Genomic DNA, 56,972 nt, shown 5'->3' with positions numbered 1-56,972 from the left:
ATCACCCCCTGCCCATGAATACGCCGTGGCAATCGGTTCGGTTCCGGTGGGGGCGGGTTGGGGTGCGACGGGGGTGCGGCCGGGTTTGATTCGCCCCCCCCGCCCCTACCCGTCCCATCCCGGGGGCTGCGCCCCCGGACCCCCCTTTCGGCCCCTGAGGGGCCTCGTCCTCACACGCCCGACGGGCCGGCGGTTTCAGCACTCGTAATACGCCCGCACCCTCTCTTCCGCCCCCGCCCCCGCCCCCGCCCCCACCCCGTCCAACCCCAACAGCACCGCCCCCAACACCGGCGGCGCTGTCACCACCCGCGGTACTGCCTTTGGGGCCCGTGTCGTCAGCAAGTCCCGTATGCCGGTGTCCAACAGGGGGTGGCGGGCCGCCAGGACGCTGCCGCCCAGGATCACCGGGGCTTCCTCGGTCAGGAGGTCCAGGCGGGTCAGGGCGACCGTTGCCATCGTCACCACCTCCTCCGCCAGGCGGTCGACCAGGGAGCGGGCCACCGGGTCGCCTGCCGCCGCCGTGGTGAAGAGGACCGGGGTCAGTTCGTGGCGGCGGGACAGGGGGATGTGCTCCAGGTGGAGGGCCTCTATCAGGGCCGGCATGGAGGGGAGGCCGAAGTGGGACGGAAGGGCGACAGCCAGCGCCGTCGGGGCACCGCGCCCGTCCTCCGCCCGCGCCGCGTGCCACAGCGCCTCCTCCGCCAGGCCCCAACCGCCGCCCCAGTCGCCGGAGATACGGCCGAGCGCGGGGAAGCGGGCCGTGCGGCCGTCCGGGAGCATGCCGACGCAGTTGATGCCCGCCCCGCACACCACGGCCACGCCCCGCGGCTCGGCCACCCCCGCCCGCAGGATCGCGAACGTGTCGTTGCGGACGTCGACCGTCGCGCCCCACGCACGCGCGTGCAGCGCCGCCGCCAGCTGCTCCTCCTCCACCGGGAGGTCCGCGTTGGCCAGGCACGCCGAGACGTGGGTCACCGAGGAGACCCCCGCCTCGGCGAACGCCCGCCGCACCGCCTCCCCGACCTTGTCCACCGCCGCCGTCACCCCGACCGCCGGCGGCCGGAACCCGCCTCCGCGTGCCGTTCCGATGACCTCCCCCTCGGTCGTGACCACCGCCACGTCGGTCTTGCTGTTGCCCGCGTCGACGGCGAGCACCGTGCCCGTCACGCCCACGCGAGGTGCTCCCGGTTGTGCGCGATCAGCCGGTCGGTCAACGTCTCGGCGTACTCGTACTGAGCGATCAGCGGGTGGGCGAGCAGTGCACGGAAGACCCGGTCCCTGCCACCCCGCAGCGCCGCCTCCAGCGCCAGGTCCTCGTACGCCGTCACGTTCGCCATCAGGCCCGCGTACAGCGGGTCCACGGCCGGCACCGGCAGCGGGGACGCGCCCTGGGGGCCCACCGCCGCCTGCACCTCCACCACCGCGTCTTCGGGGAGGAAGGGCAGGGTGCCGTGGTTGTACGTGTTCACCACCTGGTACGGGCTCCCGCCCCCGCCCAGCAGCGCCGCCGCCAGGTCCACCGCGGCCTCCGAGTAGTAGGCACCGCCCCTGCGCGCCAGCAGCTCCGGCTTCTCGTCGAGCGCCGGGTCCGCGTACAGCTTGAGCAACTCCCGCTCCATCTGGGCGACTTCGGCCGCGCGGGAGGGCTTGGTGCGCAGCTCTCGTACGACCTCGTCGTGGGCGTAGTAGTAGCGCAGGTAGTAGGAGGGGACCACGCCCAGGCGGTCCAGCACCGCGCGCGGGAGGTGGAGGGCGCCGGCTATCGCCTCGCCGTGCTCGGCCAGTAGCTCGGGCAGGACGTTCTCCCCCTCCGGGCCGCCACGTCGTACCGCCGTCTCCCAGGTGAGGTGGTTCAGGCCCACGTGGTCCAGGTGGACGTCGGACGGGGCGACGCCCAGCAGGCCGGCGAACCTCCGCTGGAACCCGATCGCCACATTGCACAGCCCCACCGCCCGGTGCCCCGCCTGGAGCAGGGCCCGCGTGACGATCCCCACCGGGTTGGTGAAGTCGATGATCCACGCGCGCGGGTTGGCCCGCCGGACGCGTTCGGCGATGTCCAGCACCACCGGCACCGTCCGCAGGGCCTTCGCAAGTCCGCCCGCGCCGGTCGTCTCCTGTCCTACGCAGCCGCACTCCAGCGGCCACGTCTCGTCCTCGTCGCGGGCCGCCTGGCCGCCGACGCGGAGCTGGAGCAGGACGGCGTCGGCGCCCTCCACGGCCCGGTCCAGGTCGTCCGTCGTGACCACCCGGCCCGGGTGGCCCTGCCGGGCGAGAATACGGCGGGCCAGGCCGCCGACCAGTTCGAGACGGTCCGCCGCCGGGTCGACCAGGACGAGTTCCTCCACGGGGAGGGTGTCTCTCAACCGGGCGAAGCCGTCGACGAGTTCGGGGGTGTAGGTCGATCCTCCGCCCACCACGGTGAGTTTCATACTGCGGCTCAACCCTTCACTCCGGTCAGCGTGACACCCTCGACGAACGCCTTCTGCGCGAAGAAGAACACGAGGATCACGGGGGCCATGACCAGCACGGTCGCGGCCATGGTCAGATTCCAGTCGGTGTGGTGCGCGCCCTTGAAGGACTCCAGGCCGTAACTGAGCGTCCAGGCACCGGCGTTCTCGGAGGCGTAGATCTGCGGGCCGAAGTAGTCGTTCCAGGCGTAGAAGAACTGGAACAGGGCTACGGCGGCGATGCCGGGCTTCGCCATCGGCACGACGACCCTCAGCAGGGTCCTGAACTCGCCGCAGCCGTCCACGCGGGCCGCGTCCAGGTACTCGTTGGGGATGGTCAGCAGGAACTGGCGCAGCAGGAAGATGGAGAACGCGTCCCCGAACGCCATCGGGATGATCAGCGGCCACAGGGTGCCCGACAGATCCAGCTGCTTCGCCCAGAACAGGTACATCGGGATGATCACTACCTGCGGCGGCAGCATCATCATCGCGATGACCAGCATCAACGACAGATTCCGGCCCATGAAGCGGAACTTGGCGAGGGCGTACGCCACCGGGAGCGACGACACGACCGTGAGGACGGTGCCGAGGCCGGCGTACAGAAGCGTGTTGCGCCACCAGGTGAGGAAGCCGGGGGTGTCGAAGACCCTGCGGTAGTTGTCCCACTGCCAGGTGTCGGGGACGAGATCGCGGGTGAGCGCCTGCTGGTCGCTCATGAGGGAGGTGAGGACGACGAAGACGAACGGGAGGGTGAAGAAGAACGCGGCGGCCACGCCGAGGGCGTGGACGGCGATCCACTCCAGGAGCGAGCGGCGGCGCGCCGTGCGTGCGGCCTCGCTCACCGGGCCCAGCTCCACCGGCTTTTCCAGTACTTGCGTCATCAGTCACCCACCAGTCCGCCGCGGCGGCGCATCAGCAGCGCCGTGAATGCCATGGCCAGCGCGAACAGCACCAGCGCGACCACACAGGCGGCGCCGTAGTCGAAGCGCTGGAAGCCGAGGTTGTAGACGAGTTGGGGGAGCGTGAGCGTCGACTTGTCGGGGTAGCCGGGCTCGAATTGCTGTCCCGAGCCGCCGATGACGCCCGAGGCGACCTTCCCGGCGACCAGCGGCTGCGTGTAGTACTGCATCGTCTGGATCACGCCCGTGACCACCGCGAACAGCACGATCGGCGAGATGTTCGGCAGCGTCACGTACCGGAACCGCTGCCACGCCGAGGTCCCGTCCAGCTCGGCCGCCTCGTACTGCTCCTTCGGTACGTCGAGCAGCGCGGCCATGAAGATGACCATCAGGTCGCCCACGCCCCACAGGGCCAGCGCGGTGAGCGCCGGCTTCGACCAGTCGGCGTCCGTGAACCAGCCCGGAGCCGGCAGCCCCATCCCGTCCAGGATCGAGTTCACCGGCCCCGTACCGGGGTTGAGGAGGAAGACGAAGGCGAGGGTGGCGGCGACGGGAGGGGCGAGATACGGCAGGTAGAAGAGCGTCCGGAAGACACCCGCGCCCGTCTTGATCCTCGTGATCAGCAGGCCCACCCCGAGCCCGAACACCACCCGGCAGCTGACCATCACCAGCACCAGCCACAGGGTGTTCCACAGCGCGGGCCAGAACATGGGGTAGTCGGAGAAGACGTACGTCCAGTTGTCCAGGCCCCGGAACTCGGGGGTGTTGAAGCCGTCGTACTTCATCAGGGAGAAGTACAGGGTGGAGACCAAGGGGTAGGCGAAGAAGACCGAGAGGCCGATCAGCCAGGGGGAGAGGAAGGCCAGCGTCCGCAGGGCGGACCTGCGGCGCCGTACGGTGAGCGTGGACATGGGCGGTTACTTCGCCTGCTCGATGTCGCGGTCGATCTGCTCGGCCGTCTTCTGCAGGCCCGCCTTGAGGTCCTTCACCTTGCCGGACTCGTACTGGTAGCCGAAGTCCTGGAGCGTCAGCTGGTAGGTGGCGCCGTTGACGGAGTTCGGGGCGGTGGTGGACTCCGGGTGCTGGGCGATGTCCAGGAAGGTCCTGAAGGCCGGGTCCGTCTTCAGGTCGGGCGACTTCAGGGCGGCGAAGGTGGACGGCACATTGCGGATGGCGTTGGAGAAGGCGACGACGGCCTCGGTGTCGGTCGTCATGTACTTCACCAGCTCCCAGGCGGCGTTCTGCTTCTCGCTCTGCGGGGCGATGCCGATGATCGTGCCGGAGAGGAAGCCCTTGCCGTACTCGTCCACCTCGTCGTCGGCGACCGGCAGCGGCGCGGTGCCGATCTCGAAGTCCACCCCCGCGTCCCTGGCCATGCCAAGGCGCCACTCGCCGTCGAGCTGCATGGCCACCTGGCCGGTGTGGAAGGGGTGTTCGGCGCCCCACTCGTCGCCGAAGGTGTTGCGGTACTTCTCCAGCCTGGTGAACCCGCCGAGGTCGTCGATGAGCTTCTTCTGGTACGTGAACATCTTCGCGAAGCCCGGGTCCTCGGCGATGCTCGACCTGCCGTCGGCGTCGAAGTAGGAGTGGTCCCACTGGGACATGTAGTGCGAGACGACGGTCTCGTAGCCGTGGTACGTCGGCATGAAGCCGAGCTGCTCGTAGGAGTCGCCCTTGGGCCTGGTCAGCTTCTTGGCGACCTCCGCGAACTCCGACCAGGTCTTCGGCGGTGCCTTGATGCCGGCCGCCTCGAAGGCGTCCTTGTTGTAGTAGAGACCGTAGGCGTCGCCGAGCAGCGGCAGGGCGCAGCGCTTGCCCTCGAACTGGGTGTAGTCGAGCATCGGCTTCGGGATCATCGCGTCGAGGTCGAGCTTCGACTTCTTGATGAACGGCTTCAGGTCGAGGAAGGCTCCGGAGGAGCAGAACTTGCCGACGTTCGAGGTGGTGAAGGACGACACCACGTCGGGCCCGTTCGAACCGCCCGCGCGCAGCGCCTGGTTGAGCTTGTCGTCGTTGATGTTGCCGACGACCTTCACCTTGATGTTGGGGTGCGCCTTCTCGAACCGGTCGACGTTCTCCTGGACGGCCTTCACCTCGGCGGGCGCGCTCCAGCCGTGCCAGAAGGTGAGGGTGGTCTCGGCGTCGGGGTCGTCGTTCGCGCCGGAGTCCGAGGATCCGGTGCAGGCGGTGGCGAGGAGGGCGAGGGACGCGGTCAGGACGGAAGCCGCATTTCTGCTGAATATGGGCATGGCGAAGTCTCCCTGAAAGGGCGATCCGAAAAGGGCGGTCGGGGCTGTTGCTCAGCGCGAGGTGTCGAAGATTTCGTCGCGGGTCGTCGCGAGCGCGCTCTCCAACGCGCCGCGCAGCACGGGGTGTTCGGTCACGTCGCCCATCACCAGACGGGGCCGGGAGGCGGCGAGGTCCGCCAGTTCGGCCTGGACGAGGGCCAGCAGCCGCTCGCCGCCGGAGGCGAGGGCGCTGCCGCTGAGGACGACGAGTTCGGGGTCGAGCACGGAGACGAGCGAGGCGAGACCGGTGGCCAGACCGGTCGCGTAGGTGGCGAGGAGCTGCCGCTGGGGACCGGCGCCGCTGTCCACGGCCCGGGCCAGCAGTTCGGCGGCGACCTCGGTGTAGGGGCCCTCGGGGATGTCGTCGACCCCCACCTCCCGGGCGAGCCGCGGGATGGCCTGGGCGCCGGCCAGCTCCTGGTAGCCGCCGCTGTTGGTCCGGGCCACCTGGCGTACCAGGGGCGCGCCCGGCACCGGCAGGAAGCCGACCTCGCCCGCGCCGCCGGTCCAGCCGCGGTGCAGCCGGCCGCCGAGGACCAGGGCGGCGCCGAGCCCGGCCTCGTTCCACAGCAGCACGAAGTCCTCGTGGCCGCGGGCCGCGCCGAGACGCTGTTCGGCGACGGCGACGAGATTGACGTCGTTCTCGTACTCGACCGGCATCGGCAGGGCGGCGGCGAGGGCGTCGAGGATGCTGGGGGAGTGCCAGCCGGGGAGGTGGGCGGCGTAGCGCAGCCGGCCGGTGTGGGGATCGAAGGCGCCGGGGGTGCCGATGACGAGCCGCCGGATGTCGTCGCGGGCGAGCCCCGCCGCCTTCACGGCGCCGTCGAGGGCGTCGGTGACCTGCTGCACGACGGGGCGGGCGGGTCGGCGTCCCGGGGTCGGGAGTTCGTGGCGGCCGACGGTGCGGCCGGTGATGTCGGCGACGGCGGCGAGGATGCGCTCGGGGGTGACGTCGAGTCCGGCCGCGTATCCGGCGGTGGGGTTGACCCCGTAGAGCTGGGCGCTCGGGCCCGGGCGGCCCTCGGTGGTGCCGGTGGCGAGGACCAGGCCCGCGGCCTCAAGGCGGGCGAGCAGCTGGGAGGCGGTCGGCTTGGACAGACCGGTGAGCTTGCCGATCCGGGTGCGGGACAGCGGGCCGTGTTCCAGCAGCAGGTCCAGGGCGGCACGGTCGTTCATGGCGCGCAGGACGCGCGGGGTGCCCGGCGTGCCGGCGGCTCCTGCCATGGGGTCTGCACCTGCCTTTCGGGCGACAGCTTCTCACGCTCCGTCGCGACCCGGGAAGTACTGTTAGGAAAGTTTCCTATCGGTTGGGGAGGAAGGTAGGCGGCTCGGGTGAGGGCGTCAAGCCCTCACCCGAAAACGGTGGGTGATCAGACGTGCCGCGCGGTCACTTCGTGACGCTCGGCGGCGTGAGCGGGGTCGCCGCCTGGGCCTGCGGCGAGGCGGTGTTGGCGTAGGCCGAGGGGGCGGCCATGGCCGCGGTCGGGTCGGCCGCGGCGGTGTTCTCCACGGCCAGTGGCGGGCCGCCGACGATCTGGATGTCCGCCGCGTCGAAGGCCCGCTTGATCCGCCAGCGCAGCTCGCGCTCCACGGTCAGCGACTTGTCCGGCATGGTCTTCGCCGAGACCCGCACCACCATCGAGTCCAGCAGCACGCTGTCCAGGCCGAGGATCTCGATCGGGCCCCACAGGAGCTCGTTCCAGGGCTCCTCCTTGCTCATCCGCTCGCCGACCCCGGCGATCACGGCCTTCACCTTGTCCAGGTCCTCGGACGGGCGGACGGTCACATCGACACCGGCCGTCGACCAGCCCTGGGAGAGGTTGCCGATCCGCTTGACCTCGCCGTTGCGGACGTACCAGATCTCGCCGTTGTCGCCGCGCAGCTTCGTCACGCGCAGGCCGACCTCGATCACCTCGCCGGAGGCCACCCCCGCGTCGATCGAGTCGCCGACGCCGTACTGGTCCTCAAGGATCATGAAGACCCCGGAGAGGAAGTCCGTGACGAGGTTGCGGGCGCCGAAACCGATCGCCACACCCGCGACACCGGCCGAGGCCAGCAGGGGCGCGAGGTTGATCTCGAACGTGCCCAGGATCATCAGGGCCGCGGTGCCCATGATCAGGAAGCTGGCCACCGAGCGCAGCACCGAGCCGATCGCCTGCGAGCGCTGCCGCCGGCGCTCCACATTGACCAGCAGCCCGCCGATCGCCATGCCGTCGACCGCCTGAGCCGTGCGGTTCATCCGGTCTATGAGCTTGGTGATCGCCCGCCGTACCACGACTCTCAGCACCGCCGCGATCACCAGGATCAGCAGCACCCTCAGGCTGATCGCGAGCCAGGTCGACCAGTTCTCCTCGACCCAGCCGGCGGCGTTGGTCGCGCTCTCCCGGGCGTCCTGGAGCGACGGCACCGCCGGGGTCGTCCCCGAGGGGGACGGGGACGGGGACGGGGTGGAACCGGCGGCCAGTAGGGCGGCGGACAAGGACACGGCGGGTACCTCCAGGTGCGTCTGCCTCCCGGTACGGCGGTCAAAGGGCGTCAGGTCATCAAGATCACGGAAAGGTCACCGAGGGGGCAGACCCACCACACTAACGGTGCATCGTGTGTGGATCGTTGCAATGTTCGAGGGAGAGACCGTGCTCACCTGGGGATGAAGAAAGGTGTGGTCGAAAACACTCTCAGCCCGTTACCCGGACATGGTGGCGCTTTCACCAGGCCTGAGGGGAGACTGACTACAGATCGTCCCGGCGCGAGCCACGCGCCGCCGACGCCCAAGGAGGCATCCGTGCCGCATGTCCTGGTCCTCAACGCGTCGTACGAGCCACTCGGCGTCGTACCGCTCCGCCGCGCGCTCGTCCTCGTGCTCGAAAACAAGGCCGTATGCCTTGAGGAGTCCGGCGCCTTCATGCACAGCGCAACCGTCACAGTCCCCGCACCAAGCGTGGTCCGGCTCAAGCGATTCGTCCGGGTTCCCTATCGGGGGCCCGTTCCTCTGACCCGTAGGGCGCTGTTCGCGCGCGACGGGGGCCGGTGCATGTACTGCGGTGGCGTCGCAACCAGCGTCGACCACGTCATCCCGCGCAGCCGCGGGGGCAAGCACGTCTGGGACAACGTGGTGGCGTCCTGCCGCCGCTGCAACCACGTGAAGGCCGACCGTCATCTGTTCGAGATCGGCTGGCGCCTGCGGCACAAACCGGCTCCGCCGAGTGGTCTGGCCTGGCGCATCATCGGCACCGGGCATCGGGATCCGCGCTGGTTGCCGTACTTGCAGCCGTATGGCGCGGATGATGCCTTGGCCCGGATCGATGGCATTTCTGCCTGAGGATCCGGGCCCTTGTGTTGTCGGATGCGGGTGTGGGGGCTGGTCGCCCCCACGCGGCGGAGCCGCACATTGATGCGGCCCCGCGGCCCTCAGGGAGTATCGCGCGCCCCTCAGGGAGTTGCGCGCGCCCCTCGTAGTGCGTACGCGGTGCCTCCCGCCGCGAACAGGGCTGCTGCCGTCGTCCAGGCCGGCCCGTCTGTTCTCGGCTCCAGCAGCCACGCCCATACGGGTAGTGAGCCGCCCTGCATGCCTGAGATCCCCAGGTACATCGCGCTGACGTAGCCGAACACCGGTAGCCAGCTCAGGCGCGCCCCCAGCACTACCGCCGCCCCCGCCGTCAGGCCCGTGCAGCCCAGGACGTTGCGGATCATGGCGGGTGGGCCGAAGGACGAGGCATGTCCCAGCACGGCGAAGGGCAGCAGGGCCGTGGCCAGGGCTGTGAGGGTCAGCAGGTGGAGCAGGCGGCGGCGCCACCAGGGGCGTACCGCTGTGCGGTCCAGTTCGTCGGAGGCGGAGTGGAGGCTGGTGCCGATCACCGCGGCCGCGAAGAGCGGGGCCAGCGCCACCACGGGGACGCGTCGGTTCGGGTCCAGGTAGGCGTCCAGGCCGTCCGCGGCCCACACGGCGACGACCGTGGTCGCCGCGAGGGCCGCTGCGGCGAGCGGGACGGCCCGCGAGCGGGCGTAGAGGAGAGGGCCGGCGACGGTCACAGGGCCGGCACCCCGCTCGGGTCGCACTCGTCCGCCGTCGCGAAGTACTCCGAGAGCCACGCCCGGCGCTCCTTGTCGTCCATCGCCAGCAGCCGGGCGCGGGCCTGCTGCCTGGCCTTGAGCTCGGCGCGGTCGGCCGCGGTGCCCCGGGCGTCCCGCTCGTCGAAGTACGCCTCGGCCGGACTGGGCGCCAGGTAGTGCTCCACGGCGCGGTCCGTCCTGCCGACGGCGGGGTCCGTACGGTCGCACCATGTGCGGCCGATCAGCATCATCCCGGCCTCCCAGGCGTACTGCTCGGGATCGGCGAGCCGGCCGCGGACCACGTTCGAGCCGAACGGCGTGAGCATCGGCAGTTGCACCTCGTCCGGCCGCGACCGGCCGGGCCGGTCCTCGAAGCGGAGCGGGAGGTTCTGTACGCCCTCCAGGCGGCCCGTCATTCCCGACAGGGCCTGGGTGATCTGCGGCAGGAGCTTCTCGTGGCGGGCGTTGACGCAGATCTGCGGGGTGCTGGAGGTGTCGCAGACCTGCCGGCGGGCGACCGGGTTGGTGCGGACAAGACCGTCGCCGGTCTGCACGAGCAGCGCGCCCGCGGCGATCGCGGCGGCCAGCGGCAGCACGGCCGTGGCGCGGCGGCGGGCGGCGTGGGCGAGGACCGCGGCCAGGGCGAGCCCACCCATCCAGGTGGCCGTCGCCAGGGGCTGCCACCACACCGGCACCTTGTGGCCGGAGTCATCGGCGATGGGAGAGAGACGGCCGAGGGCGCCCGTCGCCCCGTAGGCCAGGACGCCGAAGGTGATGTACGCGGCCATCGCCAGCAGCGGCGCTGTCAGCCGCCAGGGCAGCACCCGGCCCACGACCGCTCCCGCGAGCGCGGCGCAGCCCACGACGACCGTGTCCACGAGCGGCACGAGCAGGTACGGGCTGTCGCCCGTGGCGCAGTACCAGGTGGCCAGCAGGGCGAGCACGGCGGCGACCAGGTGTCCGACGGCCGTCCAGAGCGCGACCGGCAGCGCCGAGGCGAGGAAGCGGGGGAGCGAGCCGCGTACGGACGTCTCCATCAGTTCGCCGGTACGGCGCCGGCGTTCCCGTCCGCCCTGCCAGCACCCCGCCGCCAGCGCCAGCGGAATGCCGAGCAGGACCGCCGCCGAGTGCACCTGGTTGCGGGTCTCCGCCCAGCCTCCCTGCCAGCTCTCCGCCGGGACGGCCAGCGCGACGGCGAGCGTCAGCAGCACCGCGCCGCCCGCCCAGGGGGCGAAGCCGCGCAGGAACTCGGCGCGCAGGGGATGGGCGAGGGGCCCCGTTCGTGCGGTTTGCTCGGTTCGTTCGGTCACGAGGGTCATCGCGCCGCCACCTCCCGTACGGCCGCCGACTCGCGGTGGGCGCGCAGGGCCGCCGTATAGCCGCGCTCGATCGGGCTGTCGCCGATGCCGTCCGCCGTCCCGCCGAGCGTGGTCAGGGAGCCGGGGGTGCCGCGGTGGGCGAGGCGGCCCGCGGCGAGGAGCGTGACCTCGGTGCAGGCCGCGGCCACGTCCTCCACCAGGTGCGTGGAGACGATGACGGTGGCCGAGGCGCCCAGTTCGCGCAGCAGCTCGCGGAACTCCACCCGCTGCTCGGGGTCCAGGCCCGCCGTCGGCTCGTCCAGGAGCAGCACCTTCGGGTCGTTGACGACGGCCTGGGCGATGCCGACACGGCGGACCATGCCGCCGGACAGTGTCTTGATCTTCGTGTCGATCCGGTCGGTGAGGCCGACCCGGGCCACGGCGCGCTCGACGGCGGCCGGGGTGTCCGCGGCGGGCATCTCCTTCAGCCAGGCCATGTAGGCGACGAACTCGCGCACGGTGAAGCCCGGGTAGTAGCCGAACTCCTGCGGCAGATAGCCGAGCCTGCGGCGGACCGCGGCCCGTCTGCGGTGGTCGCCGATGTCCTCGCCGAGCATCCGCACCCGGCCGCCGGTCGGGGCGGCGACGGTGGCGAGGACCCGGATCAGCGAGGTCTTGCCCGCGCCGTTCGGGCCGAGCAGGCCATGCACACCGGGACCGAAGTCGAGGTCGAGGGAGTCGAGGGCAACTGTCTTGCGGTGCCGGACATGCAGACCGGCCACCTGGATCGTGGTCAACAAAGCTCCTGGGAAAGGGAGTTACGTGTCTCAGTGCCGTTCGAGGCGGTCGTACGCGGCGCGGCGGGCGGCCAGCAGGGCCGCGCACAGGACGGCGGCCGCCGCCCACGCGCCCTGCGCGGGCGCGCCGCCGAGGCAGGCGGAGATCTGGTCCGTCAGTGCCGCGGACACCGCGCCGTCGGGGGTCGCCAGCGCCGGTGCCAGAACGGCGCACAGCCAGCCGCCGCCGGTCACCGCCGTCGCGGCACGCAGCCCGAGCCAGCCGCCGAGGGCCAGCGAGGCCAGCGTCAGCGCGAGCCCCGGCAGCAGCCAGGCGGCGGCGCCCGGGCCGCCGTACGACGGCAGCACCAGACCGGCGAGGGTCAGCAGCGGCAGGCTCACCGCCAGCACGACGGCGGTCCGCGTCAGCACCAGGCGCAGTCCCGCGGACGGTGTCGCCGCGGCGAGCTCGTGCATCGGGTCCGCGTGGGCGCCGTAGGAGAAGGCGACTCCGGCGACCGGTACGACGGGGGCCAGCGCGAGGAGCAGGGAGCGGGCGCCGGTGAAGTCGGCGCCGTAGGCGAGGACGACCGCGCCGATCCCCACGAGCAGCAGAGCCGGCAGCCATGCCCCGCGCACCGCGGGCCCGGCGGCCCACAGCACCCGCGCCCACCGGGAATCGCCGGCGGACGCAACGAGGTGGCGGGAAGACCAGTGGCGGGCGTTGGTGCGGAGCCCGTCCCCGGCCGCCGCGCGGAGGCCGGAGCGCGGGCGCGCTCGGCGGGCGGGCGCCGGCGGCCGTGCGTGGGCGGTGTGCGTCGGCGCTGCCGGGGCTGCCCCCAGTACCGCCTGACGCACCTCCGACAGGACCGTGCCCGTCGCCGTCGCGGCGACCGCCCTCGACACGCGTGCCGCGCAGCCGGCGCAGGACTCCAGGTGTTTCTCCAGCGACCAGGCGTCCGAGTCCGGCAGGGAGCCGTCGGTGTAGCGGGCGACCAGGTCGTCGGGCGCGTGCCGGCCGGTCATGCCGGGCCTCCCATCGGGGACGGGGTCAACCGGTCGAGCGCCGCGCGCAGTTCCGCGCGGGCGCGCATCGCCCGGGACTTGACGGTGCCCTCGGGGATGCCGAGCAGCCGGGCGGTCTCGCGGGTGGTCAGACCGTCGACCACCGTCGCGCGCAGCACCTCGCGCAGCTCCGGCGAGATCCGGTCGAGGGCGGTGCCGACATCGCCGTACTCCAGACCGGCCAGCACCCGCTCCTCCGCGGACGGCGTGGCCGCGGCGGGCTCGTACCCGGTCCGTGGCCCGTCGATCGGCGTGGTCTCCAGGCGTGCGGCCCGCTCCTGCGCCCGCCGCGCGTCGATCAGGCGGCGCGCGGCGATGGTCCACAGCCAGCCGCCGGCCTCCTCGCCGCGGTGCGTGCCGGCCGACCGCCACACGGTGACGAAGGTGTCCTGGAGCACTTCGCGTACGACCTCGGGGTCCGCGCAGCGCCGGGTCAGCCGGGCGTGCAGCCAGCCCGCGTGCCGGTCGTACAGCGTGGCCATCGCGGCCGAGTCCCCGGCCGCGACGGCACGCAGCAAGGACGCGTCACCCTCGTCCTTCTCCCGGTGGCCCCCCATGGGGCGGAACAGTCTCACACCCCGTCTATCGACGAGCCCGACGGCCCCGGTTCAGGCCGGCTCGACACGGCGTCGAGCCCGGCTCGCGCGGGCCTCGACGAGAGTGGCCCTTGTGGCGGACTTGCCCCAGTCTGGAGGTGTCGCGGCGGAGCAGAATGTGACGACCGGCACGTTGTTTCCCCGGACACGTCTGCCCTCGCGCCCGCTGGGTAGGGCTGCGGTAACCCGCAAGGGCCTGGCCGGCGTCACCGCAGGACAGGCCGTAGGTCGCCGTACTCGACAAGGAGGCCCCCGTGGCCGCATCGGCACACCTTCTGCTCACCGCCCTGTCCAAACCCCAGGCGCTCACCGAGCCCGAACCGCACGTGTGCGTCTTCAGCGCGGAGAGCGCCTGCGCCGAAACCCCGCTGACCAGCGAACCACCCCTGCCCGACGCCGAGCCCCTGACGAGCGAGCCGGCGCTGTACGAGGCACCGCCGCTGACCAGTGAGCCGCCGCTGACCGGTGAGGGCTTCCCCGTCGGCTCGGACACCGCGAGGCCGTAGATGACACAGGAGCGGTCGGCCGAATTCCCCGCCGAGGACGCCCCCTCGGAGGATCTGTCCCGGCTCGCCGGACTGCTCGGCGTCGCCACCTCCTACCGACCCTCCCCGGACCGCACGGTCCGGGCCTCGGCCACCGCGCTCACACTGGCGCTGACCGCGCTCGATGTCGACGTGAGCACCCCCGAGGCCGTCCGGCGGGCCCTCACCGCCCGCGAACGCGCACTGCGCGAACGGCTGCTGCCCCCGACGGTGGTGTCCTGGACGGACTCCGCTCCCGCCGCCGCCCTCACCGGCCTGCCGCCCGGCACCCGGCTGCGGGTGGAGACCGAGCAGGGCGAGACCCGCGCCGCCGCCGACCGACTCCCGCCCGGCGTCCACCGGTTGACGGCCACCGCCCCCGACGGCCGACGCGCCACCGCCCACCTGGTCGTCGCCCCGGCCCGGCTGCCCACCACCGCCGGACGCTCCCACGGAATCCTCGTCCAGCTCTACTCCCTGCTCTCCCGGCGCTCCTGGGGCATGGGCGACCTCGGTGACCTCGCCGAGCTCGCCGACTGGGGCGGGCGGACGCTGGGCACCGGGTTCGTCCAGGTCAACCCGTTGCACGCGGCCGTACCGGGAGCGCCCACCGACCCTTCCCCCTACCGCCCCTCCTCCCGCCGCTTCCCCGACCCGGTGCATCTGCGCATCGAGGACATCCCGGAGTACGCCCGCGTCGAGGACCGCGAGCGGGTACGGGCGCTGCTGGAACGCGCCGACCGGCTGCGCGAGTCGGTGCTGGAGAAGGGCGCGCTGATCGACCGGGACGCGGTGTGGGAGCTGAAGCGGGAGGCGCTGGAACTCGTCCGCGAGGTGCCGCTGGGCCCCGGACGGCGCGCCGCCTACGCCGACTTCCTCGCCGAGGAGGGCCAGGCCCTGGAGGACCACGCCACCTGGTGCGCGCTCGCCGAGGTGCACGGCTCGGACTGGCGGCGCTGGCCGGAGGGGCTGCGCGACCCCCGGTCCGCGGAAACCGCCCACGCCCGGGGCGAGTTGATGGACCGCGTCGACTTCCACTCGATGCTCGCCTGGCTCACCGACGCCCAGCTCACCGCCGCCCAGCGCACCGCCCGTGAGGCCGGGATGCCGGTCGGGATCGTGCACGACCTCGCGGTGGGCGTGCATCCCGACGGCGCCGACGCCTGGGCGCAGCAGGAGTACTTCGCCGCCGGGATGTCGGTCGGCGCGCCCCCGGACGCCTTCAACGCCCGCGGTCAGGACTGGGGCCTGCCGCCCTGGCGCCCCGACCGCCTCGCCGAGTCCGGCTACACGCCGTACCGCCGTCTCCTCAAGGCCCTCTTCCGGTACGCGGGGGCGCTGCGCATCGACCACGTCATGGGGCTGTTCCGGCTCTGGTGGGTCCCCCAGGGACACCCGCCCACGGACGGCACCTACGTCCGCTACGACGCCGAGGCCATGCTCGCCATCCTCGTCCTGGAGGCCTCCCGCGCCGGGGCGCTGGTGATCGGCGAGGACCTGGGCACGGTGGAGCCCGGGGTGCGCGACGTCCTGCGGGCGCGGGGCGTGCTCGGCACGTCGGTGCTGTGGTTCGAGCGGGACTGGGAGGGCGACGGCCGTCCGCTGCCGCCCGAACAGTGGCGGTCCGACTGCCTGGCCACGGCCACGACCCACGACCTGCCCTCCACGGCCGCCCGGCTCACCGGCGAGCATGTCGAACTCCGCCACCGCCTGGGCCTGTTGACCCGTGCCCTGGAGGAGGAACGCGCGGAGGCCGCCGCCGACACGGGGGAGTGGCTGGACCTGCTGGCCCGCCTCGGCCTGCTGCACGGCACGGGCGGCGGACACGGTACGTCCCAGGAGGAGGCCGAGATCCAGGCCGTCCACCGCTTTCTGCTGCGCACCCCGGCCCGCATGGTCGGCATCTGGCTCCCCGACACCGTCGGCGACCGCCGCCCCCAGAACCTCCCCGGCACCTGGGACCAGTACCCGAACTGGCGCCTGCCCATCGCGGACGCGGAGGGGAAGCCGGTGACGCTGGAGGAGCTGGCGGCGTCACCGAGGCTGCATGCCCTGATCGAGGTGATGAGGCCGGGGTGAGGCCGGGCCCGCCTCTTATGCACCCCCGGACGAGCGCCCCCGTCCGGCGTTCGATACTTTTGGCACCGTGGACAAGAAGAACGCCCTGCGCGCCGGCGCCCTGGCTGCCGGTACGACGCTGATGATGCTGCTCATGTCGTCCCCCGCGCTCGCGCTGACCCGCGACGACGGTGACGACCCCGGCTCGGGCCTCAGCGGCGTCGAGACGCTGGGCTGGTTCGTCGTGGCCCCGATCGCCCTGTTCGCGGTCATCACGGGCCTCGTCATGGTCCTGGACCGCTCGGCGGCGGAACACCGCGTCAGGACCAAGCCGAAGGCGAAGGCCCCGGCGAAGGCCTGACCTCTCCCACACGTCTCAAGGGCGCCGCCCCCACGGCATGTACGCGCAGACCGCCGTACGCCGGGGGCGGCGCCTTCTGTGTCTCCGGCCCCTCGTCGGGCCGTTCGTCGGGCCGTTCGTCGGGCCCTTCGTCGGGCCGTTCGTCGGGCTCCGGTTCCGGCTCTTCCCCGGCCTCGGCCATCTCGGGGGCTTCCTCCCCGCTCACGGGTTCGGAGCCGTCAGATACCTCTGCACCGTCGGCGCCAGCCATGCGACCACCTCCTCGACGCGCAGCGCCACGGCCGGCGGCAGCCGCAGCACATAGCGGGTGAGCGCGAGCCCGAGCAGCTGCGTCGCGCTGAGCGCGGCCCGTACCGGGCTCTGCTCGGGGTCCGGGCAGACCTGACGGGCGACCGGCAGCAACTGCTCCCGGAAGATGTCCTGCATCCGCTCGGCCCCGGCCTGGTTGGTGACACCGACCCGGAGCAGGGCCGTGAGCACCTCGTTCTCCTCCCACAGATGCAGGAAGTGGAGCACGAGCGCCTCGCCGACCTCCCCGCGCGGCAGCCTGCTCAGATCCGGCAATTTCAAGTCGACCGAGACGGCCGCCGCGAACAGCCCCTCCTTGTTGCCGTAGTAGCGCATCACCATCGACGGATCGATGTTCGCGTCCTTGGCGATGGCGCGGATGGTGGCCCTCTCATAGCCGTCAGCTGCGAATCGTTCGCGCGCCGCGGCGAGGATCGCGGTGCGGGTGGTCTCGGAGCGCCGCCGGCCGCCACCCCCGGAATCGGTCTCGGTACGTTCATTTCCAGTCATGCCAACAAGCGTAGGCCAACACGCGTAGGCCAACAAGTGTTGACTACCAACGAAAGGGGTCGTATCGTCGTCAACGAGCGTTGGCCAACAAGCGTTGGCAAACCGGAGGCGTTGGCAACAGGAGGCCACCATGAAGGGCACCGGCACCGGCATCGGTATCCACACCGACCCGAACCCCACCCCCCGCCCGGGCGCCGACCACACCACCCGTTCCGTGATCGTCGTCGGCTGCGGCCCCACCGGTCTCCTGATGGCCGGCGATCTCGCCGCCGCCGGTGTCCCCGTGACCCTCGTCGAGAAGCGCACCCGCAAGATCAGCAACCTCTCGCGGGCCTTCGTCGTGCACGCCCGCACCCTCGAACTGCTCGACGCCCGCGGTCTCGCCGACGAGGTGGAGGAGCTCGGCACCCGCCTCGACCGCTTCAACCTCTTCACCCGGCTCACCATCGAGCTCGGCACCCTCCCCTCCCGCTACAACCACCTCGTCGTCCTCCCGCAGTACGAGATGGAGCGGATCCTGGAGCGGCGCGCGGCCGCGGCCGGGGTCCGGTTCCGGTACGAGACCGAGGTGACCGGGGTGAGCCAGGACGCCGACGGCGTCACCGTCGAGGTGCGCGGTCCCGGCGGGGCGGCCGAGGCGCTGCGGGCGGCGTACGTCGTGGGTGCCGACGGGATGCGCAGCACCGTGCGCGGCGCGGTCGGTCTGCCCTTCCCCGGCCGCTCGGTGATCCGCTCCGTGCTGCTCGCCGACGTCCGGCTGGCCGAGCCGCCCGAGGATCTGCTCTCCGTGCACGCCGTCGGTGACGCCTTCGCCTTCCTCGCGGCCTTCGGTGACGGCTACTACCGGGTGGTCGCCTGGCAGCGCGGCCATGACATCGCCGAGAGCGAGCCGCTCGATCTGGCGGAGGTCAAGGAGGCCACCCGGCTCGCGGCCGGCCATGACTTCGGGATGCACGACGCCCGGTGGCTGTCCCGCTTCCACAGCGACGAACGGCAGGCGCCCTCCTACCGCGTGGGCCGGGTCTTCCTGGCCGGCGACGCCGCGCATGTGCACACCCCGGCCGGCGGCCAGGGCATGAACATCGGCATGCAGGACGCGGCGAACCTGAGCTGGAAGCTCACGGCCGTCCTCCAGGGGTACACGGACGACAGCCTGCTCGACACCTACCAGGCCGAGCGCCACCCGGTCGGCACGGCGGCCAAGCGCAGCAGCGGCGCCATCGTCCGTCTCGCCATGGTCAAGTACCCCTGGACGCTGGCCATGCGGTCGGCACTCACGACCGGCATCAACACCATCGCCCCGGTCCGCCGCAAGCTGGCCCTCCAGATCACCGGCATCGGCGTCAGGTACGCCGCACCGAACGGCGCCCACCGGCTCACCGGCTCCCGTGTGGCCGACGTGGACCTGGAGAGCGGCCGTCTCTACGAGGCCCTGCGCGGCGGCCGGTTCGTCCTGATCACCTCGCGGGAGTGCGCGGACAAGACGGGCCTGGAGGACCGCCTCACGGTGGAGCGCCGCACGGGCCGCGGCCGGGGCAGCCATACGACGGTGCTGGTGCGGCCCGACGGATACGTGGCCTGGGCGGCGGACACCGCGGACCCGGCGGCGATCGAGGCGGCGGTGGAGGCGCACCTGGGGGAACGGATCACCCTGGCGCGCTGAGACTCCGCTAGGGGGTGTTTTGAAAGTCCTGTGCGGTGCCCGCGGTGTTCGGTGCGTGCCCTCGGCGTGCCGGACGAAGGCCCTCGTACTGGACGTACTTGGGTCTTTGGCCGGTGCGGCGAGGGTGCGTGCCGGGCGCCGTGGGTGCTGTGCGGGACTTTCAAAACACCCCCTAGTGGGGGTTCTCCCTCGTTCCTTCCAGCAACTCCCGCAACAGGCTGGCCAGTTGGCCGGCCTGTTCGGCGTCGAGGGTGGCGAGGGCCTCCGTCTGGAGGGCGAGCCCCGCGCCGACCGCCTGGTCGACCAGGCTCAACCCGGGCTCGGTCAGGGTCACCTGGAGCCCGCGCCGGTCGTGCGGGTCGGGGGAGCGCCGTAGCAGTCCCGCTCGTTCCAGCTTGTCGAGGCGGCCGGTCATCCCCCCGGTGGTCAGCATCAGCGTCGCCGAGAGCTGGCGCGGGGAGAGGGTGTACGGCTCACCGGAGCGCCGCAGGGTCGCCAGGACGTCGAACTCGCCCCGCGAGATCCCGAAGCGGGCGTACGCCTTCTCCATGCGGTCGCCCATGGTGCGCGCGAGGCGGGAGATCCGCCCGAAGACCTCCATCGCGGCGGTGTCGAGGTCGGGCCGCACGGCCGCCCACTGGTCGATGATCGCGTCGACGGCGTCCTTGCGCTGCTCCGGGCGTGCGTTCATGCGCCGAGTATCCGGCCCGGGAGGGTCGGCCGCAAGAAAGTAGCTCGACGGAAAGTAGCTCGACGGAAAGTAGCTCGACGGAAAGTAGGTCGATGGCGAGTAGCTTGACCAGAAGTTGCTTAGAGGTAAGCTACCTTCATCGACCTACTCGAAGGGTGCGTCCCATGGCCACCAGCCGCCCCGCGCTCATCTTCTTGTGGGGTGGGCGCTTCTGGTCCGGCTCGTACTTCGCCGGAAGCTGTGGGTGGAGCACCCCTGACCTTGGTACGCCAGTACATCGAGAGCCGGCAGCGCCCCGTGTGAGCCTTGCCCCGCAGCGAAACCCCGGTGCTCAACGCAGGGGGAACGAAGCTGGGAGATCTGAGCCACCTCTGTCTGGTCGCCACCTGCCCGCAGCTATGCGAGCTGTGCGGCAGCAGTGGCTGCCCGAAGCTGCGAAGGGGCGCCCGGTGTCACACCAGGCGCCCCTCTGCGTATCCGTGCCGTCGGCTACTCGGCCGCCGTCGCGTCAGCCGCCTGGGCCTTCAGCGCGCGTTCCACGCCCGCCCTCGACTCCGACACCAGGCGGCGCAGGGCCGCGGTCGGGTCGGTCGAGGACAGCCAGGCGTCGGTCTTCGCCAGCGTCTCCTGCGAGACCTGGATCGTCGGGTACAGGCCGACGGCGATCTGCTGGGCGATCTCGTGGGAGCGGGTGTCCCAGATGCCCTTCAGGCTCTCGAAGTACTTGTCCGTGTACGGCGTCAGCAGCTCGCGCTGATCCGTCTGGACGAAGCCGGAGATCACCGCCTCCTGGACCGCGTTCGGGAGCTTGTCCGAGTCGATCACCGAGGACCAGGCCTCCGCCTTCGCCTCCGGAGTCGGACGGGCCGCGCGGGCCGTGGCCGCGTGGCGCTCACCCGCGGCCGTTCTGTCCCGCTCGTACTCGCCCGCGATCTCCGTCTCGTCGAAGCGGCCCACCGCGGCGAGGCGCTGCACGAACGCCCAGCGCAGCTCCGTGTCGACGGCCAGGCCCTCGATGGACTGCGTGCCGTCCAGCAGGCCTTCCAGCAGGTCCAGCTGCTCCGGCGTACGGGCCGTCGCCGCGAAGGCGCGCGCCCACGCGAGCTGATGGTCGCCGCCCGCCTCGGCCGACCGCAGGTGCGCCAGCGTGGCGTCGGTCCAGCGGGTCAGCAGGGCCTCCCGGCCGGCCGGGTCGGCGTACAGCTCGATCGCCAGCTTCACCTGGCGGTGCAGCGACTGCACGACGCCGATGTCCGACTCCTTGCCGATGCCGGACAGGACGAGGGAGAGGTAGTCGCGGGTGGCCAGTTCGGCATCCCGCGTCATGTCCCACGCCGACGCCCAGCACAGGGCGCGGGGGAGGGACGACTCGAAGTCGCCGAGGTGCTCCGTCACGAAAGCCAGCGACTGCTCGTCCAGGCGGACCTTCGCGTACGACAGGTCGTCGTCGTTGAGCAGCACGACCGCCGGACGGCGCGTGCCCACCAGCTGCGGTACGGCCGTCAGTTCGCCGTCCACGTCCAGCTCGACGCGCTCGGCGCGCACCAGCTTGCCGCTGTCCTCGTCGCGCTCGTACAGGCCGACCGCGATCCGGTGGGGGCGCAGCGTCGGCTCGCCCTTGGCGCCGGCGGGGAGCGCCGGGGCCTCCTGGCGGATGGCGAAGGAGGTGATGAGACCCTCCGCGTCCGTCTCGATCTCCGGGCGCAGAACGTTGATGCCGGCCGTCTCCAGCCACGACTTCGACCAGGCCTTCAGATCACGCCCCGAGGTCTCCTCCAGCGCGCCCAGCAGGTCGCTCAGACGCGTGTTGCCGTACGCGTGCGCCTTGAAGTACGCCCGCACGCCCCGGAAGAACTCGTCCATGCCGACGTAGGCGACCAGCTGCTTCAGGACGGAGGCGCCCTTGGCGTAGGTGATGCCGTCGAAGTTGACCAGGACGTCGTCCAGGTCGCGGATCTCGGCCATGATCGGGTGCGTGGAGGGCAGCTGGTCCTGGCGGTACGCCCACGTCTTCATGGAGTTGGCGAAGGTGGTCCAGGCGTGCGGCCAGCGCGAGCCGGGCGCGTAGGCCTGGCAGGCGATGGAGGTGTAGGTGGCGAACGACTCGTTCAGCCACAGGTCGTTCCACCACTCCATGGTGACCAGGTCGCCGAACCACATGTGGGCCAGCTCGTGCAGGATCGTCTCGGCGCGCATCTCGTACGCCGCGTCGGTCACCTTGGAGCGGAAGACGTACTGGTCGCGGATGGTCACCGCGCCCGCGTTCTCCATCGCGCCCGCGTTGAACTCCGGCACGAAGAGCTGGTCGTACTTCTTGAACGGGTAGGCGTAGTCGAACTTCTCCTGGAACCAGTCGAAGCCCTGCCGGGTGACCTCGAAGATCGCGTCCGAGTCGAGGTACTCGGCGAGCGAGGGCCGGCAGTAGATGCCGAGCGGCACGGACTGCCCGTCCTTCTCGTAGACGCTGTGCACGGAGTGGTACGGGCCGACGATCAGCGCGGTGATGTAACTGGAGATCCGCGGGGTCGGCTCGAAGACCCAGACGTCGTCCTTGGGCTCGGGCGTGGGCGAGTTGGAGACGACGGTCCAGCCGGTCGGCGCCTTCACGGTGAACTGGAAGGTGGCCTTCAGATCAGGCTGCTCGAAGGAGGCGAAGACCCGGCGGGCGTCCGGCACCTCGAACTGGGTGTACAGGTAGGCCTGGTTGTCGACGGGGTCGACGAACCGGTGCAGGCCCTCGCCGGTGTTGGTGTACGCGCAGTCCGCGACGACCCGAAGGACGTTACGGCCCTCCAGCAGCCCGCGCAGCGCGATCCGGGAGTCCTTGAAGACCTCGTCCGGGTCGAGCGCGTCGCCGTTGAGCGTGACCTCGTGCACGGCGGGGGCCACCAGGTCGATGAAGGACTCCGCGCCGCTCTCGGTGACGTCGAAGCGCACCGTGGTCGCGGACCGGTAGGTGCCGCCCTCCTGCGCGCCGGAGAGGTCGAGATCGATCTCGTACGAGTCAACGGTGAGCAGCGACGCCCGCTGCTGCGCCTCTTCGCGAGTCAGGTTTGTGCCAGGCACGCGGTCATCTCCTCGTTATGTGTGGGTTCGGTCATCCTTCCATGGGACGTACGGAGAAGGCGATGTCCGTCTACCGCTGGTGAGCTGGGCGGTGCCGCAAATCCAGCCCCTCCGGCGTCTGAGGAGCGGGGGTCCAGGGGGCGGGGCCGACAAGGGGCGGCAGCCCCTGGGGGATGGGACGGGTAGGAGCGGCGGGGGCGAAAACCCTCGGCGTGCGGAAGGGCGGCCACCCGGCTGTGGTGGCCGCCCTCTTGGCTGTGCCCGGCGTCAGCCCTTCAGCTCGGCCGCCACCAGTTCCGCGATCTGGACCGCGTTCAGCGCGGCGCCCTTGCGGAGGTTGTCGTTGGAGATGAACAGGGCCAGGCCGTGTTCCACCGTCTCGTCGGTGCGGATGCGGCCGACGTACGAGGCGTCCTTGCCGGCCGCCTGGAGGGGGGTCGGGATGTCGGAGAGGACCACGCCGGGGGCGCCGGCCAGCAGCTCGGTCGCGCGCTCCGCCGACAGCGGACGCGCGAAGCGGGCGTTGACCTGGAGGGAGTGGCCGGAGAAGACCGGGACGCGGACGCAGGTGCCGGAGACCTTCAGCTCGGGGATCTCCAGGATCTTGCGGGACTCGTTGCGGAGCTTCTGCTCCTCGTCGGTCTCGTTCAGACCGTCCTCGACGATCGAGCCGGCCAGCGGCAGCACGTTGAAGGCGATCGGGCGCTTGTAGACCTGCGGCTCGGGGAAGTCGACCGCCTCGCCGTCGTGGGTCAGCTTGTCCGCGTCGGCGACGACCTTCTGGGCCTGGCCGTGCAGCTCGGCCACGCCCGCGAGACCCGAGCCGGACACCGCCTGGTAGGTGGCGACGACCAGCGCCTCCAGGCCCGCCTCCTCGTGCAGCGGCCTGAGCACCGGCATCGCGGCCATCGTCGTGCAGTTCGGGTTGGCGATGATGCCCTTGGGCCGGTCCGCGATGGCGTGCGGGTTCACCTCGGAGACGACGAGGGGGACCTGGGGGTCCTTGCGCCAGGCCGAGGAGTTGTCGATCACGACGGCGCCCTGCGAGGCGACCTTTTCCGCCAGCGCCTTCGAGGTCGAGCCGCCCGCCGAGAACAGCACGATGTCCAGGCCCGTGTAGTCGGCCGTCGCCGCGTCCTCCACCGTGACACCGTCCAGGACCGTCCCCGCCGAACGGGCCGAGGCGAACAGGCGCAGCTCAGTGACCGGGCCAAGGGGAGAATTTGCAGCCCGCTCCGTGAGGATCCTGCGCATGACCGTGCCGACCTGACCGGTGGCTCCGACGATTCCGACCCTCACGGTGACTCCTTCTCGATGGCGGTTGCGTGGCCTGGACGTTTCCATGATGCGTCGCCCCCTGGCCGGTATGTCCAATCGTTTGCCCGAGGAATGGGACGCCATACTTGTCAGCCGCGCAGCTCGATCACCCATTCCCCGAGCGCCCTGACGTGCAGGATTGAGCTCGCTATGCGGTACGGGCCGGAAGAACCGGTGATTTTCCGCTTCGGAAACAGGTTTTCGTCCAGTTCGTACACGTGGAGGATGCCGCTCGTGCCGGCGACCACCCTCTCGGACTCGGCGCCGATGTGACGTACGACTCCGTACCAGCCGTCCTGGGTCCGGGCGCCGAGCACGGGCGCCGCGCTGAGCGGCTCCGGCTCAAGAGCCACTTCGTGCCCTCCACAGCGCTGACGATCACGAAGCAGGACCCGCCCGGATCGACGAAGACGGGACCGAGGACGGGACGGCGGCGCTCATTGGTGTCGGCGATGATCACCGACTTGCCGAACGGGTGGTTCACGGCGTACGCGGCGAGCTTCCCCTCCTTCCCGAGCGAGGTCCGCTTCACCCTCATCAGCGTGGGCGGCCCCGGCCACCGCAGGACCGTGGTGCCCTTGCCCTCGGCCGGGCCGGTGATCAGCGGCGCGTCCTCCTCGGGCAGCAGCCGGAGGGTCCAGTCGCCGGAGTGCTTGACCCGTACGGTCCGCTCGGCCGAGCCGGACGTGAACATCATGGCCACGCCCCGGGTGCCGTGCCGGGTCCCGACGAGCCACTCGTCCTCGTCGCCGTACTCGTCGAGGACCTTCACCTCCAGCGAGTAGTCGGCCGCGGCGCCCGGGAAGTCGTACTCGACCAGCGACGGGCGCCCGGGCCCGGGGTTCCCGAAGTCCGTGGCCAGCCCCGCGAGCCCCGGGTCGTAGCCCTGCCCCACCGCCCGGAACTTCCACTCACCGTTGCGCCGGTAGAACTCCCCGAGCACGAAGGCCGTCTCGCTCGCCGCGTCCGTCACCTCGTAGTGCGCCACGATCGAACCGTCCGGCGCCACCGTCTGCGCCGCGAGCCCCGGCACCGCCCCGAAGGTGCCGTCGTCGCAGGACCACGGCGATCAGCCCCCGCTGCACCGCCGCCTCCACCCGGGGCAGATCCAGCTCAAGCCACTCCGCGAGCTGTTCGCCGCTGTCACCCGTGCCCACGTGCCGCACCGCCCCCGAGGGATGCACGGGCCGGCTGTGGAAGACGAGGTCGGCGTCGCCGCGTACCTTGCCCGCAGCGTCCAGCAGCAGCGCCGAGACTTCCACGGCGGGCGTCCCCGGCGCCTTGCGGCGGACGACCGCGACCCTCAGCGGACTGCGGGGACAGGGGTGTTGGCGCCTTTGGTGATGTGCGTCATGGGGCTCATGCTGACAGTGAAGACGGTGTGAAGGAAAGATCGAACTGAAGATTCCGGAAGTCGGGCCGAACGTTTCCGCCCCGACCGGCGTCATAGGGGAAACGCGGCGAGGGGAGGGGTGGCTGTGCTGCGCAGAATGACCCGTCGCGGCCAGCGGGACGCGGTGCTCGACGCACCGGACGACCCACTGGACGCGGCCCAGGAACGCAGGGTGCGGGCGGTGCTGGCACTCGGCGGGGTACCGCAGGCGGACCTGCCGGACGGGGTGCAGCAGGTCCGTCTGCGGTTGCTGGAGCGGGCCGCGAGCGGTCGGGAGGCGCCGCGGGACGTCTCGGCGTGGGCGGCGGTGGTCGCCTCCAACCTCGCCATGGACTGGCACCGGGCCAAGAAGCGGCAGGAACGGCTCGGAGAGCGGCTCGCCGCCCTGCGCCAGAGCGAGCACCCCTCCGGCGAGGACACCAGCCTGCTCTCCCTCGCCGTCGCCCAGGGCCTGGACGAACTGCCCGACGCCCAGCGCCAGGTGGTCGTCCTGCGCTTCTACGCCGATCTGCCGGTACGGGACATCGCCGAGCAACTCGCCATCCCCGAGGGCACGGTCAAGAGCAGGCTGCACACGGCGGTACGCGCCCTGCGCGCCCGCCTGCACGAGGACGAGGTGGTGTGACGTGACCGCCGAACACGACGGCGTCGACGCGCTGATGGCCGCGCTCACCGACGAACCCCTGCCCGACGAGGCGGACGCCGCCTACCTCGCCGAACACCGCTCCGCGAGCGCCGATATCGCCGCTCTGCGCGAGCAGTTGGACATCATCGGCCGCGCGCTGGGAGGGGAACCGCCCAAGCCCGCCCCGGCCCCCGTTCCCGTACGGCCGGTGAGGCGCCGCGCCTTTCGGCTCGCCGTCGGCTCCCTCGCGGCGGCCGCCGCGGCGACCGTGATGGTGGGCTTCGGCTGGCTGGTGGCGCAGTCCGACATGGGCGCCGGCAGCGCCGACTCGGCATCGGGCTCCGCCGAGAAGGCGCCGTCCGACGCCGCGGCCGACGTCCTCTTCGGCAGCCCCACCTACCTCGCCTGCGCGTACCTGGTCGCCGAGGGCGAGGTCAGCTCCGCCGAACCGGTCACCGCGACCGACCCGGAGCTGGTCCGTGTGAGCGTGGACCTGAGCCAGGTCTACAAGCCCGAGAAGCCCGGCCCCAAGAAGGGCGACGACCTCAGCTATGTGATCGACAGGAACACCGCTCCCGGTCTGCGTGCGGGGGACCACGTCCTGTTCGGCGTCCCGGAGAAGGGCGCCCCGCCGGACATGTGGGTCATCGGCGAGACGGAGGTCGCCCGGGAACGGGACCGGATCAACCGCTCGCTGCCCGACTCCCGCTCCCTGAACTGCGGATGAGAGAGGGCGGGCGCCCTTACGGACGCCCGCCCTGGTACAGCCGTAGAGCTACGGCGTGACCTTCTCGATCTTCACGCTGCCGGCGCCCGCGACGGTGCCGCGCGCGTTGAGCAGTTCGACCTGGCCGAAGAACTCACGGCCCTCCGGCGCGGCGGCCGCGACGGTGACGCTCGCGGAGACCGTGGCGGAGTCGCCCGTGCCCAGCTTCACCGGCGCCGACCCGTCGACGCTGACCGAGCCGAGCGCGGCGGAGAAGAACACGTCCAGGTAGTCGTAGGCGGTGGAGCCGGACGGCACCGCGTACCCCACGACCTCGATGGTGTACGTGCCGGCGGCGGGCTTGGCGATGGAGACCGCCTCCTCCGAGTCGCCGTCCGCGGCCTGCGCGACCTGGTTGCCGTCCTTGTCGTAGACCGTCAGGTCCAGGTCGGCGGCCGTGTCGGAGACATTGCCGATGGCGACGTCCAGGGACGCGGCGCCCTCGGGCACCTCGACCGTGGTGGTCTGCGTCTCGTTGTCGGCGATGGTCGGCCGGGCCGTCTTGGACGAGCCGAGCGGACCGCCCGCGAGCTTGCCGTCGAGGGCGGCGAGCTTGTTCGTCACCTTCCAGGACGCCTCGACCGGGGTGCCCACCTTGGCCTCCGGCACGGTCACGGTCTCCGGGTCGAAGACCGCGCCGAGGACGGTGACGTCCAGCTTGTAGGGGTTGTCGAGCAGCGGCGACGTACGGCGCGACTCGACCTCGATCTCCCAGACGCCGGGCTGCGGGTCGGCGTACGAGCGCACGTCCGGCTTGCAGCCGTTGCCGTCGAGGTAGTTGTTGTAGCAGTTCGGCGTCGAGGTGGTGTCCGCCGGGACGCCGTAGGGGTGGATGGCGATGAAGCGGGTCTGGCTCTTGTCCTTCAGGCCGCCGATCGCGACCTCCAGCGACTTCGCGCCCTCGGGTACGGTCACGTAGTACGACTTGACGCTGTTGCGCTGCACCGTGCCGGACGCGGAGTAGGTGTACTGGAGCGGCGCGGAGACCACGACCGTCGACATGACCTGCTTGTCGATGCCCTCGGTGCGCGGGTCGTCGACCTCCAGGATCGCGCTCTTGAGCCCGGCGGACTTCGGCGCGGCCTGCACCTTGACGGTGACCGGCTGGTTCAGCGGCAGGCTGACCTCGTCGGAGCCGACGATCCGGAAGGTGTCACCGGCGTTGTTCTCGAAGTTCAGCTCGTGCCGGATCGGGCGGTCGGCGCCGGACGTACGGGTCAGGGTGATCTCGTACGTCTTCTTCTGGCCGGCCTTCAGACCGCCCTCACGGTCGTACAGACCGGTGCCGAAGCCGGGCGTCTTCAGGAACTGGTCGATCGCGGTGTCGACCGGCGCCTTCACCGAGTAGGTGCGCGCGGTGGCGCCGTCCTTGATGGCGTCCCAGGCGTCCTCGATGTTGATCAGGCCCGCGCCTTCCTCGTACGCCTGGACCCCGCTGATGTGGTCGGCGGTCGAGGTGAGCGCGGTGCGCAGCTTCGCCGGGGTGAGCGCGATGCCCTTCTGCTTGGCGGCGCTCAGCAGCAGCGCCGAGGCGCCCGCGGCCTGCGGGGAGGCCATCGAGGTGCCCTGGAGCATGCCGTAGCCGGCCGGCAGCGAGTAGCCCGCCTCGGCGACCGGTGCGCCCGGCAGCCAGGTCTGGATGGTGTTGACGGAGGCACCCGGCGCCACGAGCGTCGGGGTGAAGCCGCCGTCCTCGCGCGGGCCGCGGGAGGAGAACGGCATCATCGCGTACGACTTCCGCACGGCGGAGCCGTAGTTGGAGGCCCAGGTCTCCTTGGAGACGGACGCGCCGACCGAGATGACCTTGTCGGCCAGGGCCGGGTCGCCGATGGTGTTGGCGCCGGGGCCCGAGTTGCCCGCGGAGATCACCAGCTGGACGCCGTAGGTGTCGATCAGGCGGGTGTAGAGCTCGGCGCGCGCGTTGTTGCCGTCGTTCAGCGCGGGCAGACCGCCGATGGACATGTTGACGATGTCGACGCCGCGGTTGACGACGAGGTCGATCATGCCCTCGGTCAGCGCGACGTTGGTGCAGCCGCCGGTCCAGGTGCAGGCGCGCGAGGAGACGATCTTCGCGCCGGGCGCCGCGCCGTTCATCTCGCCGCCGAACAGGCCGTTGGCGGCGGTGATGCCGGCGACGTGCGTGCCGTGCTGGGACTCGATGACGCCGATGTTGACGAAGTCGCGCTTCTGGCCGACCCAGTCACCGCCGTAGGGGTCCATCGGGACGTCCTTGCGGATCTCCACGACGAACGGCTGGCGCTCGGCGACGTCGGTGTCCGGGTTGTCGGTGCCGAACCAGCCGATCTGGAAGCCGTCCTTGTACGGCTTCATCGGGGTGTCGTCACCGAAGTCGGCGTTGTTGTTCAGGTCGACCCGGACCGTGCCGGCCGCGGCGTCGTACAGCACGCCCCAGACGTCGGTGGTGTCGCCGTCCCGGTTCGCGTCGCCCTTGGCGTCGCCGCCCGCGGTCACCGACTCGCGGAACAGGTTGACCTGGTACGACCCGGCGGGTGCCGTCCAGGTGCGGCCGGAGAAGGTGAAGCTGGGACCGGAGACATTGGTGACCATCGGGCGCCAGGTGGCGTCGCCGTCGAGGATCGGGTCGGTCGCGGTGACCCAGTCGACGATCTTGCGCTCACCGGTGGTGGTCTTCTGGAGCGCCGGGTGGGACAGGTCCACACCCGAGTCCAGGACACCGATGGTGATCCCGCGGCCGTCCGCCTTCGGGTTGTCGTCGACGAAGTCGACGGCACCGGTCTCGAAGGAGGGGTTGTACGGGTTCTCGGCCGGGGTGTTCTTGCCGGGGGCGGGATAGGCGGCCGCGGTCGACGCCGACTTCTTGGTGTCGACGGCCGGGTCGTCGAGCGGGATCTCCTCGCGCAGGTCGATGCCCTGCACGGAGGGCAGCTTCGCCGCGGCGGCGATGGCCGCGTCCGCCTTGGCCGTCGGGACGGTGGCGCGGACGTAGCCGAGCTTGTCGTAGGTACGGCCCACGGAGCCGCCCTTGACCGCGTCCAGGTCCTCGGCGACCCGCTCGGTCTGGCCGGGGGCGGTGGCGATCATCATCGTGACGTTCTTGTCACCGGCAGCCTTGGCGTCGGCGAGCAGATCGGCGTCGTCCGAACCGAGCTTGTCGTGCGCGGACTTGACGGCCGGGTCGGCCGCGGCCGGGGCGTCCTCGGCCAGGGCCATGGGTATCGGCCCGGCAGCGGAGAGCGCGGCCACGAGCCCCGCGGCCACGGCTATCCGGGCCGCGCGTCTGGCGCCCGATATGGGTTCGCGCTGGGGGGTGTGGGTCATCAGCATCCCTTGTAGGTAAAGGAACGAGCGTGGAGCGATCGCTCAGCCTTACCTAAGGGACGGATGTTTGGGGAGAGTTGACCCAAACGAAATCGAGAGATGGGGAAAACCCGCTATCCCTTTGCGGGGCGAACGGCGTGAGTCGGAGGGATTCCGTCAATCCGTCTTGGTTCGGGCGTAATGCCGCGATGCCTTCGCGCGGTTGCCGCACGCCGCCATCGAGCACCAGTGGCGGGTGCCGTTGCGTGAGGTGTCGAAGAAGCGCAGGACGCAGGCGTCGTGGGCGCAGGCGCGGACGCGGTCCGGCGCGGTGGTGACGCCCACGACGGTGTCGTCGCCCATGCCGAGGGCGCCGCGTCCGGCGGCGTCTTCTTCCACGACCCCGACGGCATCCGCCTGGAGATCGCGGTGCCGAGCGGCGCCGAGGACGCGCCGGTGCCCCATGAGTCGCCTCCGACCTGCGGGTTCTTCTGGGCATGGGCGTCTACCACGCGGGCTCGCTCGCCGTGCAGGACCGGCTCGGGGTGCGCGAGCTCGCCGACCATGTGGGCCGCTCCGTCGGGGAGGGCGTCAAGCGCCGCCGACCCCCGGGCGGGACTGCTCTTCCTGGACCGGACGACGGGCACGGCACTCCATCTCACCGGCGAGGCCCGTACGGAGTTCACCCCCGAACGCCGTGTCCGTTTCACCCTTTTTGAGGTGATGGAGATTCCGGCCGCCGTCCCCCTGCGCTGGTCCGCGCCGGAGTACTCGCCCGCGAACCCGGAGCGGCCCTGAACACCCCCCGAACACCCCCGGATACCCGCGAAGATGAACAGGGAGTAGCCGCCCTCCGGCCGCCCGAGGAGCGGTCGAGGACGCGCAGGGTAGGCCAAGATCGACGTACGGTGATCGGCGCTGCGCGTTGCAGCCTCGTTCACGCGCAGGTCATTCCCGGTGCCAACGATCCAGAGCGAGCGGGTTGTTCGCGACAGCGACGCCCCGCGACCACTGCCGACGCGTTACGCACTCGGGGAGACCGCGCCATGTCGCGCATACGCTCTGTCGCCAGCTCCGCGCTGGGCGTCCACCGCCGTACCGTCCTCGCCGCCGCCGGGGCGGTGTCCCTCTCCGCCGGTGTCGGCTACGCCCTGCGGCCCACCGACAGCCAGGCCGCCACCACCGGCACCCCGGCCGCCGCCGCGGACGCGGAGGCACCGGTCGCCTCCTCGCGCCGGGCGCCCTTCCTGCCGCTCGCCCCCTACACCCGGGGCACCACGCTCGCGGGCGTCGCCGCACCGCGGGGCACCTCCGGGTATCGCCGACTGGGCCGCGGACCCGGCTGGGCCCGAGTGGTGCGCGGTGAGCTGGCCGCGGCCAAGTCGGGGCGCACGGACCGCCGTACGGCGCTCGCCGCGTTCGTGCAGCTCACCGACCTGCACATCATCGACGCCCAGCACCCGATGCGTCTGGAGTACCTGCGCTCCACCGATGCGCACGCCTGGCGGCCGCACGAGGCGCTGACCGTGCACGGCGCCGTGTCCCTGGTCGAGCGGGTCAACGCGCTGCGGGGCGCCCCCGTCACCGGCGCCCCGCTCCAGTTCGCCATGACCACCGGCGACAACACCGACAACAACGCCCGCTCCGAGCTGGAGTGGTTCCTCACCGTCATGAGCGGCGGCCGCATCACCCCCAACTCCGGTGACCCGCGGCACTACGAGGGCGTCCTCAACAGCGGCCTCAAGCAGTACTGGCAGCCCGACTCGGACATCCGCGACGCCGACAAGCAGCTCGGCTTCCCGTACCTGGAGGGCTTCCTCGCGGCGGTCATGCGGGAGCTGCAGAGCCCCGGCCTGACCATCCCCTGGTACTCCACCGTCGGCAACCACGACGCCCTGCCCCTCGGCTGCTACGCCTCGCACGGCGACACCTACCTCACCGACTACGCCGTCGGCGGCAAGAAGCTGATGAGCCTGTCCGCGGCCGAGGCCAAGAAGCTCCAGGAAGCCCTGAAGCAGGCCAAGGACCCCCAGGGCGCCCAGCTCCGCGAGCTGCTCAAGGCCCACACCCGCGACATGCGCTCGGTCACCCCGGACGAGCGGCGCGCCCCGTACACGCCGACCGAGTACATCAAGGCCCACCTCGACCCGGCGTTCCAGGGCGTGGGCCCGGTCGGCCACGGCTACTCCTCGGCGAACCTCGACGCGGGCACCCAGTACTACAGCTTCCGCGTCGCCGACGACGTCATCGGCATCAGCATGGACACCACCGACGCGGGCGGCCACTACGAAGGCTCCATCGGCAGCGCCCAGTTGCGCTGGCTGGACAGGACGCTGCGGGACAACAAGGACTCCTACGCCATCGTCTTCAGCCACCACACCAGCAAGACGATGGACAACACCCGCCGTGACCCGGCCCGCCCGAACGAGCGGCGCCACAACGGCCAGGAGGTCCTCGCCCTCCTCGGCAGCCACAGCAACGTCCTGGCCTGGGTGAACGGCCACATCCACCGCAACGCGATCACCCCGCACTCGGCGCCCGACGGCCGCTCCTTCTGGGAGATCTCCACCGCCTCGCACGTCGACTTCCCCCAACTCGCCCGGGTCATCGAGCTGGTGGACAACAAGGACGGCACGCTCTCCCTCTTCACCACCTGCGTGGAGGCCGCGGCCCCGTACCGCACGGACTTCACCGACCTCTCCCAGACCGGCCTCGCCGCCCTCTACCGCGAACTGTCCTTCAACGCCCCCGGCGCGCGGACGGACCTGGCGGGAGGCCGGGCGGACCGGAACACCGAGCTGGTGCTGAAGAAGGGCTGAAACCCACTCAACCGGCCCACAGTGGCTCAACCATCCCGTAACACCACAGGTCTGCCTTCCCGACCGGCCCGACGAAGGGGGAAGACATGACCACACGAGTACGGACGATGACGGTGGCGGCGACGGCGGTGGCGCTCTCCGCCGCCCTGGCGGCACCCGCGGTCGCCGCCCCGGGGGACGGCGGCCACTCCGCCACCCGCGAGGCCATGAGGGCGGCGGTCGAGGACGGCGTTCCCGGTGTGACCGCCACCGCGCGCGAGAAGGGCCGCACCTGGTCGGCGACGGAGGGCGTCGGCGACCTGCGGACCGGCAAGTCCCGGTCGGCGGACGACCGTTACCGCGTCGGCAGCATCACCAAGACCTTCGTGGCCACGGTGCTGCTCCAGCTGGAGGCGGAGGGCCGGCTGTCGCTGGACGACAAGGTCGACAAGTGGCTGCCCGGCCTGGTGGACGGCAATGGCCACGACGGCCGCAGGATCACGCTCCGCCAGCTCCTCAACCACACGAGCGGCATCTCCGACTACACGGACGACAAGACCTTCGTGAAGACGTACTTCCTCAAGGACGGCTTCTTCGAGCACCGCTACGACACGAAGACGCCCGAGGCCCTGGTCGCGATCGCCATGACCCACAAGCCGGACTTCGAGCCGGGCACGGACTGGAACTACTCCAATACCAACTACGTCCTCGCGGGCATGGTGATCGAGAAGGCCACGGGGAACGCGTACGGCGACGAGATCCGCGCCCGCATCCTCACCCCGCTGGGCATGCACGCCACCTCGGTCCCGGGCACCCGGGTGACCGTCCCCCAGCCCAGCAGCCGCGCGTACTCGAAGCTCGCCGAGTCGACGACGGGCCCGACGTACGACGTCACGAGACTGAACCCCTCCCTCGCCTACTCGGCAGGCGAGATGATCTCCGACTCGTCCGACCTGAACCGCTTCTACACGGCCCTGCTCAAGGGCCGTCTCCTGCCCGCCGAGCAACTCAAGGAGATGAAGACCACGATCAAGGTCGAGGACATCCCGAACGCCGGCTACGGCCTCGGCCTCATCGAACGCAAACTCAGCTGCGGCACGACCGTCTGGGGCCACGGCGGCGGCATCCACGGCTCCACCTCGGAAGCGGTGACCACAGCGGACGGCCGCCGCGCGCTGTCCTTCAACTTCAACGGGGACTGGTCGGGGGACGGGGACGCGGTGCTGGAGGCGGAGTTCTGCGGCAAGTGACCTGAACACACGAGGAGGGGCCGCCCGGCGCACACCGGCGGCCCCTCCCCTCCCCTCCTGATCCCGCCCCGGTCCGTCACTGCCGGGGCAGCACCACGACGTACGCCGCAGGGTCCCGGTCCACCGACGCCATCAACGCCGTACGGACCACCGCCGCCTGCTGTTCCAGCGAGTCCCGGAGCTTCTTCGGCGTGATGTACACGACCGTGATGCCGAGGCGCTCCAGGTGTTCGCGCTTGCGGGCGTACTCCGACCAGAGGGTGTCCTCGTCCTGGCGGGGGGCCCGGGTGTCCAGTTCGACCGCGACCGCGTGCTCCGGCCAGTACGCGTCGAGGCCGCCGAGGTGCGGGCCGCCGGGCAGGCGGAGGTCGATGTTCCAGACCGGATCGGGCAGGCCGTACTCGCGGACCATGGCGTACAGGCGGTCCTCGGCGATGGCGCGGCCCTCGGCGAGCAGGGAGTCCACCGCGTCCACCACGTGCGGGCGGCTCAGCAGCTTGGCCTGGGTCAACTCCCGTACCAAGGCCGCCGGTTCGCAGTGGCCGCCGCGTACCGCCTCGGTCAGCAGCCGGCGTACGGCGCCCGCGTCCGAGAGTTCGGCCACCGCGTCGGCCAGGGCGCGGGGGACCGGGGCGACCGGGAGGCCGGTGACCTCTTCCGCGGCCGGCAGGGACGCCGTACGGACGATGCGGGCGCAGCCCGTCGAGCGGAGGCGGCGCAGACGGGGGACGAGGACGTCGATCGCGTCCAGGGCGGTGAGCGGCGGCGTCGCCGCGAAGCCGTGCAGGGTCAGGGCCGCCAGGCCCGTGATCATCGCCTCCGTGTACACCGGGCGGTGCGGCTCCTCCGCGCCCGGCTGGGGCGGCACCCCGGCGTTGCGCTCCCGCGCCGCGTACAGCAGCACCGCGTGCAGCCGCTCCTCGCTGGTCGGGGGGCCGGGGTGGAGCAGGTAGACGCCGGGGAGGAGTTGCTGCCAGGGTCCGCCGGCGCGGCACTGCTCGTTCGTCGCGGCGGCCGGGACACCGTGCGCCCGCAGCTGGGCGGCCGTCAGCACGCGGCGCCGGACGTCGGAGAGCTGGTGGAGGGGGCGGGGGGAGAGCGGGGTGTTGTGGTTCATGACCCGGGGATTCCCTCGTCCGATCCGTCCCTTAACCGCTGTTACACGCCCGTCGGAAAATCCGGACAAGCCCGCACTAAAGGACGGTTGTTCGGGTGCCGAGTAGGCACGGAAAACCCCTGGTCCGTTCGGGTGGGGACCAGGGGTTACGGCTGCTGTTGCCTGAATTCCGTAACGGTCACGGACGAGGCAAGCTCAGGCCAAAGCAGCCGCCGCGTCGCACGCCTGTCCGCGCAGCGCCCGCGCCAGGTCGTCCCGCGCCTCCAGCACCAGCCGGCGCAGCGCCGGAGCGGCTTCCTCGTGCGCGGAGAGCCAGGCGTCCGTGGTGTCCAGCGTCTCCTGCGACTCCTGGAGGGACGGGAACAGGCCCTGCACCACCACCATGCCGATCTGGATCGACCGCTCCGCCCACACCCGCTCGATCGCCGCGAAGTACTTCTGCGTGTACGGCGCCGTCAGTTCCCGCTGCGAGGCCCGCGCGAAGCCCGCGATGGTCGCCTCCACCAGCGCGTTGGACAGCTCGTCCGACTCCACCACCTGCGCCCACGCCTGCGCCTTCACCGATGCCAGCGGACGGGCGGCCAGACAGCGCACCTGGTGGCGCTTGCCGGACGCGGTGTCGTCGCGGGCGAGTTCGGCGGCCAGCTCCTTGTCGCCGGCGTAGCCGTGCTCGGCCAGACAGTCCAGGAACGCCCAGCGCAGCTCCTGGTCGACGTCGAGCCCCTCGATCGTCGACGTGCCGTCCAGTAGCCGCTGCAGCAGCTCGAAGCCGCCCGCGTCGTCCGCCACGCGCGCGTAGAACCGCGCCCACGCCAGCTGGTGCTCGCTGCCCGGCTCGGCGTCGTACAGCTCGCGCTCGGCGCCCTCCGCCAGCCGCGCGCCACCTCGCAGCCGCCACTCGGGCGCCGCGTAGTGCGTCAGGGCCGACTCCGCCCAGGCGTGCAGCATCTGCAGCACGCCGATGTCGGACTCCCGCCCCGCGAACCTCAGGACCAGGCCGATGAACTCCCGCGCCGGCAGCAGCGCGTCCCGCGTCATGTTCCACAGCGCCGACCAGCACAGCGCGCGGGCCAGCGGGTCGGTCATGTCGCCGAGAGCGGACCGCAGCGTCGCGAGCGACGTCTCGTCGAAGCGCGTCTTGCAGTACGTCAGGTCGTCGTCGTTGACCAGCACCAGCTCCGGCGCCTCGGAACCGGCGAGCTCGGACACGACCGTACGCGCCCCGGCGACGTCCACCTCCACGCGCGCGTACCGCTCCAGAGCGCCGCCGGTGCGCCGGTACAGGCCCACCCCGATCCGGTGCGGCCGCAGCTCGGGATACGACTCGGCCGCCTCCTGCACCACCGCCAGCTCGGCGACCCTGCCGTCCGCGTCCAACAGCACCTGCGGAGTCAGGGAGTTGACCCCGGCCGTCTGGAGCCAGGACCGCGCCCACGCGCCCATGTCCCGGCCACTGGTCTCACCGAGCACCGACAGCAGATCGCCGAGCCGGGTGTTGCCGTACGCGTGCCGCTTGAAGTAGCGGCGGGCGCCCTCCAGGAACGCGCCCTGACCGACGTACGCGACCAACTGCTTCAGTACGCTGGCCCCCTTCGCGTACGTGATCCCGTCGAAGTTGAGCTTCGCGTCCTGCAAGTCGCGGATGTCCGCGGTGACGGGGTGCGTGGAGGGCAGCTGGTCGGCGCGGTACGCCCAGGCCTTGCGGCGGTTGGCGAAGGTGATCCAGCCGTCGGTGAAGCGGGTCGCGCCGACCGTGGCGAAGGAGCCCATGAAGTCGGCGAAGGACTCCTTCAGCCACAGGTCGTCCCACCACTCCATGGTGACCAGGTCGCCGAACCACATGTGCGCCATCTCGTGCAGGATGACGTTGGCGCGGCTCTCGTACGACGCCTGCGTCACCTTCCCGCGGAAGATGTACTCCTCGCGGAAGGTCACGAGCCCCGGGTTCTCCATCGCGCCGAGGTTGTACTCGGGCACGAAGGCCTGGTCGTACTTCCCGAACGGGTACGGGTAGTCGAAGTGGTCGTGGAAGAAGTCCAGGCCCTGCTTGGTCACCAGGAACACGTCGTCGGCGTCGAAGTGCGGCGCGAGCCCCTTGCGGCACATGGCGCCGAGGGGGATGCGCAGCGTCGTACCGTCCGGCAGCACCCGCTCGTACGAGTCCGTCACATAGTGGTAGGGACCCGCCACCACACACGTGATGTACGTCGAGATGGGCTTGGTCTCCGCGAACCGCCACACCCCGTCGGCCTGCTTGCCCACGCCGTTGCTCCACACGGTCCAGCCCTCGGGCGCCCGCACCTCGAAGCGGAACGGCGCCTTGAGGTCCGGCTGCTCGAAGCAGGCGTGGACACGGCGGGAGTCGGCCGGCTCGTACTGGGTGTACAGGTACACCTCGCCGTCCTCGGGGTCGACGAAGCGGTGCAGGCCCTCGCCGGTGCGGGAGTAGGCGCCCTGCGCGTCGACGACGAGTTCGTTGTCGGCGGCGAGGTCCTCCAGAGCGATCCGGGAGCCGTCGAAGACCTCGCTCGGGTCGAGGTCCCGGCCGTTGAGCGAGACCGCGGTGACACGCGGCGCGATCAGATCGACGAAGGTCGTGGCGCCCGGCTCGGCGCAGCGGAAGCGGATCGTGGTGACCGAGCGGAAGGTGCGCGGCCCACCCTGCGGCCCACCCTGCGGCTCACCCAACGGCCCGTTCTCCGGCCGGTCGCCGACCGCGGAGCGCAGGTCGAGGGACACGTCGTACCCGTCGACGGACAGCAGGGCGGCCCGCTCCCGGGCCTCGTCGCGGGTCAGATTCTCACCGGGCACGGGTGACGCTCCTCACAGCCTGTTCAGTATGCGGACAGGGCTGATCCTCCCATGGGGGGCGGGAATGGCGGAGGCGGCGGTCGGTGTTGCCGCTTCCAAAGACCGCTGCCTTAGGAGAGCCATGTCCGAGTCCGCGAAGACCCCCGTCGACTTCTGGTTCGATCCGCTGTGCCCCTGGGCCTGGATGACCTCCCGCTGGGTACTGGAAGTCGAGAAGGTCCGCGACATCGAGGTCCGTTGGCACATCATGAGCCTGGCCGTGCTGAACGAGCCGAAGACCGACGAGCTGCCCGAGGAGTACCGCGAGCTGCTGGAGACCAAGGCCTGGCAGCCGATCCGGGTGGTGACCGCGGCCTGGCAGAAGCACGGCTCCGAGATCCTCGGCCCGCTGTACACCGCGCTCGGCACGCGTATCCACAACGAGGGCCAGGGCCCGACCCGGGAGGCCGTCGTGGGCGCCCTCGCCGATGTCGGTCTGCCCGCCGACCTCATCGACTACTTCGACCAGAAGGACTTCGAGTTCGACGCCGAGCTGCGCGCCTCCCACAAGGAGGGCATCGACAAGGTCGGCCAGGACGTCGGCACCCCGGTGATCGCGGTCCCCGGTGACAACGGCGAGCAGATCGCCTTCTTCGGCCCGGTCGTCACCCCCGCCCCGAAGGGCGAGGAGGCCGCCCGCCTCTGGGACGGCACCCTCGCCGTGGCCTCGGTCCCCGGCTTCTACGAGATCAAGCGCACCCGTACCAAGGGCCCGGACTTCAGCAACCTCTGAACTCCGGGCGATCCGGGCCAGATCCGGGAAGTCCGGCGCCACCGCGTCGGTCGGTGTCGTGCCGCGGCGGAAGCCGGCCGACAGGTACTGGTTCTCCGAGCGGAAGGTGTACGGACCGACCTTGAGCCCGGCGGCATGGGCGTCCCCCAGCAGTACGGAGGGGGCGCCCGTGTCCGGGTGGACGATCGACGACTCGTCCGGCCCGACCCAGTCCGCGTACTCGGCGACGCCGGGCACAAGGGCACGTTGACGTACCTCAGGGGCGCGGGGGAACCGCGCACAGAGGCAGAACAAACGGGGCGCCGCAACCCAGACGGATAACAGTGCGCCCACGCGCACGCACTCGCCCGCTGGGCCGCCGCCCACCCCGTCGCCGCGATCTGGACCTCCCCCCTCTCCCGGGCCGTAGCCACAGCCGATCCCGCCTGCCAAGCCCTCGCCCCCCGCGACCCCGACCTGCGCGAATGTGACTTCGGCGTGATGGAGGGCAGAACCCTCGCCGAGTTCGGGGCGGAAAACCCCCACGCGGCACAGGCCTTCCGAGAAGACGCGGTCCCGTACTTCCTGCGTCCCGTGGCGCAAATCGAGGCGTACTTCGAGGGACTGGAGCTGGCGGACCCGGGAGTGGTCTCTCCGTACCCCTGTGGCGCCCGGAGGACGAGAACCCGAGGCCGATCGGCCAGCACCGAGGCGTGGGCCGCAAGCCGTAGCCCGGGGGAGCCCATGGGGAAGCCCCCGCGAGTCACGTCCTCGCGGGGGCTTCCGTCATTCCGCCTGCCCGCGTGAAGGGTGAGAAGACGATCACGAGGCAGGACGACTCAGGGGATCAGGGCGCCAGCAGCAGGACGTCCGTACGGGACTTGGCGGCCTCGTAACGCCGCGCCACGTCCTGCCAGTTGACGACCCGCCACATCGCCTCGACGAAGTCCGCCTTCTGGTTCTTGTACTGGAGGTAGAAGGCGTGCTCCCAGGCGTCGAAGACGAGGATCGGGGTGGCGCCCTGGCCGACGTTGCCCTGGTGGTCGTAGACCTGCTCGACGATCAGCCGCCCGCTGAGCGGCTCGTACGCCAGCACACCCCAGCCCGAGCCCTGCGTGGTGGCGGCCGCCTTGGACAGCTGGGCCTTGAAGCCGGCGAAGGATCCGAAGGACTCGGTGATGGCGTCCGCGAGCTCGCCCACCCCGTCCGCGGCCAGCGGCTCACCGCCGCCGTCGCCGGTCATGTTGTGCCAGTAGATCGAGTGCAGGATGTGCCCGGACAGATGGAAGGCCAGGTTCTTCTCCAGCCCGTTGACCGACGCCCACTGCTCCTTGTCCCGCGCCTCGGCGAGCTGCTCCAGCGTGTCGTTGGCCCCCTTCACATACGCCGCGTGGTGCTTGTCGTGGTGCAGCTCGATGATCTCGGGGCTGATCACGGGGGCGAGCGCGGAGTAGTCGTACGGCAGTTCAGGAAGCGTGTAGACGGGCATGGGTGAAGTCCCCTCCGACCTCTTATTGCACACAGCTTGCAAGTGCAGGCTAGCAGCATTAAGTGCCGGAGTGAGGGAGGCTCCATCAGGGGGTGTCATGGGACCGGAGTTGGCCGATCTCGCCCGCACGGCGGGCACGACGCCCGCGTACGGCGGTTGCTGCCGGCTCAGCCCGAGGTCGCCGAAGAACTGCGCCGTATCCTCGCCGAGCTGTACCCCGACCGGCCCGACCGGAGGCCCTCCGTTGACGTCCGCCTGCGCGCGGAGGTGTCCGGCAGCGGCCGCGTCCACCAGGCCGGCCGCGACCAGCAGATCACGGAGCGATGAACGAACCCGGTGCCCGCGCCTCGGGCCAGGGCCGGATCCTCCAGACCACCGGCGACCAGTACATCCAGGAACACCACCCCAGCGGCCCCCCGACCCTGTACGGATGCCCCTGGTCGGCCGACCGCCCGGAATCCTCCGCGACCGCGAGGAACTGCGCGAGCTGCTGGCCGCCGCCGTGGTCGGACCCGGCGGCGACGCCCACGTCGTGCACGGCATGGGCGGCTGCGGCAAAACGGCGCTGGCGTACTGGCTGTTCACCGAGGCGGTCCGCGCGCACGGCCGGATCGGCCCGTGGGTCAACGCCTCCGAAGGGATGCCCCTGCGCGCCGGAATGCCGGCGGTCGCGGGCGACCGGGGCGCGGCGGCGGGGGAGTTGGCGGCAGCGGCGGCCGGGCAGCGGGCGGCGGCGGACCTGGTGTGGCACTACCTCGACCACTCGCCGGCCGAGTGGTCGTCATGGCCGACCGGGGTGCGGTGCGTACGGGCCCACGGCGTGCTGCCGGACAGTGTCGCGGCGGGGGTGCCGCAGGCGGTGACGGAGGTGGCGACCGAGCTGCTGGAGGCGGCGCCGCCCGAACGGGGAGCGGCGTCACCGGAGGCCCGGAGCCTTCTCGCACCCCATGCCTTGGCGCTGCTGAGGGCCGCGCCCTCGGGGCGGACCGCCGGGCTGGCGGTGGGCGTCGCGCGGCAGGTTTCGACGCGGGGGGGCTTCGCCGGGCCCTGGGGCTGGCGCCGGGCATAGCCGAGGAGGTCATCGCGCGCCGTGAACGGGTGCTCGGCCCCGAGCACCCGTTCCTCGTCCAGGACCGGCCATGGCCGGCGGACCGGCAGGCCGCGGCCCTCCAGCCCTGATCAGCCCTTCGCCGCCCGAGCCCGCTGCCACGCGAACCCCACGACCGCCAGGACCAGCGTCATCGCCCCGGTCGAGTACAGCTGCACCCGCGTGTCCGGCTCCCGAGCCATCAGCACGAAGATCGCCACCATGCCCGACAGCGCCACCCACGTCAGCACCGGGAACGCCCACATGCGCACCGTCAGCCTCTCCGGCGCCTCGCGCTCCAGGCGGGCCCGCAGGCGCAGTTGGGAGACGGCGATGAAGATCCAGACGACGAGGATCACCGCGCCGATCATGTTCAGCAGCCACGGGAACACATCGTCCGGCCGCCAGTAGCTGAGCAGCACGCACCCGAAGCCGAACACCGAGGAGGCGAGGACGGCGATGCGCGGGACACCGGCGGACACCCGGCCCAGCGCCTTCGGACCCTGGCCGCGCTCGACCAGGGAGTACGCGATGCGCGAGGAGCCGTAGATGTTGGCGTTCATCGCCGAGAGCAGCGCGACCAGCACGACCGCGTTCATCAGCTGACCGGCGCCCGGGATGCCGAGCTCGTCGAGGGCGGCGACGTACGGGCCCTTCTCGACGACCGCCTGGGAGTCCCAGGGGACCAGGGTCACGATGACCGCCATCGAGCCGATGTAGAAGAGGGCGATGCGCCACATCGCGGTACGGACCGCGCCGGCCACGCCCTTGACCGGGTTCTCCGACTCGGCGGCGGCGATGGTCACCGTCTCCATACCGCCGTACGCGAAGACGGAGGCGAGCAGGCCGATGATCAGGCCCTCACCGCCGTTGGGGAGGAAGTCGGTCAGGTTCGAGGTGCCCGGGGAGTCCGTGCCCGGCAGGACGCCGAAGATGGCAAGGCCGCCCAGCACGAGGAAGAGGGAGATCGCGCCGACCTTCAGTGCCGCGAACCAGAACTCGAACTCGCCGAAGTTCTTCACGGCGGCCAGGTTCGCCCCGCAGAACACCACCATGAACAGCGCCACCCACGCCCACTCCGGCGTGCCCGGCAGCCAGCCCGTGACGATCTTCGCGGCGCCGATGCCCTCCAGGCCGACGGCCGTGCAGAGCAGGACCCAGAAGGACCAGCCCGCGGTGAATCCGGCCCAGGGCCCGATCGCCCGCTCGGCGTGCGCCGAGAAGGAGCCGGAGGACGGATACGCGGCCGACATCTCGCCGAGCATCCGCATCACCAGCATCACAAGGAGACCGGAGAGGGCGTAGGCGACGACGATCGAGGGGCCGGCGGCGGCGATACCGGCGCCGGAGCCCACGAACAGACCGGCGCCGATGACACCGCCGAGGGCGATCATCGACAGATGGCGCTGCTTGAGGCCGTGGGAGAGGGAGGCACCGTCCTGCTGCGGCGGCGTCTCGACTGTGGTGCTGGGCATGGGCGCGGCTCGTCCAATGCGTGAGATGGGCAAAAACCCCGTCAGTCTGGGGGCCGTGTCCGCTCAGGCGTAGAGGACGCCCACTATGCGGACAGGTACGCCACAGAGCGTACGGGACCCTTCACGGCCACCGGATTGGGGGAACCCCACAGAGACCCCAACGGTCCCTTCGTGACCTGCGCGTCCTGACCTCAGTGACCGGTATCACGCCGTACCGCGCGTAACCGCTCCTCTTTGTACAGAGCCCACCAAGCCCATGATCCGCCCTTTGTCGACCACTGACGGTGATCGGCCGACGGCGCCTGGGATAGCGTCGCCGTGTCCCAGCCTGCCCTCACCTCCGCGGAGTCCCCATGAGCACCGCCGCTGTCGCCGCCCCCGCCCGCACCGGACAGGTCCTCGCCGATCTGCTCCCCGCCTCCCGTGTCCGGGACATCGCGCTCGTGGCCGGCGGCGCCGCGCTCACCGGGCTCGCCGCCCAGATCGCCGTGCCGGTGCCCGGCACCCCGGTCCCGGTGACCGGCCAGACCTTCGCCGCGCTGCTGGTCGGCACCTCCCTCGGTGCCCGGCGCGGTGTCGCGGCGCTCGCCCTGTACGCGCTTGCGGGCCTCGCGGGCGTGCCGTGGTTCGCGGACGGCGGCCACGGCTTCAGCGCCTCCTTCGGCTACATCCTCGGCATGCTCCTCGCCTCCGCCGCCGTCGGCGCCCTGGCCCGCCGCGGCGCCGACCGCTCGATACTGCGCATGGCCGGCACGATGCTCCTCGGCGAGGCGATCATCTACGCCGTCGGCGTCCCGTACCTGGCTTTCGCGGCCGACATGTCCGCCTCCGCCGCGATCGCGGCCGGCCTCACGCCGTTCCTCATCGGCGACGCCCTCAAGGCCGCCCTGGCGATGGGCCTGCTGCCCACCGCCTGGAAGCTGCTCAAGAAGTAGGCCTCCGGAAGAGGTCAGCCGGGTCGGCCTCGGTCTTCAGCCCGGCCAGCCTCTTCAGAGAATGGCCGGATAACCTGACAGGCGCCGTCAGGTTATCCGGCCGATTGGATCTTCCGCTCAACTCTCCTGGCGCACCGGCCGCCTGAGCTGCGACCACCACAGTCCGGTCGCGCCCGCCGCGATCAGCGCCGCCCCGGCCGCCCCCAGCGGCAGGACGTCCCGCTCGGCGCCGGTCTCGGCCAGCTCGTCACCGCCGGGCGCCACCGGCTTGTTGTCGGTGCCCAGCAGCAGCGGGGTGGCCGGGGCGTTCGGCGACGGGTTCGTCGTACCGAACGGCACCGGGCCCTGTTGCCAGTACGTCTTGTCACCCGACGCGGTCTGGACGGGCAGACAGATCTGGCCCGTCTTGCTCAGGTCGTACGTCGCCTCGACGTCGTACGACTTCGAGTCACCGGCCGCGAGACTGTCCACCGCGCAGGCGAATCCACTGTTCGAACCTTCCGGCAGATCGCTTTCGGCAATCTCTGAACAGCCCTTCACATTCTTGACCGTCAGGCCGTCGAATCCGACGACCAGAAGCCTGATCTCTCCGCTCTCCTCGGTCCCTTCGTTTTTCACCGTGGCGGTAATCGCCGTCTCCTGCGACGTGTTGTCGACCGAGATCTTCTCGGGCAGAGTCGTGGTCAGTTCGACTCCCGCCGGTGCCTCGTCAACGGCCTTTCCCCCCTTGCTGCTTTGAGGTCCCTGGTCATCCGCCGCGGCGGTGAACGGAAGGATCATCACCGCCGAGAAAGATGCTGCAACCAGCGATCCCGCGATGGTCGTCGTACGACGAGAACTCATGTTCGTCCCCCTTGGCTGCGCCTGAATTCGCAGTACTTGAAGAGGTACCACAAGATTTCTCCGCACTATGCTGGTGTGGCGCGAAGTGTGACCATCGTGTTCCAAATGGACAGGTATTTGAGGGGGTGCAGCGGATTGCCGGGGAATACGGGAAACACGAGGAGTGGCGGAGTTCCAGGGCTGGTGGTGACCGGGCGCTATCGACTGGTCGAAAGTATCGGGCAGGGAGGGATGGGGCGGGTGTGGCGAGCCGCCGACGAAATACTCGACCGGCCGGTGGCGATCAAGGAAATACGGATTGACGGCCTCGACGCCGAGGACACCCGCACCCGCCGCGAACGCACCCTGCGCGAGGCCCGGGCCACCGCCCGCATCGACCATCCCAACGTGGTGCGGGTCTATGACGTCGTGGACGAGGGTGAACGCCTCTGGATCGTCATGGAGTTGGTCGCCGGCCGCTCCCTGGAACGGCTCCTCGCGGAGGACGGCCCGCTCGGCCCCGCGGAGGCGGCACGCATCGGCCTGGGCCTGCTGGCCGCGCTGCGCCAGGTGCACGAACGGGGCGTGCTGCACCGGGACATCAAACCCGGCAACGTCCTGGTGGAGACACGAACGCGGCGCGTGGTCCTGACGGACTTCGGCATCGCGGCGATCCAGGACGCCAAGGCGCTCACCATGGTGGGCATGCTGGTCGGTTCGCCCGACTACATGGCCCCCGAGCGGGTCTCCGGCCGCCCGCAGGGCCCGCCGTCGGACATCTGGTCCCTGGGCGCCACCCTGTGCGCGGCCCTGGGCGGCCGCTCCCCGTTCTCCCGGGACACCACCCTGGCCACACTGCACGCCGTCCTGTACGAGGAGCCCGAACTCCCTTCCTCGTCCGGTCCGTTGAGCGGCATCCTGGCGGCCCTGCTGGAGAAGGAGCCGGAGGTCCGCCCGGGCCTCGGGGACATGGAGAACGCCCTCCAGCCGATCGCGTTCCCCCCTCCCACGCCGACGGTGGCGGTGGGTACGGCCGAGCCGACGCCGCAGGAGACAGCGGAGCCCGCCGACACCCCGCCCCCCGAAGTGCACCGGCCCACCCGTGACTTCGGCCGCCGCCCCGTCACCCCCATGGGCACCACGGGCGTCTCCCTCGTCCGCGAGGAGACGAAGCCGGCCGCCGTGCTGCGCCACGAGGCCGAAACGGAACGGCGGCCGACCCCCACCCCCGGCCCCCAGCCCATGCCCCCGGGCGAACTCCCCGGCCCCGCGGTCCCCGCCGACCCCCGACCCTCGCGCCTGCGCCCCGCACTCCTCACCGCCCTGGGACTCGGCACCGCCGGAGCCGTGGTGGCCGTCGTCCTGGTCATGAACTCCGGTGGGTCGCCCGAGGACGACAAGGCGGCCGGCTCGACACCCTCCTCCGCGTACTCGCCCTCACCGACATCCCCCTCGCCCACCGTGGAGGGCACCGCCCGCCCGCAGACCATGCCGCCGGGAGCGCGCACGGAGGCCGGCGGGTTCGCGTGGGTACCGCCCGAGGACTGGCGGCGGGACGTGAAGACGGGCGCGGAGGTGCACTACACCTCCCCCGACGGCAAACAGGAGCTCGTCGCCAAGTCCTCCCTCGCCCGCGGCGACCTCATGGAGACCTGGCAGAGCTCGGAGCAGAACGCCCGCCAGGGGCAGGCGTACCAGAAGATCCGCCTGGAGGAGACGACGTTCCGCGACTACCCGGCGGTCGTCTGGGAGTACACCTTCACGCTCAAGGGCGTCCCCTGGCACGCCCAGCTGCTGGGCTTCAACGTGAAGGGGAAGTCGTACCAGATCAACACCTGGTACCAGCCGGACGCCGAGGCCGAGGCGCTGAAGACGTACGAGAAGGTCAAGGACAGCTTCACCCTCCTGTGAGAACACGACTTGTGAACACGATCCTGGGCATACGGGAAAGGGGGCCCCGAGGGGCCCCCTTCACAGCACCGCGACCGGATCAGCCGACGCTGACCTCGTCGGCGTCGAGGTCGGACTCGGCCCGCGCCTTCACCGCCGGAGCCGGTCCGCCGCCGCCGCGGATCTTCTCCTTGATGAAGGCGATGGCCAGCACGACCGCCGCGACCAGCAGCGACAGCAGCACCGTCTTGCGTCCGTCGTGCTCGGTGTCGGTCAGCATGTAGCCGAGGACGAACACGATCAGCGCGGCCGTGGCCCAGGTCAGGTACGGGTACAGCCACATCCGCACGACCAGCTTCTCCGGCGCCTCGGCCTGGATGATCTTCCGCATCCGCAGCTGCGAGAAGCAGATGACGAGCCAGACGAACAGCGCCACGGCACCGGAGGAGTTGACCAGGAAGAGGAAGACGGAGTCCGGGAACTTGTAGTTGAAGAAGACGGCGACGAAGCCGAAGACGACCGAGGCGATGATCGCCGCGAGCGGCACACCACGGCTGGTGGTCTTCGCGAACGACTTGGGCGCGTCACCGCGCTGGCCGAGGGAGAAGGCCATACGGGACGCCGTGTACAGACCGGAGTTGAGGCAGGACAGCACCGAGGTCAGCACGATGAAGTTCATGATCTGACCGGCGTGCGCGATGCCGAGGGAGTCGAGGGCGGCGACGTAGGAACCGTCCTCGACGATCGACTTGCTGTCCCAGGGCAGCAGCGCGACCACGACGAAGATCGAGCCGAGGTAGAAGACGCCGACCCGCCAGATGATGCTGTTGGTCGCCTTGGTGACCGCGCGCTGCGGGTCCTCGGACTCACCGGCGGCGAGCGTGGCGATCTCACTGCCCATGAAGGAGAAGACGACGAGCAGCACACCGGTGAGGATCGCGCCGGGCCCGTTGGGCAGGAAGCCGCCGTACTCGGTGAGATTGCTCAGCCCGGCCTGCTCGCTGTCGACGCCGGGCAGCAGCCCGAAGACGGCAAGCCCGCCGATGACGATGAACGCGGCGATCGCGACGACCTTGATCCCGGCGAACCAGAACTCGAACTCGCCGTAGGAGCCGACGGAGACCAGGTTGGTGGCGGTCAGCACCACCATCACGATGAGCGCCCAGGCCCACTGCGGGACGGCCGGGATCCAGCCTTCGAGGATGACGGCCCCGGCGGTCGCCTCGACCGCGAGCACGACCACCCAGAAGAACCAGTACAGCCAGCCGATGGAGAACCCGGCCCAGCGGCCGAGCGCGCGGTCGGCGTGCGCCGAGAACGAACCCGAGGTCGGGTTGGCCGCGGACATCTCACCGAGCATCCGCATCACCAGCACCACGAGCGTGCCGACGAGGGCGTACGACAGGAGGATGCCAGGGCCCGCGGTGGCGATACCGGAGGAGGACCCGACGAAGAGTCCGGCGCCGATGACACCGCCGATGGCGATCATCGACAGATGACGGTTCTTGAGCCCGGCCTGAAGCCCGTTGCCGGGGTCGCCGGTGGCTCCAGGGTCCTTTTCAGCCTTCGACAGGGTCGGCTGCGAGGTCATAGGGGGATTCCTTTGTGCCGGGAGTGCAGTTCCCCGTACGAGCGGAGTACGGGTGCCTAACAAGTTGGTCCAGTGAATCCGAGCCAAGAAATTATTTGAACCTTTGATTCCTGATCGTTACTTGAGGTTTCCCTGAGGTTCTGTAGGGTTGCGCACAGTTTTCGGGATCAACCCCCGGGGCGGCTGCCCGGAAACGGCCGTGTCACACTCGTCGCATGCGCGTGTATCTCGGCTCCGACCATGCGGGCTACGAACTCAAGAACCACCTCGTCGACTGGCTCAAGGCCGCCGGCCACGACCCCGTCGACTGCGGCCCCCACATCTACGACGCCCAGGACGACTACCCGCCCTTCTGCCTGCGCGCCGCCGAGCGCACGGCCGCGGACCCCGGCGCCCTCGGCATCGTGATCGGCGGCTCCGGCAACGGCGAGCAGATCGCGGCGAACAAGGTCAAGGGCGTCCGTGCGGCCCTCGCCTGGAGCGAGGAGACCGCGGCCCTGGGCCGCCAGCACAACAACGCCAACGTCGTCGCGGTGGGCGCCCGCATGCACACCCAGGACGAGGCGACGAAGTTCGTGGAGACCTTCCTCTCCACCCCGTTCTCGGGCGACGACCGCCACATCCGCCGAATCGACATGCTGGCCACGTACGAATCAACAGGCGACCTCCCCCCGATCCCCCCGCACCACCCCCAGCAGTAGCCGACAGCCGTCCGCACACCGGTCGCCCACCTGCACGGGCCGCCTGAGAGAAGCGGGGCGCTGGGAGAAGCGGGGCGGGGCGGAGAGACGCGGCCGACTGAGCCCATCCACGCCTCGGACACCGGGCGGGCCCGGCCGCGAGGCGGGGCCTGCCATCCCGAACCCCACCCACCCGCAGACTGCCGCCCCGGGGCGGCGGCACCGCTCGACGCCGGCCGCTGTCTCAGCCCGTCCGGCGTGGGGCCTGCCATCCCGAACCCCACCCGCCCGCAGACTGCCGCCCCGGGGCGGCGGCACCGCTCGACGCCGGCCGCTGTCTCAGCCCGTCCGGCGTTTGAGGACGAGGCCTTCAGGGCTGACGGGGGTCCAGGGGGCGCAGCCCCCTGGCGGGGTCGAAGGGGCGGAGCCCCTGGAGGATGGGACGGGCAGGGGCGGCGGGGGCGAGACAACACAACACAAAGGAGCCACCGTGCCTGAGGGGCACACGATCCACCGGCTGGCCAAGGACTACGCCGCCGCCTTCAACGGCACAGCCCCCCAGGTCACCAGCCCCCAGGGCAAGTTCTCCGACGCCGCAGCCCTCCTCACCGGCACCCCCCTCACCACCACCGAGGCCCACGGCAAACACCTCTTCCTCGGCTTCCGCGAAACCGACTGGATCCACATCCACCTGGGCCTCTTCGGCAAGGTCACCTTCGGCCCCACCCCCGCACCCCCACCCACGGACACGGTCCGTCTCCGCATCGCGAACACCACGTCGTACGTAGACCTCCGCGGCCCGACCACCTGCGCCCTGATCACCCCCGCCGAAAAGCAGGCCATACACGACCGCCTCGGCCCGGACCCCCTCCGCGCGGACGCACAACCCAAGACGGCGTACCGACGCGTCTCCCGCAGCCGTACGACCATCGCCGCCCTGCTCATGGACCAGAAGGTCATCGCGGGCGTGGGCAACGTCTACCGCGCGGAAGTCCTCTTCCGGCACGGCATCGACCCCTACCGCGCGGGCAAGGACATCACCCGCCAAGAGTGGGAGTCGATCTGGAGCGACCTCGTGGAACTCATGCATGAGGGCGTCCGCAACAACCGCATCGACACCGTCCGCCCGGAACACACCCCCGAGGCAATGGGCCGCCCTCCCCGCGTGGACGACCACGGCGGCGAGGTCTACGTGTACCGCAGGGCCAACCTCCCCTGCCACATCTGTGGCGGCGAGATCCGCACCGCCGATCTCGCCGCCCGCAACCTCTTCTGGTGCCCGGCCTGCCAGAAGAAGTGAGCGAAGGCCCGGAAACCCGTCAGAACCCGTGCGGCAACCAGGGCGCCACCGGGGATCCGAACCCCACCGACGCCTCCGCCAGCGCCCCTTGGCGCAGCTCCCGCACCCGGCCCGCCGCACCCAGCGACGCAAGGCTCACCCCACCGAGGTACGCCGAACCCAACTCCCGTACGGACAGCGTCAGATCGGCCGCGTCCCGGGTCCGCTCGCAGGACGCCCCCTTCGCGTCCCCCGACAGCCGCCAACGCCCGGAGTTCCAGGGGCAGAAGGCGTCCTCGACCTCCAACACCACATCCACCGGCGCCTGATAGGTCCGCGCCTGAAGCGCCGCCCCGACCTCGACGAGCCGGACGTACAGCCCGTCCCGGTACCGCGGCCGACACCGCCGTATGTCCGACACCTGGTACTGCCAGGCGTCGTCCATCGGCCGCCAGGACACCTTCAACGTCGTCGTGAGGTCGATGTCGAACAGGAACCGCCACAACGCGGCCTGCGCCACCGCGTCCACCCCGGCCAGCTCCCGCAGGTGCACCGCGCCGTTGTGCCCGCCCACCCCCCACTCCGGCTTCACGGCATAACGGGCATATCCGACGGTCTCCCCGTCCCGCTCGGCCACCACACACTGCAACGGCGACGCCCCGTCCCGCCCGTCCTCCGGATCGAGCACCCCCACCCGAGCCCAGCCGGGCCGCGCCCGGGCCAGCATCCCGGGCCGGGCAGGCACCAGCGCCGCGTACACCGTCTCGCAGGCGTCGATCACCTCCACCGGATCCGCGTACCGCAGCCGTACGTCATCCGTCCCGGCCGGCACCGACAACCGCACCCGGCTCGTGTCGATCTCGGCGGCGAGCTGGAAGGTCCCCACGCCGTACCCGAACCGCCCGTAGATCGCGGGCTCGGACGCCGTCAGCACCGCCAGCGGCTCGCCCCAGGACCGCACATCGTCCAGCTGCTTGCGCATCATCGACGTGAGAACCCCGCGCCGCCGGTGCGTGGCGGCGACCCCGACCATCGTCACGCCCGCCGCGGGCACCGACGCCCCACCGGGCACGGTCACCCCGAACCGGAACGCTCCCGCCGACCCCACGCACAGATCACCGTCCCAGGCCCCGAAGGAGCGGTCGAACTCGGTGAGCTCCCGGTACAGTTCACGCTCCTCGCTGGGTTCCGGCACTCCGCCGAAGGCGCGCAGCAGTACGTCGTACCAGGTGTCCCAGTCCTCGGGCGCCAGCTGCCGCAGGTCGGTCGCGGAACCGGTCGTGAAGTGTGTCCCCATGTGCCATGCCTACCAGGGCAAGGCGGGACGAGCCAGGGAATTTCCGCCGGGTGGCCGCGCTGTGGCTTCTCGTGAAGTTCACTGTGAAGTTGAGCCTCGGACGGGGGACAAGTGGGACCTCCCGTGCCAAGCAGCTGGTCCGATGGATAGGGTCCCGAACTAATGGCAGCAGGACGAGAGCGGCGCGCGGCCGCCGATACGTTCGCGGCCCGGTTGCGAATCCAGTGGCACCGGGTCCGCGTCGGCCTGCGCAGAAGCGCCGTCGACTACTTCCGCGGCGACGGCTCCGACTGGATCGCGCTGGCCGGACTGCTGCTCACCGTCCCGCTGATCACGGCCACCACTCTGGCCAACTCGGTGTGGTGCGCACCGTCCGCGCTGGTCCTCCCCATCGTCGCCGGCGGACTGCTGCTGCGCCCGGCCAGCCTGCTCGGCCTGTACGCGGCCGCGGCCACCGCCCTGATCGTGGAGTCGGTGCAGCTCGGCCCGTACACCGAGGGCGCCGCCCGGGTCACCCCGGGCGTGGTCCTGGTGGTCGCGGCCTGCGGTTTCGTCGGTCTGCTGATCGCGCAGTTCCGCAGCCGGGTCGGGGTGCCCTGGCGGCGCGGCGGCACCATGCTCTTCGATCTGCGCGAACGCATCCGCGTCCAGAGCAAGCTGCCGCCGCTGCCGAACGGCTGGCACCGCGAGATGGCGCTGCGCCCGGCGGGCGGCCAGTCGTTCTCCGGTGACTTCGTTGTCGCGGCCCGCACCAACGGCGGCCGCACCCTGGAGGTCGTCCTCACGGACGTGTCCGGCAAGGGCATGGACGCGGGCTCACGCGCCCTGCTGCTCTCGGGCGCCTTCGGCGGCCTGCTCGGCTCGCTGCCCCCGCACGCCTTCCTCCCGGCGGCCAACGGCTACCTCCTGCGCCAGGACTGGGACGAGGGCTTCGCGACCTCCATCCACCTCGTCCTCGACCTGGACTCCGGCGACTACGAGCTCTACTCCGCCGGCCACCCGCCGGGCCTCCAGCTCAGCGCTGGCAGCGGCCGCTGGGAGGAGAAGGCCGCCGAGGGCCCGCTGCTGGGTGTGTACGACGGTGCCCAGTTCGACCCCGTGAAGGGCTCGCTGCGGCCCGGGGACGTGTTGATGCTGTTCACAGACGGACTGGTGGAAACCTCCGACCGCGACATCGTGGAGGGCATCGACCGCCTCACCGGCGAGGCCGACCGCTATGTCGCCGGCGGCTTCCACGGAGCGGCCTGGCATCTCATCGAGGCGGTGGCCAAGGACGTCAACGACGACCGGGCGCTGCTGCTGATCTGCCGTGAGGGTCCCACGGTGACGGCGCAAGCGGGCGTCCACGCATGAACCTCCAGGAGATCGAGGCCGTCGCCCGAGCCGCCCACGAGGGCCAGACGGACAAAGCGGGCAGACCCTACGCCGAGCACCTGAGGGCCGTGGCCGACGGCGTCCGCACCCGCGGCGGCGACGAGGACCAGATCGCGGCGGCCTGGCTGCACGACGCGGTCGAGGACGACGCCCTCTCCGAACAGTGGCTGCACGAGGCGGAGCTGAGCCGCCGTACGAAGGACATCGTCCTCGCGGTCACTAAACGGCCGGGGGAGTCACCGGAGGCGTACGCGGGACGGATCCTGTCGACGCCGGGCGCGCTGCTCGTGAAGGAGGCGGACCTGGCGCACAACGGAGACCCGGTGCGCCTGGCGGTTCTCGACGAACCCACCCGCACACGCCTGACCGAGAAGTACGCAAGAATGCGCGCACTTCTCGGCCTGGCGTCGGCATGACCCACTCAGGGGCGCACCGTTCCGATGTATGTGGCTCCCATGGCCCGATAGAACGGTTCCGCGTGCGGGGAACTGCGCGACCAGCCCCACCGGGCCCGCGGCCCAAACTCAACCGCTGACTTTCTCCCGCGCACGGACAACTTCCGCCGCATCCCTCTTGAAGGCCCACTTCATGTCGGGCTCCACGACGAACCGGAACACCCGCCGCACCGGCGAAGTGCACAGCAGCGTCACACCAGCAACCGCGAGCACGGTGACGAAGATCTCGCCGAGCGGCCGATGCAGCCAGCCGTACTCGAACCACCCCTGGTAATCCCCGGCCTTCACCACGAAGCCGTGCAGCAGATAGCCGTACAAGGTGCCCGCACCGAGCGCCGTGAACCACACATGACGCCGCGGCACCCAGGCGAAGAAGCAGGCGGTGAGCACCAGCGAGCAGCCGAACAGCGCGAGCACCATGACGGGCCCGGTCCACCACGGCGCGCCCAGCTGCTGTGCGGCGTCACGGTGGTAGAACCAGCCGGTGTTCATCCGCGGTACGGCCCACCAGGCGAAGGCCAGTGCCATCGCGAACACCGGCACGGACAGGATCCGCACCTCGCGCCGGTGCACCCACTGGAAGTGCTCGGCCTTCATGTTCAGGCCCAGCACGAAGAACGGCAGGAACTGCAGCACACGCTGGAGGTCCAGGTCGTCGCCGATCTCCGGGGTGACGGACGCCAGCATCGCGATCCCTAGGGCGACGGGCAGCGGCCACCGGATCAGCTTCCAGATCGGCGTGGTCAGCCGCCAGACGAACAGCGCGACCAGGAACCAGGTGAGATACCACGGGTCGAGCAGGCTGATCTCCATGCCCGGATCGTTGTCGACGACCCGCTTGAACAGCGGATAGGCGGTCTCGAAGACGATGTACGGCAGGGCGACACCGGTGATCAGCCGGCGCAGCCGGTCGGGGCGCATGTCGAAACTGCGCGAGAAGTAGCCCGAGATGATGATGAACGCCGGCATGTGGAAGGCGTACACGACCATGTACATGCCTTCGAGGATCCGGCTGTCACCCTTCAGGGGCTCCCAGGAGTGGCCGACGGCCACCAGCACGACCGCCAGGAACTTGGCGTTGTCGAAGAAGGCGTCGCGCTGCTTGCCGACGGGTGAGCGCGGACTCGGCACCGGCGCTCTGTGATGGCCGTTCGGTGCCTTTGCGGGGGACGAGGCAGCGTGAAACATCTGAGGCACCCTAGCGGCGGCTGTGCGTATTAGTAAAACGCGCGACGTCATTACCGCTTATGAGGGGTGAACGCGGCGCCCCCGACCCCAGGATGTGGCCGCCTTGTGCCGATTAATCCATACTAAATGGTACATAAGGCCAGGTTTGGTAGGGGAGTTGGTGACGCCTGTGATGGCAATTCGAAATGCCCACGAACACGTTGTGTGGACATGGAAACGATCATGTCGAATTCCCCGTACGGGTGCCGATTCGAATCACCGTGCGGGGCGCGCCGGATGGCCGCCGGCGCGAACCGGCGCCGCCCGCGCCGACCGCAGTTGTGACCGCTGATGCCCCACCCGCCGCATACGGCGGGCCTGTTGGTGGCACGATGGTTCTGGCGGGGGTGCGCGGGGTTGGCGCCCCCGGGCCGGGAGAGCGGACCGACCGAGGGTGTGATCAGTTGTGGCCATTTCGCTGTCAGTGGTGCTGCTGTTGGCGATCATCTTGGTGGTGTTGATCCGAGGTGGCTCCCTCAAGGCCGGCCCCGCCGTGGTCGCCGTCCTCTTCGGCTTCTTCCTCGCCTCCACCGGTATGGCCGACGACATCCAACGGTTCCTCGACTCGATAGCCGAGACGATCAACTCGATCCAGTTCTAGACACCGGCCGACCGCTCCCTCCCCCTATGCGGTGAGGCGGCGCCGGCCTGCCTGAAAGCACTCGGGGCCGGACCAGAGGAAAACTCCTCCGGTCCGGCCCCGAGCCGTACAGAGCGGGCGACGGGAATCGAACCCGCGTAGCTAGTTTGGAAGACTAGGGCTCTACCATTGAGCTACGCCCGCACAGGACGCGCCGCAGGTCAGGTGACCGCGGCACTGCAGGCATCGTAGCGGCTCCGCCCCCCTCGGCGCACACCCCATAAATGCGGCAGCCCCATGGCCTGCGGGCATGTACCCTACGTGTCGCACCAGACGGGGTGTGGCGCAGCTTGGTAGCGCGTCCGCTTTGGGAGCGGAAGGCCGTGGGTTCAAATCCCGCCACCCCGACCACCTGCTGGATCATCCCCAGTGATCGCCTTTGGGTCGTTCAGCGGCTGCGGTTACTATGCAAGCTGCGCGCCCGTATGTCTCTCACTCCCTGAAGTCCTCCGGGCGGCGAATTTGCCGGGCCAGTCTGGCTCCGGCAGAAACCAAGAAGTCAGCCACAAGGAGACCGAACCGTGAAGAGCGCCGTGGAGACCCTGAACCCGACCCGGGTTCGGCTCACTGTCGAGGTGCCCTTCGAGGAGCTCAAGGACAGCCTCGACGCGGCGTACAAGAAGATCAACCAGCAGGTCACGGTGAAGGGCTTCCGCAAGGGCAAGATCCCCGCCCGGGTCATCGACCAGCGGTTCGGCCGTGGCGCCGTGCTGGAGGAGGCCGTCAACGACGCGCTTCCCAAGTTCTACACGGAGGCGGTCAACGAGGCCGAGCTCAACGTCCTGGGCCAGCCCGAGGTCGACATCACCGAGCTGAAGGACGGCGAGACGCTGAACTTCACCGCCGAGGTCGACGTCCGCCCGGCCATCGAGATCCCGGACTACTCCGGCATCGAGGTCGAGGTCGACGCCATCGAGGTCACCGACGAGGACATCGACAAGTCGGTCGAGCAGCTCCGCGAGCGCTTCGCCTCGACCTCCCCGGTCGAGCGCGCCGCCGAGGACGGCGACGTCGTCACCATCGACCTGCAGGCCAAGGTCGAGGGCGAGGTCCTGGAAGACGGTGTCGCCGAGGGTGTCTCCTACACCATCGGCTCCGGCGAGCTCCTCGACGGCATCGACGACGCCGTGAAGGGCCTGGAGGCCGGTGGCGAGACCACCTTCAGCTCCGAGCTCAAGGGCGGCTCCGCGGCCGGCAAGGAGGCCGAGGTCACCGTCAAGGTCACCCAGGTCGCCGCTCGCGAACTGCCCGCGCTGGACGACGACTTCGCGCAGCTCGCCTCGGAGTTCGACACCCTGGAGGAGCTGAAGGCGGACAGCCGCAAGCGCCTCACCAACATGAAGCAGTACGACCAGGCCACGCAGGCCCAGGAGCGCGTCCTGGAGAAGCTGCTGGAGCTCGTCGAGGTGCCCGTCCCCGAGAAGCTGCTTGAGGACGAGATCAACACCCGCAAGCACAACCTGGAGCACCACCAGCTCGGCCAGATGGGTCTCGACCTCGCGAAGTACCTGGAGATCCAGGGCAAGACCGAGGAAGAGTTCGAGACCGAGACCCGCGAGGCCGCGGTCAAGGGCATCAAGACCCAGTTCGTCCTCGACGAGCTCGTCAAGCAGGAGAAGCTCAACGTCAACCAGGAGGAGCTCACCGAGCACCTCATGCGGCGCGCGTCCTCCTCCGGCATGTCCCCCGATCAGTTCGCCCAGGCCGTCGTCGAGGGCGGCCAGGTTCCGCTCCTGGTCGGCGAGGTCGCCCGCGGCAAGGCCCTGGCCGTCGTGGTCGAGAAGGCCACGGTGAAGGACACCAACGGCGAGATCATCGACCTGGACGACGAGGACGAGATCGAGACCGCCGCGGACGTCGCCGCCGAGGCCACCGAGGCCGACGCGACCGACGCCGCCGAGGAGAAGACCGAGGGCTGATCACGCCTTCGGCGCCTGTGACGCCGCAGGAAGGCCCCGGGGAAGACACTGACGCTGTTGGTTAATCCGGGGCCCTGCTACTTCGCCCCGCCGGTCGTTTGGTCGGCGGGGCGAAGTGCTGCGAA

General features: G+C 70.8%; 46 protein-coding genes, 2 tRNA genes and 6 pseudogenes. 24 read left to right on the top strand and 30 right to left on the bottom strand.

The window, feature by feature from the left end:
• Positions 1-195: 195 nt before the first annotated feature.
• From RMT89_RS28455 to RMT89_RS28425, 7 genes are all read right to left on the bottom strand, one after another.
• Positions 196-1,173, bottom strand: coding sequence for a BadF/BadG/BcrA/BcrD ATPase family protein (locus RMT89_RS28455; protein ID WP_315886635.1), 978 nt, complete (start codon positions 1,171-1,173; stop codon positions 196-198).
• A complete protein-coding gene (locus RMT89_RS28450) occupies positions 1,164-2,429 on the bottom strand; it encodes a 6-phospho-beta-glucosidase (protein WP_315886644.1) in 1,266 nt (421 codons plus the stop codon). The genes RMT89_RS28455 and RMT89_RS28450 overlap by 10 nt, the downstream gene beginning before the upstream one ends.
• Before the next feature lie 8 nt (positions 2,430-2,437).
• Positions 2,438-3,328, bottom strand: a complete 891-nt coding sequence (locus tag RMT89_RS28445; protein ID WP_315886634.1) for a carbohydrate ABC transporter permease — start codon at positions 3,326-3,328, stop codon at positions 2,438-2,440.
• Positions 3,328-4,257, bottom strand: coding sequence for a sugar ABC transporter permease (locus tag RMT89_RS28440; protein ID WP_315886633.1), 930 nt, complete (start codon positions 4,255-4,257; stop codon positions 3,328-3,330). The genes RMT89_RS28445 and RMT89_RS28440 overlap by 1 nt, the downstream gene beginning before the upstream one ends.
• A gap of 6 nt (positions 4,258-4,263) precedes the next feature.
• The gene (locus RMT89_RS28435; RefSeq protein ID WP_315886632.1) at positions 4,264-5,595 is read right to left on the bottom strand and encodes an ABC transporter substrate-binding protein; all 1,332 of its coding nucleotides are present in this window, start codon (positions 5,593-5,595) and stop codon (positions 4,264-4,266) included.
• Between the two features lie 51 nt (positions 5,596-5,646).
• Positions 5,647-6,858 carry an ROK family transcriptional regulator gene (locus RMT89_RS28430; protein WP_315886631.1) on the bottom strand — a complete coding sequence of 404 codons (1,212 nt, stop codon included), beginning with the start codon at positions 6,856-6,858 and terminating at the stop codon, positions 5,647-5,649.
• A gap of 163 nt (positions 6,859-7,021) precedes the next feature.
• Entirely contained in the window at positions 7,022-8,119 is a 1,098-nt protein-coding gene (locus tag RMT89_RS28425) for a mechanosensitive ion channel family protein (protein WP_315886630.1), read from the bottom strand.
• Positions 8,120-8,416: 297 nt separating this feature from the next.
• Here RMT89_RS28425 and RMT89_RS28420 point away from each other — a divergent pair, with 297 nt between their 5' ends.
• Positions 8,417-8,953, top strand: coding sequence for an HNH endonuclease (locus tag RMT89_RS28420; protein ID WP_015660341.1), 537 nt, complete (start codon positions 8,417-8,419; stop codon positions 8,951-8,953).
• Positions 8,954-9,063: 110 nt separating this feature from the next.
• On the opposite strand, the gene RMT89_RS28415 is transcribed toward RMT89_RS28420, so the two are convergent.
• Genes RMT89_RS28415 through RMT89_RS28395 form a run of 5 tightly spaced genes read right to left on the bottom strand, consistent with a single transcriptional unit; the run spans position 9,064 to position 13,380 of the window.
• Complete coding sequence (locus tag RMT89_RS28415; protein WP_315886629.1) at positions 9,064-9,663, bottom strand: hypothetical protein; 600 nt, start codon at positions 9,661-9,663, stop codon at positions 9,064-9,066.
• The gene (locus tag RMT89_RS28410; RefSeq protein WP_315886628.1) at positions 9,660-11,003 is read right to left on the bottom strand and encodes a hypothetical protein; all 1,344 of its coding nucleotides are present in this window, start codon (positions 11,001-11,003) and stop codon (positions 9,660-9,662) included. The genes RMT89_RS28415 and RMT89_RS28410 overlap by 4 nt, the downstream gene beginning before the upstream one ends.
• Positions 11,000-11,779 carry an ABC transporter ATP-binding protein gene (locus RMT89_RS28405; protein ID WP_315886627.1) on the bottom strand — a complete coding sequence of 260 codons (780 nt, stop codon included), beginning with the start codon at positions 11,777-11,779 and terminating at the stop codon, positions 11,000-11,002. The genes RMT89_RS28410 and RMT89_RS28405 overlap by 4 nt, the downstream gene beginning before the upstream one ends.
• 30 nt (positions 11,780-11,809) lie before the next feature.
• Positions 11,810-12,784 carry a zf-HC2 domain-containing protein gene (locus RMT89_RS28400; RefSeq protein WP_315886626.1) on the bottom strand — a complete coding sequence of 325 codons (975 nt, stop codon included), beginning with the start codon at positions 12,782-12,784 and terminating at the stop codon, positions 11,810-11,812.
• Positions 12,781-13,380, bottom strand: coding sequence for an RNA polymerase sigma factor (locus RMT89_RS28395; RefSeq protein ID WP_315886625.1), 600 nt, complete (start codon positions 13,378-13,380; stop codon positions 12,781-12,783). The genes RMT89_RS28400 and RMT89_RS28395 overlap by 4 nt, the downstream gene beginning before the upstream one ends.
• Before the next feature lie 293 nt (positions 13,381-13,673).
• Here RMT89_RS28395 and RMT89_RS28390 point away from each other — a divergent pair, with 293 nt between their 5' ends.
• The 3 genes from RMT89_RS28390 (at position 13,674) to RMT89_RS28380 (ending at position 16,362) form a co-directional block, all read left to right on the top strand.
• Entirely contained in the window at positions 13,674-13,925 is a 252-nt protein-coding gene (locus RMT89_RS28390) for a hypothetical protein (RefSeq protein WP_315886624.1), read from the top strand.
• Positions 13,926-16,022: a 4-alpha-glucanotransferase gene (gene malQ, locus RMT89_RS28385; protein WP_315886623.1), complete on the top strand. Its 2,097-nt coding sequence runs from the start codon at positions 13,926-13,928 to the stop codon at positions 16,020-16,022.
• Between the two features lie 67 nt (positions 16,023-16,089).
• The gene (locus RMT89_RS28380; protein ID WP_315886622.1) at positions 16,090-16,362 is read left to right on the top strand and encodes a hypothetical protein; all 273 of its coding nucleotides are present in this window, start codon (positions 16,090-16,092) and stop codon (positions 16,360-16,362) included.
• Between the two features lie 201 nt (positions 16,363-16,563).
• Here RMT89_RS28380 and RMT89_RS28375 read toward each other — a convergent pair whose 3' ends face one another.
• The gene (locus tag RMT89_RS28375) at positions 16,564-17,160 is read right to left on the bottom strand and encodes a TetR family transcriptional regulator (RefSeq protein ID WP_315886621.1); all 597 of its coding nucleotides are present in this window, start codon (positions 17,158-17,160) and stop codon (positions 16,564-16,566) included.
• A gap of 130 nt (positions 17,161-17,290) precedes the next feature.
• Between RMT89_RS28375 and RMT89_RS28370 the strand changes: the two genes are divergently transcribed.
• Positions 17,291-18,823, top strand: coding sequence for an FAD-dependent monooxygenase (locus RMT89_RS28370; protein ID WP_315886620.1), 1,533 nt, complete (start codon positions 17,291-17,293; stop codon positions 18,821-18,823).
• A 172-nt stretch (positions 18,824-18,995) separates the two neighbouring features.
• Here the strand turns inward: RMT89_RS28370 and RMT89_RS28365 are convergent, their stop codons facing one another.
• From RMT89_RS28365 to RMT89_RS28345, 5 genes and pseudogenes are all read right to left on the bottom strand, one after another.
• A complete protein-coding gene (locus RMT89_RS28365) occupies positions 18,996-19,514 on the bottom strand; it encodes a MarR family transcriptional regulator (protein WP_315886619.1) in 519 nt (172 codons plus the stop codon).
• 489 nt (positions 19,515-20,003) lie between these two features.
• Positions 20,004-22,580 (bottom strand): aminopeptidase N, encoded by a 2,577-nt coding sequence (gene pepN, locus RMT89_RS28360; RefSeq protein WP_315886618.1) that lies wholly within the window; start codon positions 22,578-22,580, stop codon positions 20,004-20,006.
• 267 nt (positions 22,581-22,847) lie between these two features.
• Entirely contained in the window at positions 22,848-23,879 is a 1,032-nt protein-coding gene (locus tag RMT89_RS28355; RefSeq protein WP_315886617.1) for an aspartate-semialdehyde dehydrogenase, read from the bottom strand.
• A gap of 166 nt (positions 23,880-24,045) precedes the next feature.
• Positions 24,046-24,930 (bottom strand): TerD family protein, encoded by an 885-nt coding sequence (locus tag RMT89_RS28350; RefSeq protein ID WP_315886616.1) that lies wholly within the window; start codon positions 24,928-24,930, stop codon positions 24,046-24,048.
• A 79-nt stretch (positions 24,931-25,009) separates the two neighbouring features.
• Positions 25,010-25,345: pseudogene (locus tag RMT89_RS28345) on the bottom strand (TerD family protein); the annotation flags it as partial.
• A gap of 42 nt (positions 25,346-25,387) precedes the next feature.
• Here RMT89_RS28345 and RMT89_RS28340 point away from each other — a divergent pair.
• Together RMT89_RS28340 and RMT89_RS28335 are read left to right on the top strand one after the other, a co-directional pair.
• Positions 25,388-25,915: a sigma-70 family RNA polymerase sigma factor gene (locus RMT89_RS28340; RefSeq protein ID WP_315886615.1), complete on the top strand. Its 528-nt coding sequence runs from the start codon at positions 25,388-25,390 to the stop codon at positions 25,913-25,915.
• Position 25,916: 1 nt separating this feature from the next.
• Entirely contained in the window at positions 25,917-26,642 is a 726-nt protein-coding gene (locus tag RMT89_RS28335) for a hypothetical protein (protein ID WP_315886614.1), read from the top strand.
• Positions 26,643-26,690: 48 nt separating this feature from the next.
• Here RMT89_RS28335 and RMT89_RS28330 read toward each other — a convergent pair whose 3' ends face one another.
• The gene (locus RMT89_RS28330) at positions 26,691-29,981 is read right to left on the bottom strand and encodes a S8 family serine peptidase (protein WP_315886613.1); all 3,291 of its coding nucleotides are present in this window, start codon (positions 29,979-29,981) and stop codon (positions 26,691-26,693) included.
• A gap of 156 nt (positions 29,982-30,137) precedes the next feature.
• Positions 30,138-30,293 (bottom strand): annotated as a pseudogene (locus tag RMT89_RS28325) (CGNR zinc finger domain-containing protein); the annotation flags it as partial.
• Positions 30,294-30,299: 6 nt separating this feature from the next.
• Here RMT89_RS28325 and RMT89_RS28320 point away from each other — a divergent pair.
• The 4 genes and pseudogenes from RMT89_RS28320 to RMT89_RS28305 all read left to right on the top strand — a co-directional run.
• Positions 30,300-30,452: pseudogene (locus RMT89_RS28320) on the top strand (VOC family protein); the annotation flags it as partial.
• 105 nt (positions 30,453-30,557) lie between these two features.
• A pseudogene (locus tag RMT89_RS28315) lies at positions 30,558-30,758 on the top strand (pyridoxamine 5'-phosphate oxidase family protein); the annotation flags it as partial.
• Between the two features lie 248 nt (positions 30,759-31,006).
• The gene (locus RMT89_RS28310) at positions 31,007-32,779 is read left to right on the top strand and encodes a TIGR03767 family metallophosphoesterase (RefSeq protein WP_315886612.1); all 1,773 of its coding nucleotides are present in this window, start codon (positions 31,007-31,009) and stop codon (positions 32,777-32,779) included.
• 86 nt (positions 32,780-32,865) lie between these two features.
• Positions 32,866-34,008, top strand: coding sequence for a serine hydrolase domain-containing protein (locus RMT89_RS28305; RefSeq protein ID WP_315886611.1), 1,143 nt, complete (start codon positions 32,866-32,868; stop codon positions 34,006-34,008).
• Positions 34,009-34,084: 76 nt separating this feature from the next.
• Here RMT89_RS28305 and RMT89_RS28300 read toward each other — a convergent pair whose 3' ends face one another.
• Together RMT89_RS28300 and pepN (RMT89_RS28295) are read right to left on the bottom strand one after the other, a co-directional pair.
• Entirely contained in the window at positions 34,085-35,125 is a 1,041-nt protein-coding gene (locus RMT89_RS28300) for a hypothetical protein (protein WP_315886610.1), read from the bottom strand.
• A gap of 195 nt (positions 35,126-35,320) precedes the next feature.
• On the bottom strand, positions 35,321-37,936 hold the full coding sequence (gene pepN, locus RMT89_RS28295) for an aminopeptidase N (protein ID WP_315886609.1): 2,616 nt from the start codon (positions 37,934-37,936) through the stop codon (positions 35,321-35,323).
• Positions 37,937-38,057: 121 nt separating this feature from the next.
• Here pepN (RMT89_RS28295) and RMT89_RS28290 point away from each other — a divergent pair, with 121 nt between their 5' ends.
• Positions 38,058-38,708, top strand: coding sequence for a DsbA family protein (locus RMT89_RS28290; protein WP_315886608.1), 651 nt, complete (start codon positions 38,058-38,060; stop codon positions 38,706-38,708).
• Between the two features lie 3 nt (positions 38,709-38,711).
• On the opposite strand, the pseudogene RMT89_RS28285 reads toward RMT89_RS28290, so the two are convergent.
• Positions 38,712-38,936 (bottom strand): annotated as a pseudogene (locus RMT89_RS28285) (glycerophosphodiester phosphodiesterase); the annotation flags it as partial.
• A 105-nt stretch (positions 38,937-39,041) separates the two neighbouring features.
• On the opposite strand from RMT89_RS28285, the pseudogene RMT89_RS28280 reads away from it, so the two are divergent.
• A pseudogene (locus RMT89_RS28280) lies at positions 39,042-39,418 on the top strand (histidine phosphatase family protein); the annotation flags it as partial.
• Between the two features lie 116 nt (positions 39,419-39,534).
• Here the strand turns inward: RMT89_RS28280 and RMT89_RS28275 are convergent.
• Positions 39,535-40,176 (bottom strand): superoxide dismutase, encoded by a 642-nt coding sequence (locus RMT89_RS28275; protein WP_315886607.1) that lies wholly within the window; start codon positions 40,174-40,176, stop codon positions 39,535-39,537.
• Positions 40,177-40,332: 156 nt separating this feature from the next.
• Between RMT89_RS28275 and RMT89_RS28270 the strand changes: the two genes are divergently transcribed.
• Positions 40,333-40,503, top strand: coding sequence for a hypothetical protein (locus RMT89_RS28270; RefSeq protein WP_315886606.1), 171 nt, complete (start codon positions 40,333-40,335; stop codon positions 40,501-40,503).
• Between the two features lie 103 nt (positions 40,504-40,606).
• Positions 40,607-41,245: a hypothetical protein gene (locus RMT89_RS28265; protein ID WP_315886605.1), complete on the top strand. Its 639-nt coding sequence runs from the start codon at positions 40,607-40,609 to the stop codon at positions 41,243-41,245.
• Positions 41,246-41,355: 110 nt separating this feature from the next.
• On the opposite strand, the gene RMT89_RS28260 is transcribed toward RMT89_RS28265, so the two are convergent.
• Entirely contained in the window at positions 41,356-42,738 is a 1,383-nt protein-coding gene (locus tag RMT89_RS28260; RefSeq protein WP_315886604.1) for an amino acid permease, read from the bottom strand.
• 353 nt (positions 42,739-43,091) lie between these two features.
• Between RMT89_RS28260 and RMT89_RS28255 the strand changes: the two genes are divergently transcribed.
• Positions 43,092-43,673 (top strand): biotin transporter BioY, encoded by a 582-nt coding sequence (locus tag RMT89_RS28255; protein WP_315886603.1) that lies wholly within the window; start codon positions 43,092-43,094, stop codon positions 43,671-43,673.
• 117 nt (positions 43,674-43,790) lie between these two features.
• On the opposite strand, the gene RMT89_RS28250 is transcribed toward RMT89_RS28255, so the two are convergent.
• Positions 43,791-44,516: a hypothetical protein gene (locus tag RMT89_RS28250; protein ID WP_315886602.1), complete on the bottom strand. Its 726-nt coding sequence runs from the start codon at positions 44,514-44,516 to the stop codon at positions 43,791-43,793.
• Between the two features lie 231 nt (positions 44,517-44,747).
• On the opposite strand from RMT89_RS28250, the gene RMT89_RS28245 reads away from it, so the two are divergent.
• The gene (locus tag RMT89_RS28245) at positions 44,748-46,406 is read left to right on the top strand and encodes a serine/threonine-protein kinase (RefSeq protein ID WP_399498493.1); all 1,659 of its coding nucleotides are present in this window, start codon (positions 44,748-44,750) and stop codon (positions 46,404-46,406) included.
• A gap of 79 nt (positions 46,407-46,485) precedes the next feature.
• Here RMT89_RS28245 and RMT89_RS28240 read toward each other — a convergent pair whose 3' ends face one another.
• A complete protein-coding gene (locus tag RMT89_RS28240) occupies positions 46,486-47,976 on the bottom strand; it encodes an amino acid permease (protein WP_315886601.1) in 1,491 nt (496 codons plus the stop codon).
• A 215-nt stretch (positions 47,977-48,191) separates the two neighbouring features.
• Between RMT89_RS28240 and RMT89_RS28235 the strand changes: the two genes are divergently transcribed.
• Together RMT89_RS28235 and RMT89_RS28230 are read left to right on the top strand one after the other, a co-directional pair.
• Positions 48,192-48,677: a ribose-5-phosphate isomerase gene (locus RMT89_RS28235; protein ID WP_315886600.1), complete on the top strand. Its 486-nt coding sequence runs from the start codon at positions 48,192-48,194 to the stop codon at positions 48,675-48,677.
• Positions 48,678-49,146: 469 nt separating this feature from the next.
• Positions 49,147-49,956: a DNA-formamidopyrimidine glycosylase family protein gene (locus RMT89_RS28230; protein ID WP_315886599.1), complete on the top strand. Its 810-nt coding sequence runs from the start codon at positions 49,147-49,149 to the stop codon at positions 49,954-49,956.
• A 19-nt stretch (positions 49,957-49,975) separates the two neighbouring features.
• Here the strand turns inward: RMT89_RS28230 and RMT89_RS28225 are convergent, their stop codons facing one another.
• A complete protein-coding gene (locus tag RMT89_RS28225) occupies positions 49,976-51,232 on the bottom strand; it encodes a GNAT family N-acetyltransferase (protein WP_315886598.1) in 1,257 nt (418 codons plus the stop codon).
• A gap of 162 nt (positions 51,233-51,394) precedes the next feature.
• On the opposite strand from RMT89_RS28225, the gene RMT89_RS28220 reads away from it, so the two are divergent.
• Together RMT89_RS28220 and RMT89_RS28215 are read left to right on the top strand one after the other, a co-directional pair.
• Positions 51,395-52,585, top strand: a complete 1,191-nt coding sequence (locus RMT89_RS28220; protein WP_315886597.1) for a PP2C family protein-serine/threonine phosphatase — start codon at positions 51,395-51,397, stop codon at positions 52,583-52,585.
• Positions 52,582-53,022, top strand: coding sequence for an HD domain-containing protein (locus tag RMT89_RS28215; protein ID WP_315886596.1), 441 nt, complete (start codon positions 52,582-52,584; stop codon positions 53,020-53,022). The genes RMT89_RS28220 and RMT89_RS28215 overlap by 4 nt, the downstream gene beginning before the upstream one ends.
• Positions 53,023-53,130: 108 nt before the next feature.
• On the opposite strand, the gene RMT89_RS28210 is transcribed toward RMT89_RS28215, so the two are convergent.
• Positions 53,131-54,249, bottom strand: coding sequence for an acyltransferase family protein (locus tag RMT89_RS28210; RefSeq protein ID WP_315886595.1), 1,119 nt, complete (start codon positions 54,247-54,249; stop codon positions 53,131-53,133).
• Between the two features lie 445 nt (positions 54,250-54,694).
• Here RMT89_RS28210 and RMT89_RS28205 point away from each other — a divergent pair, with 445 nt between their 5' ends.
• Entirely contained in the window at positions 54,695-54,889 is a 195-nt protein-coding gene (locus RMT89_RS28205; protein WP_150949237.1) for a hypothetical protein, read from the top strand.
• 112 nt (positions 54,890-55,001) lie between these two features.
• Here the strand turns inward: RMT89_RS28205 and RMT89_RS28200 are convergent.
• Positions 55,002-55,072, bottom strand: a tRNA-Gly gene (locus RMT89_RS28200).
• A gap of 130 nt (positions 55,073-55,202) precedes the next feature.
• Here RMT89_RS28200 and RMT89_RS28195 point away from each other — a divergent pair.
• Positions 55,203-55,279 (top strand) — tRNA-Pro (locus tag RMT89_RS28195).
• A 170-nt stretch (positions 55,280-55,449) separates the two neighbouring features.
• Positions 55,450-56,847, top strand: coding sequence for a trigger factor (tig, locus tag RMT89_RS28190; protein WP_315886594.1), 1,398 nt, complete (start codon positions 55,450-55,452; stop codon positions 56,845-56,847).
• Positions 56,848-56,972: the final 125 nt, after the last annotated feature.

Source organism: Streptomyces sp. P17, from assembly GCF_032436805.1.
GTDB lineage: Bacteria > Actinomycetota > Actinomycetes > Streptomycetales > Streptomycetaceae > Streptomyces.
This window is presented reverse-complemented; position numbering and strand designations above follow the sequence as displayed.

What these genes read in the sequence shown, in the direction of transcription:
- RMT89_RS28450 (WP_315886644.1), bottom strand. Translation starts at nt 2,429, where the DNA reads ATGAAACTCACCGTGGTGGGCGGAGGATCGACCTACACCCCCGAACTC.
- RMT89_RS28445 (WP_315886634.1), bottom strand. Translation starts at nt 3,328, where the DNA reads ATGACGCAAGTACTGGAAAAGCCGGTGGAGCTGGGCCCGGTGAGCGAG.
- RMT89_RS28440 (WP_315886633.1), bottom strand. Translation starts at nt 4,257, where the DNA reads ATGTCCACGCTCACCGTACGGCGCCGCAGGTCCGCCCTGCGGACGCTG.
- RMT89_RS28435 (WP_315886632.1), bottom strand. Translation starts at nt 5,595, where the DNA reads ATGCCCATATTCAGCAGAAATGCGGCTTCCGTCCTGACCGCGTCCCTC.
- RMT89_RS28430 (WP_315886631.1), bottom strand. Translation starts at nt 6,858, where the DNA reads ATGGCAGGAGCCGCCGGCACGCCGGGCACCCCGCGCGTCCTGCGCGCC.
- RMT89_RS28410 (WP_315886628.1), bottom strand. Translation starts at nt 11,003, where the DNA reads ATGACCCTCGTGACCGAACGAACCGAGCAAACCGCACGAACGGGGCCC.
- RMT89_RS28400 (WP_315886626.1), bottom strand. Translation starts at nt 12,784, where the DNA reads ATGACCGGCCGGCACGCGCCCGACGACCTGGTCGCCCGCTACACCGAC.
- RMT89_RS28395 (WP_315886625.1), bottom strand. Translation starts at nt 13,380, where the DNA reads ATGGGGGGCCACCGGGAGAAGGACGAGGGTGACGCGTCCTTGCTGCGT.
- malQ (WP_315886623.1), top strand. Translation starts at nt 13,926, where the DNA reads ATGACACAGGAGCGGTCGGCCGAATTCCCCGCCGAGGACGCCCCCTCG.
- RMT89_RS28375 (WP_315886621.1), bottom strand. Translation starts at nt 17,160, where the DNA reads ATGACTGGAAATGAACGTACCGAGACCGATTCCGGGGGTGGCGGCCGG.
- RMT89_RS28370 (WP_315886620.1), top strand. Translation starts at nt 17,291, where the DNA reads ATGAAGGGCACCGGCACCGGCATCGGTATCCACACCGACCCGAACCCC.
- RMT89_RS28365 (WP_315886619.1), bottom strand. Translation starts at nt 19,514, where the DNA reads ATGAACGCACGCCCGGAGCAGCGCAAGGACGCCGTCGACGCGATCATC.
- RMT89_RS28340 (WP_315886615.1), top strand. Translation starts at nt 25,388, where the DNA reads ATGACCCGTCGCGGCCAGCGGGACGCGGTGCTCGACGCACCGGACGAC.
- RMT89_RS28330 (WP_315886613.1), bottom strand. Translation starts at nt 29,981, where the DNA reads ATGACCCACACCCCCCAGCGCGAACCCATATCGGGCGCCAGACGCGCG.
- RMT89_RS28310 (WP_315886612.1), top strand. Translation starts at nt 31,007, where the DNA reads ATGTCGCGCATACGCTCTGTCGCCAGCTCCGCGCTGGGCGTCCACCGC.
- RMT89_RS28305 (WP_315886611.1), top strand. Translation starts at nt 32,866, where the DNA reads ATGACCACACGAGTACGGACGATGACGGTGGCGGCGACGGCGGTGGCG.
- RMT89_RS28300 (WP_315886610.1), bottom strand. Translation starts at nt 35,125, where the DNA reads ATGAACCACAACACCCCGCTCTCCCCCCGCCCCCTCCACCAGCTCTCC.
- RMT89_RS28290 (WP_315886608.1), top strand. Translation starts at nt 38,058, where the DNA reads ATGTCCGAGTCCGCGAAGACCCCCGTCGACTTCTGGTTCGATCCGCTG.
- RMT89_RS28275 (WP_315886607.1), bottom strand. Translation starts at nt 40,176, where the DNA reads ATGCCCGTCTACACGCTTCCTGAACTGCCGTACGACTACTCCGCGCTC.
- RMT89_RS28265 (WP_315886605.1), top strand. Translation starts at nt 40,607, where the DNA reads ATGCCCCTGGTCGGCCGACCGCCCGGAATCCTCCGCGACCGCGAGGAA.
- RMT89_RS28260 (WP_315886604.1), bottom strand. Translation starts at nt 42,738, where the DNA reads ATGCCCAGCACCACAGTCGAGACGCCGCCGCAGCAGGACGGTGCCTCC.
- RMT89_RS28255 (WP_315886603.1), top strand. Translation starts at nt 43,092, where the DNA reads ATGAGCACCGCCGCTGTCGCCGCCCCCGCCCGCACCGGACAGGTCCTC.
- RMT89_RS28250 (WP_315886602.1), bottom strand. Translation starts at nt 44,516, where the DNA reads ATGAGTTCTCGTCGTACGACGACCATCGCGGGATCGCTGGTTGCAGCA.
- RMT89_RS28245 (WP_399498493.1), top strand. Translation starts at nt 44,748, where the DNA reads ATGGGGCGGGTGTGGCGAGCCGCCGACGAAATACTCGACCGGCCGGTG.
- RMT89_RS28240 (WP_315886601.1), bottom strand. Translation starts at nt 47,976, where the DNA reads ATGACCTCGCAGCCGACCCTGTCGAAGGCTGAAAAGGACCCTGGAGCC.
- RMT89_RS28235 (WP_315886600.1), top strand. Translation starts at nt 48,192, where the DNA reads ATGCGCGTGTATCTCGGCTCCGACCATGCGGGCTACGAACTCAAGAAC.
- RMT89_RS28225 (WP_315886598.1), bottom strand. Translation starts at nt 51,232, where the DNA reads ATGGGGACACACTTCACGACCGGTTCCGCGACCGACCTGCGGCAGCTG.
- RMT89_RS28220 (WP_315886597.1), top strand. Translation starts at nt 51,395, where the DNA reads ATGGCAGCAGGACGAGAGCGGCGCGCGGCCGCCGATACGTTCGCGGCC.
- RMT89_RS28215 (WP_315886596.1), top strand. Translation starts at nt 52,582, where the DNA reads ATGAACCTCCAGGAGATCGAGGCCGTCGCCCGAGCCGCCCACGAGGGC.
- RMT89_RS28210 (WP_315886595.1), bottom strand. Translation starts at nt 54,249, where the DNA reads ATGTTTCACGCTGCCTCGTCCCCCGCAAAGGCACCGAACGGCCATCAC.